The organism is Mycobacterium sp. NGS27, from assembly GCF_059813005.1.
The window spans coordinates 735,144-790,372 of record NZ_JCALDT010000002.1 but is presented as its reverse complement, the minus strand read 5'-3'; the positions used below and the strand labels follow the sequence as shown (position 1 = coordinate 790,372).

Sequence of the window (55,229 nt, the reverse complement as noted above, 5' to 3'; positions counted from 1 at the left end):
GTGTCCGAAGCTGACGGGCCCCGGAAACACGACCGTGCGCGTGCTGTTCACGTGATGATTCTCCGACTGCCCTGATTGACCGTTCGCTGCGGTCCAAGTCAATATTGCGTTGTGATGACGCCGTTCGATGACCCGCAGGGCGAACTGGCTTGGATGTTCTTGCAGACGGTCAGCGATGACGGCGATCTGGACGAGGGTTTCGCGCTGCTCAGCGACGACTTCACGTACTGGACCCTCTACACGCGCACTTCCTGTGACAAGGCCACGTTTCGGCGGGCGATCGAGGAACGCAAGAAAGACCTCGAGCTGATCATCGACCTGGTGCGCTGCGTCAACGAGGGAGAGACGGTGGTGGTGGAGGCGCAGGCCACCGGCACCACCTCCGACGGCCTCGAGTTCGACAGCCCGTTCGTATGCATCTTCGACACCCGCGACGGGCTGATCGTCTCCATGCGTCTGTACAGCGACACGCGCGCGGTCGCAACCGCCCTTCCCGGGTGGATCCCCTACTGAGCCGAGACGGTGATGTCGGCTTTGGTGGGGTAGAACGCCACATGCCCGGCGATCGCCGCGACCGCCGGATACGGCTGCTCGTACGTCCAAATCACGTCGTCGACCGTCTCACCGGCCGAGGTGGTCACGCTGTAGTAGCTCGCGTCGCCCTTGAAGGGGCAATAAGTGGTGGTGTCGGTCCGGGTGAGCCGATCCTGCACCACGTCGGCGATCGGAATGTATTGCACGGCAGGCAAAGTGGCTTCGCGTAATTCCAGTGCCGCGGTGGTGTCGGCGACCAGTTCACCGTTGACGCGCACCTGAACCCGTCCGTTGGTCGGCTCGATGGTGATCGGGTGCCCCGCGTTGGGTTCTTTGATTTCCGGGTGGGCCATGGTGGTTCCTCCTTAGACGGCTATCGGGGTTCAACGCGCGTCCGTGGGCAGGTCTTCCCGTCCGGCCGGACCAAATGCGTAGCGGTGGTATTGCGCCATGTTCGCCAGTGCGGGAAACAGCGACATGGTCTTGCCCAAGGCTCGCGATGAGCGGGGCAACTGCGCGAAGGTGTACGACTCGAACCACCGTTCCCAGGCCAGCAGCCGCACCCCTGGCACGCTATCGACGATGTCGTCGGGCCCGTTGATCGCCCAGCGCAGCGTCGACCCCGACCGTCGCACCACGGTGTTGAGCCACTGCGACTTGATCCCGAGCCAATTGAACGCGTCGAATTGCAGCTCGCCCGAACCGAACCGGTCGACCACCCGGCGCAGCAGCGCGGTGCCGTCCTGCCGGGTGAGGTACATCGTCAGCCCCTCCCCGATCAGCAGGGCGGGACGGTCGGCGGGGATTTCCGCCAGCCATCCCGGGTCGGTGACCGAGGCGGCAATGACGCGATAGTGATCGCGGCCGGGATAGAGCTGGGTGCGCAGGGCCACGACCTCGGGGTAATCCACGTCGTACCATTCGACGTCCGGGCCCGGCCCCAGGCGGAAAAACCGGCTGTCGAGCCCGCAGCCTACGTGCAGCACGATCGAACGCGGGTGCGCGGCAAGGAATTTGCGTGTCCACTCATCGAAGTGCGCCGACCGGGTGGTGACCGACGGTGCCCGCCGCGGTGTGATGGTGGTTTTCTTCCAGTCGTAGTCGATGCGCTCGACGATCTCCTTCGCGTAGCGATCGCCCAGGATCGGTTTTTCGAAGTCGGCATCGAGCGCCTTCGCGTAGAACGTCGCCAACATGGTCTGGGGCGCGCCGGTGAGATCGACAGGCACTCGCGCGGTAGTCACAGCGCCCGAGGCTAGTCCCACTTTCGGAGCCGCGCCGCGTCCTGAACAGCGGCCGGCGTGGTGTTCAGCCGGGAGTCGTGCTCCGGCTCTTGGCATTTCGCATCGCCGCCCAGAACCGGGCCGCCTCGCGGATGGATTCCTCGACCGGGCGCGGCTGCCAGCCCAATTCGCGGACGGCCTTGCTGTGGTCGACGGGCGCCTCGGCACGCATCATGCGCACCGACGCGAGGCTGAGCTCGGCGTCCTTTCCGGTGAAGCGGGCCCGCAGGTCGCCCAGCGCGCCGAGCGCGTACAGCATCGGGACGGAGATGGAGCGACGCGGCGCGCGCATGCCGGCCTCGTCGGCCGCGATGCGGACCACCTCTGTCAGCGCGATCATCCGCTCCGAGATCAGGTACCGCTCGCCGATGCGCCCGTGTTCGGAGGCCAGGATCATGGCCCGGGCGGCGTCGGTGACGCCGACGGCTTCCAGCTGGATGCCCGCCATCGTGAAGGGCAGCTTGCCGAAGACCGCGCCGGCGATGAACGCGCCGTGCGGGGTGCGGCCCCAGTCACCGCTGCCGTATGTCGTCGACACGCACATCGCCACCGCGGGCAGCCCGAAATCGGCCACGTAGCGCAGCACCAGGTTCTCGGCCTGGACCCGGGACCGGACGTAGTCCGATACCCCCCGGGTGTCGATGATGTCCTCTTCGGTCGCGACGTGCCCGCGCCGCCGCCCGACGGTCGCGTAGGTGCTGGTGAAGACGAACCGGCGCAGTTCGGGTTGCGTGACGGCCACCTCGAGGACGCTGCGCAGCCCTTCGACGTTGGTGCGAAACAGCGGCGAGGTGTCGCGCAGCCAGGCGCGGGTGTCCACGACGCAGTAATAGACGTCGTCGACACCCTGCATCGCCTCCCGCAGCACGGCGGTGTCGAAGACGTCGCCATGAAACCGGGTGAGCTCGAGGTCGTCGATGGACCGGGTGTTGGCGCCCTCGCGCACCATGGCCCGCACCTCGTGGCCGTCGGCGACCAGCTGGCGCGTGACGTGTGAACCCAGAAAACCGTTGGCGCCGACGACGAGTTTGGGCTTGGTGCTCATCGGGCGCCTCCGTATTGCTCCATGAATTGCGCGCCGGCCTCGTCGAGGGTGCCGAGCTCGTGTGCCTTGCGGCACCACTTCAACGTGGCCTGCACGAAGCGCAGCGGGTTGTAGATGTCTTCCTGCTGGCGCCACAGGCCATCGCCGGCGTAGGTGATGATCGAGATGTTCGTCGCGCCGATGACCGTCCCGTCCCCGGGATCGCGCATCGGGTTGTCGAGTTCCATGATGATGCGCCCCGTGGGTTCGTCGATCACCGACCACAGCGACGGGAACGCGACCATGTGGCTGCCTGGAAAGCTGCCCATCGTTCGGCTGATCCACTCACGAACCTCGTCGCGGCCGTGCATGGTGCCCGCCGCGTGTTCGATGTACACGACGTCGGGTGTGTAGTGCTGGACCCAGGCATCCCAGTCGTGTGATCGCGCCGCCGCATCGACGGTCGCTTCGAATTTCTCGAAGGCGGCGGCCAGTTCGCTACGGGAGAACTCGGGCATGCTCATGATTTCGCGGCACCGTTGCAGCTCATCGGCGGAGTGTAGCCTGGCTTTTGTTCCTATCCGAGGGCTGGCCGGTTATGGAGGACGAAGGATGACCAACCAGAAAGCGATTCTCGCCGGCGGCTGCTTCTGGGGGATGCAGGAACTGATCCGCAAGCAGCCGGGCGTGGTTTCGACCCGGGTCGGTTACACCGGCGGCGACGTCCCGAATGCGACCTACCGCAACCACGGCACGCACGCCGAAGCCATCGAGATCGTGTACGACCCGGCGGTCACCGACTACCGCACGATGCTGGAGTTCTTCTTCCAGATCCACGATCCGACAACGAAAGACCGGCAGGGCAACGACCGGGGCACCAGTTACCGCTCGGCCATCTTCTATCTCGACGAGGACCAGAAGCGGATCGCGCTGGACACCATCGCCGACGTCGAGGCGTCGGGGCTGTGGCCCGGCAAGGTGGTGACCGAGGTCAGCCCCGCCGGCGACTTCTGGGAAGCCGAGCCCGAGCACCAGGACTACCTGCAGCACTATCCCAACGGATACACCTGCCACTTCATCCGCCCGGGCTGGAAGCTGCCGCGCCGGGCGACCGCGGAGAAGTAGCGACGCTGGGCTCCCGGCCGCACTGCCCGCGCCGAGATCAGCGCCGGCGCACCACAATTCGGCCGCCGGCCTTCGGGGTGAACGCGACCCCGCGGCAGTGCCAGCCTTCGTCGGGCGCATCTGTCGTCTCAACAGTCAAGCGGCGCAACACCGTTCGAAGCACCACGTCCATCTCCATGTTCGCAAACGCCGCCCCCACACAGCGGCGCGTCCCGCCACCGAATGGGATCCACGACAAGGCCGACGGCTTGGTCCCGAGGAAGCGGTGCGGGTCGAAACGGTCCGGATCGGGGAACACGTCGGGGTTGCTGTGAATCTGCCCGATTCCGACGATGATCGAATCGCCACGCGGAATCACCCATTCGCCAAGCTGGAAGGTCTCGGGATAGACGTGGCGACCGGCGAGGTCGATCACCGTCCTGGCTCGCTGCACCTCCAAAATCGTGGCCTGACGCAGCTCGCTGCCGCCGTTGTCGGCCTCTTCGACGAGCGCCTTCAGCAGGTCGGGGTGCCGGCTTATCCGTTCGAACGCCCAGCCCAGCGTGGATGCGGTGGTTTCGTGTCCGGCCGCCAGCAAGGTGAGCAGCTCGTCGCCAATGTCCTTGCGTGACATGGCCGAACCGTCTTCGTAGGTGGTGCGCAGCAGCATCGCCAGGACGTCGGTCCGCTCGGCGAAGTGCGAGTCGGCCCGCTCGTCGTCGATCAGCTTGTCGATGACCTTGTCGTACCGGCGGCGCCATTCGGCCAGCCGTCCCCACGGGCTGTACCTGCCGAATTGGCGTTTGGGCATCGGCACCGACGCGAGTCGCGATCCCAGGGTGACCCACGGCGGAATGAGCCGGCGCAGCTCGTCGAGCTCGGCGCCTTCCGCTCCGAAAACCGCGCGCAGAATGGCGTTCAGCGTGATCCGCATCATCGGCGGCAGCGTGGGAAATGGGCTGCCTTGTGGCCAGTCGGCGATTTCGCGCAGCGTCTCTTCTTCGATGATGCTTTCGTACTTCTTCATGCTCTTGCCGTGGAACGGCGGCGCCAGCAGCCGGCGCCGTCGGCGATGTTCGTCGCCCTCGAGCGCGAAGACCGAACCGGTGCCGAACAGCCTGCCCAGATTGGGCTGGATGTTGCCGAGCTCGTCGGGGCTCGTCGTGAAGATCTGCTTGGCCAACTGCGGGTCGCCGACGGCGATGACCCGCCCGTACATCGGCAGGTTGAGCGTGAATACATCGCCGTGGCGGCGCGCCAGCCGTTGGATCATCCAGCGCCGCGACATCGAAAACCCAAGGCCCTGAAGCACCTTGGGGATCCGGACCGCCGGAGGCAGGTTGACGGCGGCCGGCGGGGCGGCGACTTGGTGGCTCATGACGATGGCGTCTCCCAACATCTGCCCCGGCGACGGGGCTGGTACGGCGATGTACCGCAGCGCGTTCCTTGTACGGTACTCTGATGTACCAGGCCTGACAAGGTGCCGCATCCACCGAAAGGGGGCACCCGCGTGACACCAACGGTGACAGCGACTGCCGCCGACGCGGTCGCAGGCGACGCACCCGCCGGGCCGGATCCGTTTCGGCAACGACTGCTCGATGGTCTGGCCACGTCGATCACCGAGCGCGGCTACCGCGCCAGCACCGTCGCAGATGTGGTCCGCCACGCTCGCACGTCCAAGCGCACGTTCTACGACCACTTCGCCGGGAAGGAAGAGTGCTTCCTCGAGTTACTGGCCGTCGACATCGAGAAACTCGGCGCGAAAATCACGGCGTCGGTCGATCCCGAGGCCGATTGGCATGTGCAGATCCGCCAGGCGGTCGAGGCGTATGTCGGATACATCGAGGCGCGCCCCGCCATCACGTTGAGCTGGATCCGTGAATTGCCCTCGCTGGGGGCGGCCGCGCGACCGGTCCAGCGGCGCGGACTGCAGTTGCTGACCAGCCTGCTGATCGACCTCAGCGCCAGTCCGGGGTTCCGGCGTGCAAAGCTGCCTCCGCTGACCGCGCCGTTGGCCGTGATCCTGCTCGGCGGCCTGCGGGAGCTGACCGCACTTGCGGTCGAGGACGGAAGGCCGGTCCGAGGAATCGTGGAACCCGCCGTCGATGCATCCGTAGCCCTGCTCGGCCCGCGGCATTAGGTCCGTACGTTCCCGTAAAGGAATGCGTGGCAAGCCATTCTGGCGCCGGTCCGGCGGGGCTAAGCTCAGCGCAGACCCCACCCGTTCCGACATGGAGGATCCTGCGATGCGGCTCTCGACCCGAAACCAGCTCAGGGGAACCATCACCGAGGTCGAACTCGGCACCGTGATGGCCGTTGTGAAGGTCACGCTGGACGGCGGCGATCAGGTTGTCACGTCGTCGGTCACCAAGGACGCCGCCACCGACCTCGGACTCAAGGTCGGACAGCCGGCCACCGTGTTCATCAAGTCGACTGAAGTCACCATCGGCGTCGACTAGCATCCCGCGCGTACACTCGGCGCGCCACGACACTTACGTCACGCACACGACACGCCGAAAACCGGCGCTGCAGTTTAAGTTTCGTGGCGCAGAAATGTGCGAACCCGGTCCAGGACGAGGTCGGGCCTTTGGTCGACGATCCAGTGGCCCACGCCGTCGACCAGTTCGACCTCGAAATCGTTGATCCGATCGGCATATCCGTCGGTGAGGTCGGGCGTGATCACCGGATCATTGGTGCCCGTCAGCCAGCGGACCGGGACGTCGACGCGGGCGTGGTTGTATTCGCCGCGCATCCATTTCCGCATCTCCTTGGTCTGGAAGCTGCGATACCAGCGTGAGCCGGCCTCGGCGTGGCCGGGCTGTTGCATGCATTCGAGGTACAGGCGGATGTCATCGTCGGGCAGGGTGAAACCACCGCCGACCCATGACCCGAGCATCCGGACGAACCGGGAGTTGGGATCGCTGATCACCCGCGGCCCGACGACCGGCAGCATGATCGGGATCTGATACCAGAACCGCCAGATATTACGCAGCGTCGCCAGGCCCGGCTTCACCCACGGCGCAACGGTATTCACCCCGAAAAACCCGGTCACCCTTTCCGGATGACGCAGCATCATGATGAACGCGACCGGCCCACCCCAGTCGTGGGCCACCAGCTTGACCGTCGCGACGCCCAACCGATCCAGCACCCCGGCCAGATCGTCGGCCATCTCGTCCTTGGTGTAGCTGGAGCGCGGCGCCGAACTCCAGCCCGAGCCGCGCAGGTCCGGACACAACACCCGGTAGCCGTCGGCGGCCAGCGGCCCGATCAGCTCGTGCCATTCCCACCAGTTCTGCGGGAAGCCGTGTACCAGCATCACCGCCGGCCCGCTCGCCGGACCGGCGTCCGCGACGTGAATCGTCACGCCCTCTCCCAGATCGATGTATCTGTGTTCGACACCGTCCAGCGCCGGCATAGCGACCATGAGTTGAGAACGTAGTGGCTCGGAAAGGCTTAGGCCAGAAATCGCTCGACATACGGCGCGAAGCGCTCGCGCAGGCTCCCCTCGTCCAGCCCGAACATCTCGTACGACGTCTCGACATTGCCCAGTCGTCCGCGCCGGTGGCCCGTCAGGTAGTCGTCGATGGCCGCGCGTGCCTCGTCGGTGAACGGTTCGCCCGCCAGGGCGTATACCCGTTGAGCCACGCCGAGTTCGTCGGCCATGAAGTCGTCGAACCGGACGTCGATCGAGCGGTCCGGCCCGACGGCGTCGCGGCCGCGGATGAGCGCGGTGAGCATCTGATCGAGGCGATCGATCCAGTAGTTGGCGATCTGCTCCACCGGCACCGGCGAGCGATGCATGCGGGCGGAGTAGGTGATCATCGTAATCATCGACAGCGCCACCGGCACGGGATCGCGGTGGGTGAACACCACGATGCTGTCGGGAAACACCCGATCCAGCACGGGCACCTGCTCGAGATGCTGGGGCGACTTGAGCAGCCAGCGCCGCCCGCCGCGCAGATACTGCATCGCCCGGAGTTGGGTCGCCAGGTATCGGTAGTGCGGCGTCTGGTCGTGCGCCTGGTAGTAGTCGCGCCAGCGGGGCACCTCGGCGAGCGTCTCCAGCAGCATCGTCGACACGTCGTTGGCCAACAACTGGATCTCTTCGTGGACGTGGTCGGTGGTCATCTCGTGCATGAGCGCGAAATGCGGCATCACCATGTTGATCACCCCGACCGCGACATCCATCCGGGTCCGCCGCGGATCCGGTTCGATGCCAACCTCATTCGGCATCGGGAACGGCTCGTTGCTCTCCCAGTACGGCATGGTGCGAAAGGTCGGCGGCGCGGCGAGCATGTTGTGCAGGTGCGTGGTGCCGGTACGGGGCAGCCCGGCAATCACCACCGGCGAGCGCAGGTCGATCCCGTTGATCTCGGGATGGCGCCGCAGCAGTTCGGCCAACAGCAGCCGGTTCTTGAGCACCTGCAACAGTTGCCCGTAGAAGTTCACCACCCCGGCGTCGTGCAGGCCGTCGATCTCGCGCAGCGCGGCGAGGTAGACCTCGAGGCGCTCGCGGTAATCGGTCGGGCCGAAATCATGCAGACCGGTGTCGGCGCTGGCCTTGGCGTGCAGCGCGCCGGCCTCCAAGGGGCACTCCGGCGCCATCGAGGCCATCATGTCCAGAATCTGTTGGCCCTCGGGGCTGAACCGGGGCGAGGCGAGATCGTCAAGCCGAACGTTCACGGCGACTTATGTTACTCTGAGTTTCGTAATGGTTGTGGATTTTGGCAGACCCCGTGATCCCCGGATCGACGCCGCGGTGCTCCGCGCGACGGTCGAGCTGCTGGCCGAAACCGGCTATCCCGGCTTATTGGTCTCCGCCATCGCCGAGCGCGCGGGCACCAGCAAGCCGGCCATCTATCGCCGCTGGCCCAGCAAGGCACACCTGGTGCACGAGGCGGTGTTCCCGATCGGCGCCGGCACCGCCATACCCGACAGCGGGCGGGTTCGCGATGGTCTGCGCGAAATGGTCCGCCGCACAATGGCTTTCCTGAGCACCCCGGCCGCCCGGGCGGCGGTGCCCGGCCTGATCGGCGAGATGGCCGCGGATCCGACGCTGCATTCGGCGCTGCTGGAGCGGTTCGCCGACGTCATCGGCGGTGGCCTCGCCGACTGGCTCGCGGCCGCCGCGGCGCGCGGTGAGGTGCGGCCCGACGTGACCGCCGCCGAACTGGCCGAGACCATCGCCGGCATCGCGCTGGTCTCCCTCCTCACCCACGCCGGCGAACTCGACGATGCGTGGGTCGATCGCACCACCAAGTTGCTCCTGAAAGGAATCGGCGCATGACGCAACAGTCGACGCACGCGTGGCAGGAACTGCTGAAAACGCTTGGCGAACTGGACCACTCGTTCCTCGAGGGTGACCGTGCCGTCACCGACGACCGGCACGTGGCCGACGGCTATCGCATGCTCGCCGCCACCCTTGGCGTCGCGCTGGACACCTACTTGTTCCCCGAACCGGGTCGGCCGCAGTTCGTCGCGGTGAACACTCCCTTCCGCCGCGACCGCCGCTGGGGCGGGGACAACACCGACGCCTACTACTTCATCTGCCCGGTCGATCCCGCCCGCCGGTACCGGATCAGCGGGAACAAGGGTGACAGCGTGTACTTCTCGGTGACGGCTTACAACGAGCCATCACCCGGCGCCTGGTCCGATCGGGTGGTCGCGATCGTCCGCGACACCGATCTCGATATCGACGCCGACGGCAACTTCACCTTTGATTTTCCCGCCACCCCCGATGCGGCCGTGTTGATGACGCGCGACTATCAGGCCGATCCCCTGACCGGCCGCCCGGTGACCTGGCACATCGAGGCGCTCGACGAGCCCGACCCGATCAGGCACGGTGACGCCGAGACCGCGGCGAGTCTGCGCGCCGCCACGGCCTGGTTGCGGACGATGTTCGCCATCGTGCCGCTGGCCGTCGGGAACCGCGTCGATCAGGAGCACGCATTGGGGCACGAAACCGCCCATGCCGCCAACGCATTCGCCGATCCCTACCAGGTGCCCGATGCCAACTTCGGCTGGTCGGCGCGCGACGCCTGCTACGCCTACGGCAGTTTCGTGCTCGACGCAGACGAGGCGCTGGTCATCACGCACCGGCCGCCGTCATGCAGGTTCTGGAACCTGGTGGTGTGGAATCAGTTCATGGCAACCTTCGGCGCGAAGGATGCCCGCTGCTCCCTCAACGGCCACAGCGCCGTCGCCAACAGCGACGGCTCCGTGACGGTCGTGTTGTCTCACGACACGACGTCACATCCGAATTCGCTTACCACGCTGGGGTATCCGCGCGGAAACCTGGCATTTCGGTGGTTCCTTGCCGACGGCGTGCCGCAGCGGCCCGAGGTGAAACTCGTCAAGGCGATCGACGCCCCCACCGACGTGAGCTAGGTCTGCCGGACCAGCTCGATCGCCCGGCCCAACGTCTCAAGCTTGGCGTCCAGGGTGGCGCCCGCGGGATAGAGCCGCACGGTGTCGACCCCGGCATCGCGCCACACCTTAAGGCGTGCGGAGACCATCTCCTCGGTCCCGATGAGCGTGGTGGCCAGCACCATCTCGTCGGTCACCAGGGTGGCCGCCCAGTCCCGGTCGCCGCTCTGCCAGCGCTCGCGCACCTCGGCGGCGACGTCTGCCCAACCCTGCCGGCTGTAGGCCCGGTTGTAGAAGTTGGTGCTCGACGACCCCATGCCGCCGAGGCTGAAGGCCAGCTCCCTTTTTCGGCCCGCGACCATACCCCGCAACTCGTCTTCGTCTGCGGCGAAAGCGACTTCGGCGCCCTGGCAGATGTCGATATCGGCGCGGGTGCGGTTCGCGGATGCCAGCCCCTCGTCGAGGTGGGCAAAGTAGGCGTCGGCGGCCCCTTCGGGAACGAAGCTGGTGCCCAGCCAGCCGTCGGCGACGCGTCCGGTCAACCGCAGCATCGCCGGTGACAGCGCGGCCAGGTACACCGGAATGGCGTGCTCGGCGCGGGTCGACAAGCGCATCGGCACCGCCTCACCGCCGGGCCGCGGAATCTCCAGCGCCTCTCCGGCGTAGGAGATCTTCCCGCCGGCGAACGCCTGCCGCACGATGTCGATCGTGTCGGACATGCGTGCCAGCGGTCGGCTGAACGAGACGCCGTGCAAGCCCTCGATGACCTGCGGGCCCGAGGCGCCCAGACCGAGCAGAAACCGCCCGTTCGACAGGTTGGACAGCGTGATCGCGGTCTGGGCGACCATGACCGGCGACCGCGTGCCGACTTGAAGCACGCCGGAACCCAGCACGATCCGCTCGGTGCGCGCCGCCAGGTAGCCCAGCGCCGACGGCGCATCCGCGCCCCACGCCTCGGCCACCCAGCAGACATCCAGCCCCAGCTTCTCCGCCTCGACGACCAGCGCAGTGACCTCGGCGACCTCGCTGCCTGAGCCGGACAGCTCGACCGTGGTGGCCGTCCGCATCAATGCACTCCGCGCTCGGCGAGCCGTTTGATGGCCGCCAGTGTTTTTCCGATCGCGCCCTCGAATTCGCGCAGCCGCACGAACACGATCTTCTGTTCCTTGTCGGGCATCGCCTCGAGGGCCACCGACAGGCCCGAGCGGCCCGGCCCCATCTGCATCCAGTAGTTCAGCAGGGTGCCGCCGTCGCGGGGGGCGAGCCGGAATCGCCACATCGCCGCAGGGTCGTCGGGTTGGCCCACGGCCCAGGCGAACTCGTGCGGCTGGTCGCAGGCGACGATCTGCGAGGTGCTGCTCCACTGCCCAAAGGCGTCATGCTCGTTGTGGCCGACGAAGCGAGCGCCGACCCGCGGGCCATCCGATCCCTCGGCCCATTCCACGGCCTTCAGCTCGTCACTGAAGGTCGGCATCAGCGCGATATCGGAGATCAGGCTCCAGACCCGCGCCGGGTCGGCGTCGATCCACGTCGAGGCTTCCACTGTCGGGGTATCCGCATAGCGCGCGCCGGTCCATTCCACGGACCTCATTGTCCCCCTGTCCCGGCGCGAGGCAATGGGCCGGACCGCGCGGATTTAGGCGGCGACGGGCTCGCGCTCGGGGGACTTCTCGGCGCCGGACTGCTGCGTCCACGAGTCGGGGAAGGTCAGCCGGACGATCTTGCGGACGACGGTGCCGAATTGGCGCAGCAGCGGGCCGCGGTTGTACGGGATGCCGTAGCGTCCGCAGATCTCCTGCACCTCTCGCGCGATCTCGGAGTACCGGCGGGCCGGCATGTCGGGGAACAGGTGGTGCTCGATCTGGTGTGACAGGTTGCCGGACAGCAGGTGAAAGAGCCTGCCGCCGGTAAGGTTTGCCGAGCCGAGGACCTGGCGGAAGTACCACATGCCGCGCGACTCGTCCTTGGTTTCTTCGACGGTGAACTCCTGCGTCCCGTCCGGGAAGTGGCCGCAGAAGATGATCATGTACGACCACACGTTGCGCATCAGGTTGGCGGTGAGGTTACCGGTGAAGACGAACGGAGCGACGGGTCCGGCCAGCAGCGGGAAGGCGACGTAGTCCTTGAGGGTCTGCCGTCGGGTCTTCTTCCAGATGGCCCGCAGGACTTCCCTCTTGTCCTCGAGCCGGATCTCGCCGGAGCGAATGCGCTCGGTTTCCAGCTCGTGCAGCGCGACGCCGTACTGGAACAGCACCATCAGCAGGAACGCATAGACGGGGTTGCCGAGGAAGTAGGGCTGCCACGGCTGGTCTTCGCTCATCCGCAGAATTCCGTAGCCGATGTCGCGGTCCATCCCCACGATGTTGGTGTGGGTGTGGTGCATGTAGTTGTGCGAGTGCCGCCATTGATCGGCCGGGCATGCCGTGTCCCACTCGAAGGTGCGGCCGGAGATCGCCGGGTCGCGCATCCAGTCGTACTGGCCATGCATGATGTTGTGGCCGATCTCCATGTTGTCCAGGATCTTCGACAGGCCCAGCATCGCGGTGCCCGCCAGCCATGCCGGCGGCAGGAACCCGGCGAACAGCAGCGCCCGGCCGCCGACTTCCAGCGCGCGCTGCGCCTTGATGACGCGACGGATGTAGTCGGCGTCCTCTTCGCCGAGTTCGGCCATCACGCGTTCCTTGATGGCGTCGAGTTCACGGCCGAACGCGTCGGCCTGTTCGCGGGTCAGGGTGATCTTTTCGTTCGACATTGCTTGTCCTCCAAGCGTTTATGAGCTGAATTGGCGTTTACAGCGACAGGTCCACGTCACCGACCGGAACGGACACGCAGATCTGCACGTCTTCATCGGGAGCGGTCGAGACCGCACCGGTGACCAGGTTGCGCACGGTGCCGGACGTTTTGCGGCGCGTGCAGGTGTGGCAGATGCCCATCCGGCATCCGTTTTCGGGCGACAGACCCGCCGCCTCGGCCTGTTCCAGCAGCGACCGCCCGTCGTCGACGATGTCAACGCCGCTGTCGGCGAATGTGACTCGTCCGCCCGACGGTTCCGCCGGCGTGTCGAAGGCCGGCGGCACAAAGCTCTCGGTGTACACGTTGTCGCAGTGCGATCGGACGGCCTCGACCAAAGGCGTTGGCCCGCAGACGAATACCGCGTCGGGCGACGGCATCGCGGCGGCCAGGTGCTCCGGGCCGAAGCGCCCGGTGAGGTCGCCGTCGTCGGATCGGGTATAGCCGTGCAGCACCCGCACCGGGGACATCGCGGCCAGCTCGTTTCGGTAGCAGGCCTCGGCGGGCGTGCGGGCGTAGTGGATGAAGGCGATCTCGCCCGGATGGCGCTGGGCGAGCAGGGTGCGCGCCATCGCCAGCACCGGAGTGATGCCGCTGCCGCCGGAGATGAAGAGGATGCGCTGCGGGCTCTGCGGTCCGCGCGCCGGCAACGTGAAGTCGCCCCCGGTGCCCGTCAAGCCGACCACCATGCCGCGGTGGGCGTGTTCGTACAGATAATTCGAGACCAGGCCGCCCTCGTGCCGACCGATGGTCAACTCGAGGCCGGCCGTCCCTTCGGCATTGGCGGGCGAATAGCAACGGGTGTGCCGACGGCCGTCGATCTCGACCGTGAGGTTGACGTACTGGCCGGCCTTCAAGGTGTGAGCGGACAGGAAGGTGTCGTTGGGGGTCAGGGTCAGGGTGACACTGCGCGGGGTGGTCCGGCGCACGTCCGTCACTTTGGCGCGGGCTTCGCCCAGCGTCCAGGTCGGCGCCACCAGTTCGGTGTAGCGGTCGACGCCGTGCGGACCGGTCAGCAGGTCCAACAGCTCTGAACCCAACACGCGCTGCCGAAGGGTCCGCGCGAGGACTCGGCCAGAAGTTTGAGCGGTTTGAGTGAACATATGTACACCGTGAGGCCACGGTGGCCAGGTAGTCAAGGGTTTACTGCCTGGCTGTGGTAGGGTTCACACAGTGAACAGCCGTACTCCTAGCTCACGCGGGCGCGGCTCAGGTCGCGAGCGCACGCGCGAAAGCCAGTCGCGGGAGGAGCGCAAGGAGGCGACTCGCCGGGCCATCATCGCCGCGGCCCTCAAGCTGTTGCAGGACCGCAGCTTCTCCAGCTTGAGCCTGCGCGAGGTTACCCGCGAGGTAGGCATCGTTCCGGCGGCCTTCTACCGGCATTTCGAATCGATGGAGGCCCTGGGCCTGGTCCTGATCGACGAGTCGTTCCGAAGCCTGCGCGACACCCTGCGCGACGCGCGGGCCGGCAAGCTCGACCCGAACCGGGTGATCGAGTCCTCGGTCGAGATCCTGGTCGCCAGCGTCGCCGACCGGCGCGAACACTGGCGGCTCATCGGCCGGGAACGCAACAGTGGCCTGTCTGTGCTGCGATACGCCATTCGCACCGAAATCCGGCTGATCACGTCCGAACTGGCCACCGACCTGGCGCGATTTCCCGGGCTGAACAAGTGGACCACCGAGGATCTCAATGTGCTGGCGACCTTGTTCGTCAACGCGATGATCGTGATCGCGGAGGCCATCGAGGATTCGCAGAGCGCCGAGGCGACCGAGGACATCCGCCGGCTCGCCGTCAAGCAGCTGAGGATGATCGCGACCGGCATCGCCGGCTGGCGAAGCACGCCCTGACCGCGTCGGCTGCAGTAAACAGCCGAACACTGACTTATTCGTCGACGACCTCGTACAGCGAGTCGCCGTCTTCGGGGGTGCCGTCGATCTGGCCCCGGTGCGCGCGCCGGGGTTTGTCGTCGACCGGCTCGATGGCATCGGGGACGTCGGGCTCCTCGGCCGCCAACCGGGCGTCAAGGGACTCGCCCTCGCGTTCTTCCCTGGCGGTCATGCCGAACTTGTCAGCCTCGCTCCAGCCCTCGGGAGGGTCGACGACGATGTCGCCGTCGTCATTGCGCAATTCGTCCGAGTCGGTGCTTTCGCTCGCGTTCAAGGTGTCACCCGGGCCGCCCTCCTCGGGGAAGTCCGCGGGATCCAGGTCGGCCTGGGGGTTATCGCTCATGCCGAGACGGTTGCCCGCGCCTTCGCGGGGCTAAACGCGGACGGGGGCCGGTTGGCGGGCCGTCACCGCGGCTGGCGCCACATGGCCCATAGGCTCGGACCACCATAGGGCAGCACGATCTCGCGGGTGACCGTGAAGCCGAAACGCTCGTAGTACGGCACGTTTTCGGGCTTGCTCGACTCGAGATATGCCGGGCAGTATTCGGCGTCGCACCGGTCCAGCCGCGACCTCATCAGCGCCTGACCGAATCCTGTGCCGCGGACCGTCGGATCGCTGCCGATCACGGCCAGGTACCAGTGCGGTTCCTCGGGGTGCAGGCTCTTCATCAATTCCTGTACCGCGCGCCCGCGCATCGAGCGCAGGCCGAAAACCCGGATGAAAGTCGGCGTCATCGCCAGCTGCCCACCGGTTGTCTCGTGCCACTGGCCGGGCGGATCCCACAGCGCGGCCGCGCCGATACCCGCGTCCGCGCCGGCCACCTCCACGCCCCCGCGTGCCAGGTGGTGATGGCGCGTCATCGTCGCGAACAACCTGGACAGGTGCACGGTCCGCTTGTCCTGGTCGGGAATCAGCCAGATCATCACCGGGTCGTCGTAGAACGCGCGCGCCAGCGTGCTGGAGAGCTCACGGACATCGGCCTTTACTGCCGGTCGGACCTGCGGGGTCATCCGCATCAGGCTAGTGGGTGTGAGCCCGGGTGGTACGGGTATGCCGATCCGGTGACCGGCATCTCGCGGCGGGCATTCGGTCGGGTCGCGGCCGGTGCGGGCATGCTCGGATCCGTCGGCCTGACGGACGGATGCGCGAAACCGGCTGGCGAACATGGCAAGTCCGGCGGCCCACCGCCGCCGGGCAAGGGCGTAGGCTTCGTGCTCTCGCACGAGCAGTTCCGCACCGATCGCCTGGTGGCACAGGCTCAGGCGGCCGAACGGGCCGGCTTTCAGTACGTGTGGGCCAGCGACCACATCCAGCCATGGCAGGACAACGAGGGCCACGCGATGTTTCCCTGGCTGACGCTGGCGCTGGTCGGCAGCGGCACCAGCCACATCTCGTTCGGCACCGGGGTGACCTGTCCGAGCTACCGTTACCACCCCGCCACAGTCGCCCAGGCCTTCGCCTCGCTGGCGATCCTGAACCCGGGCAGGGTGTTTCTGGGAGTGGGCACCGGCGAGCGGCTCAACGAGCAGGCCACCACCGACACCTACGGCAATTACGCCGAGCGCCACGACCGGCTGGCCGAAGCGATCGACCTGATTCGCCAGCTATGGAGTGGCTCGCGAATCTCCTTCTCCGGACGCTATTTTCAGACCAATTCGCTGAAGCTTTACGACGTCCCGGCCACGCCCCCGTCGATCTTCGTGGCAGCCTCCGGCCCGAAGAGCGCCCGGCTCGCGGGGCAGCGCGGGGACGGCTGGATCACCCAGGCCCACGATGTCACCAATCCAAAACTCTTGGCGGCCTTCGCTGCCGGCGCGCGGGACGCCGGCCGCGATGTGGGCGCGCTGGGCAAGCGCGCCGAATTGTTCGCGGTCGTCGGCGACAACGCCGAGGCGACCCGGGCCGCCACGCTGTGGCGTTTCACCGCCGGGGCCGTCGATCAGCCCAACCCCGTCGAGATCCAGCGCGCGGCCGAGTCCAACCCCATTGACAAGGTGCTGGCCGGCTGGACCGTCGGCACCGACGCAGGTCCGCACGTCGACGCCGTGCAGCGGGTTCTGGACGCCGGCGCCATCCCGTTCCTGCACTTTCCCCAGGGCGATCCCGTCGTTGCCATCGACTTCTACCGCGTCAACGTCTTACCGCAACTGCGCTGAACGCACCTCGCCCGCCTACCGTTTCGGCGCGGTCAGCCGGGGTATCCGCACGCGAACTTCTCACAGCCCCGACTGGAAGGCACGGCATGGACGCAATCACTTTTCTTCGTCAGGACCATAAGAGCGTGCTCGGCTTATTGGAGACGCTGGACGGCGCGCCGTCGGGCTCCGGCGCGCAGGCCAGCGGCCTGGAAACCATGGTCAACAACCTCATCATCGCCGAGTCACAGCACGAAGCGATCGAGGAGCAGTTTTTCTGGCCCGCGGTACGCGACGCGATCGGTGACGGACTCGTTGACAAGGCGATCGAGCAGGAGCAAGCCGGAAAGAAGCTGCTGCAGCGCCTCGAGGACGGTAAGCCGGGCGAGCCGGATTACCACGAAGCGTTGCAGGAATTCGTCAAGGCGGGGCGCGAACATATCGCCTACGAACAGAATGAGGTTTGGCCTCAGGTCGAAACCGTAATGAGCCGTGCGGATTTGGAGAAGATCGGCGCGAAGCTGGAAGCCGGGAAGAAGATTGCCCCGACCCGACCGCATCCGGACACGCCGCCGAACCCCGCGGTGCTGAAAACGATGGGAATGGCTGCGGCGGCGGTCGACCACGTGCGCGACGCGCTCACCGGCCGCGCCGAGGACAACCCGCCGGATCCCCAGATGCACTGAGGCCGGCCGGCGGCCGGGCGCCGAATAATCGACGCCCGGCCCTTGTTCCGCTCCAACTATCCTGTGGGAACGTGCTGTTCGTGGGTGAATGGCTTCTCGGCGTTGACGGCCGGTGAGCCCTGCGGGTTCTCGGCAGCGCCCGTGTTCTTGCGCGTGGTGCCGCCCAGCCACTGTTCTTCGGGCTTTTCGACGTACTCCCATTCCATGCCCTCGGGCCACGGCCCCTGGCCTTGGTTCCACGGGCCGCGGATGGACTCGCCGCCGCCGTTGGACATGTTGAACGCCACGTTCTGGAAGCGTGGGTCACCCGGCAACTGTCCGGGTGGGAAGTTCACCGGCAGCTCGTTCAGCGCGGCGCTGAATTGCTGATAGTGCGCCACCTCGCGGGTCATCAGGAACGTCAGGGTGTCCTGAACGCCGGGGTCATCGGTGTACTGCTTGAGGTATTCGTAGACGATCTTGGCACGCGACTCCGCCGCGACGTTGTTGCGCAGGTCGACGGTCGGGTCACCGTTGGCGTCGATGTAGGCGCCCGTCCAGTTGTTTCCACCGGAGTCCTTGACGTCGGGCCCACCGCCGCTGAGCACCAGGAACAGCGGGTTGACCGCGACCGAATGGATGAGGCCATCCCGGCCGCCGCCGTTGGAAGCCACCGCCGGCATCCAGTCACATTTTTCGTTGGCGATCTTGAGGTTGTCGTTGAGCCCGTCGAGCAGCATCGTGATCATCGACCCGACCATTTCGAGGTGGCTCAACTCCTCGGTCGCGATGTCCATGAACAGGTCGTACATCTTGGGGTTCTTCTGCCGCAGCACGAACGCCTGGGTGAAGTACTGCAGCGCCGCGGTGAGTTCCCCGTTGGCTCCGCCGAACTGTTCCATCAGCAGCGACGCGAAGCGAGGGTCGGGTCGATCGACGCGAACCTCGAATTGAAGATCTTTGTTGTGCACAAACACTGGGGCCTCCTGGGGGATTGGCATCGGGCTGTCGACGGCGGGTACCCGGGGCTCATGGGGCCAAACGATGCACTCCGCAAACTTCTCGGCGGGTCGGCGCCGCGGAAAAATGCGCGGACGGGGTGACCCACGGGGGTACATCGTGGAGAATCCGGTCCCATGGAGTCTTTGGACGCGACCTCGCGGCACGAGCTGGCTACGCGCATGGCCGAGCTCGCCCGGGAAATCGCGGCGCCGCGCTCGCTCGACCGGGTTCTCGCCGACGTGACCACCACGGCTGTGGAGCTGATACCGGCGGCGGACATCGCGGGCGTACTGCTGGTGAAGGGCGGCGGCGACTTCGAATCCCTCGCCGACACCGACAGCCTGGTCGCCAAGCTGGACAAGCTACAACACGACTTCGGTGAGGGCCCTTGCCACGACGCCGCGCTGAAAGAAACGATCGTGCGCACCGACGACCTTCGCGAGGAACCGCGCTGGCCTCACTACGCCCCGGCGGCCGTGGAGCACGGCGTGCTGAGCAGCCTCTCGTTCAAGCTGTATACGGCGGAGCGCACTGCCGGCGCGCTCAACCTGTTCAGCTTTCGGCCCGGCGTGTGGGACACCGAGGCCGAAACCATCGGAACGGTGTTCGCCGCGCATGCCGCCTCGGCGATCATGGCCTCGCGGCACGGACAGCAAATGCTGTCGGCCCTGTCCACGCGAGACCGTATCGGCCAGGCCAAGGGCATCATCATGGAGCGCTACGGCGTCGACGATGTGCGTGCCTTCGAGTTGCTGCGCCGGCTTTCCCAGGAGAGCCAGACCAAGCTCATCGACGTCGCCCAGCGCGTGATAGACACCCGCGCCGACGACTGAATCCTGGCCGCCTCGCTCTAGGATGGGGTGGCTTCATCGACGAGTCCGGCGCGGCGCTGCGCCGGGGATTGGTTGGCCCTCGTGTGGGACTTCGAAACAGACCCCGAATACCAGGCAAAGCTGGACTGGGTGGAAAAGTTCATGGTCGAAGAGCTGGAACCGCTCGACCTGGTCGCCCTCGACCCCTATGACAAGCACAACGCGGAGATGATGGCCATTCTGCGGCCGTTGCAGCAGCAGGTGAAGGACCAGGGCCTGTGGGCGGCCCACCTGCGCCCCGAGCTCGGCGGTCAGGGGTTCGGTCAGGTCAAGCTCGCGCTTCTCAACGAGATCCTCGGGCGTTCCCGTTGGGCGCCTTCGGTATTCGGCTGTCAGGCGCCGGATTCCGGCAACGCCGAGATCCTCGCGCTGTTCGGCACCGACGAGCAGAAGGCCAGGTACCTGCAGCCGTTGCTGGACGGCGAGATCACCTCCTGTTACTCGATGACCGAACCACAGGGTGGTTCCGATCCGGGGATGTTCGTGACGAGCGCAACCCGGGACGGAGACGACTGGGTCATCAACGGGGAGAAGTGGTTTTCCAGCAACGCCAAGCACGCGTCGTTCTTCATCGTCATGGCGGTGACGAAGCCCGACGCGCGCACGTACGACAAGATGTCGCTCTTCATCGTCCCCGCCGAGACCCCAGGCATCGAGATCATTCGGAACGTCGCGGTGGGGGGCGAGTCCGGTAAGCACGGCTCACACGGATACGTTCGCTACAACGACGTGCGGGTGCCGGCCGACCATGTGCTCGGCGGCGAAGGTTCGGCGTTCATGATCGCGCAGACCCGCCTGGGCGGTGGCCGCATCCATCACGCCATGCGGACGATAGCGTTGGCGCGCAAGGCTTTTGACATGATGTGTGAGCGCGCGGTCTCGCGCCGGACCAGGCATGGGAAGCTGGCCGACTTCCAGATGACGCAGGAGAAGATCGCCGACAGCTGGATCCAGATCGAGCAATTCCGGCTGCTGGTGCTGCGCACCGCCTGGTTGATCGACAAGCACCACGACTATCAGAAGGTGCGCCGCGACATCGCGGCGGTGAAAGTGGCCATGCCGCAGGTCCTGCACGACGTCGCGCAGCGCGCGCTGCACCTACACGGCGCACTCGGCGTCTCCGACGAGATGCCGTTCGTCAAAATGCTGGTGGCCGCCGAATCCCTGGGCATCGCCGACGGCGCGACCGAACTGCACAAGATGACGGTCGCCCGCCGGACCCTGCGTGAATATGAGCCGGTGACAACGCCTTTCCCCTCAGCCCACATCCCGACCCGGCGCGCCGAAGCACAAGCGCGGCTGGCCGAGCGGCTGGAACACGCGGTCGCCGAGTTCTGACGTCGAGCGTCGACTTGTTGGGGAAAAGCCCGCGTTTCACCGCAACAACTCGACGCTCGACGTGGGTTTTAGGCGCGGGTTTTATGCGACGAAGCGAACCACGCTTTCGGCCACGCACGCCGGCTTGGCCGATCCCTCGATCTCGACGGTGGTCGAGATGGTCGCCTGCACGGCGCCGTTACCCACGTCGTCGACGCTGACCAACGAACTCTGGGCGCGTACCCGGGAGCCGACCGGAACCGGGGCGGGGAATCGAACCTTGTTGAGGCCGTAGTTGATTGCCAGCTTGATGCCGTTGACGGTGTAGATCTGGTGCTGCAGCTGGGGCAGCAGCGCCAAGGTCATGAAACCGTGGGCGATGGTCTTGCCGAACGGGCCCGACGCGGCCCGTTCCGGGTCGACGTGAATCCACTGGTGATCGCCGGTCGCGTCGGCGAACAGGTTGACGTCTTCCTGGGTGATGGTGACCCAGTCGCTGTGCCCGAGGTCTTCGCCCGCGGCCGCGGCAAGTTCGGTGACTGATTCGAAGGTGCGCATTCGATGTTCTCCTTGGCTTCGGCTGCTAACAATAGCGCCGTGGCTCCACGTCGTGGCCGGAGGTCGCCGTTTCATCTCGGCTGTCGAGGGAACCCCACGGGGGAACTCCCCCTCCCCAGAAAAGGAAGCCACCATGCCAGATCACAAGGGCCACAAGGCCGAGGAAGACGTGGACGCTGAGAACCACCAGACTCAGTCCCGCGCCGCCGCGGGCGAGGAAGACGGCTCGTATGTGGGGGCTGCGGGTTCGGATGACTCGTTCGACGCCGGTGAGTCGGGCGCCGAAGCGCGCAGCCAAGACGGCTAGTCGGGCCGGCGAGCGCTTGCGCCCGCGCGGCTATCCGGGTTATCCCAGCGCGCCGATCGCCGCTTGCAGCTTGGCGGTGGCCTGGTCGGCGACTTCCTGCAGAGCTCCCTGCTCGCCCGTCACCTTGACCATGAGTTGGGGATCCATCGCTTCGACCAGAACCGCATCGGCATCACCGGCGGGATCGGACCGCACCACCACGTTGCACGGCAACAGCTGGCCGATCTGGCGATGAATGCCCAGCGCGCGATGCGCGAGCGTGGGGTTGCAGGCGCCCAAGATGAGGTAATCCTCCATGTCCTCGCCCAGCTTCTGCTTCAGCGTGGCCTTGACGTCGATTGTCGTCAGGACGCCAAAACCCTGATCCGCCAACGCCTTTGTCGTCCGGTCCACCGCATCCTCGAACGAGGTGTGCAGCGTGGTGCTCAACGTCGATGTCATTCTTTCCTCCTTGTTTCAGCGTCGACGCTCGTGCGGCTAGGCCGCGCGTGGCCGTTGCAGTTGGGCAAACTGCGGAATCGCGGCCAAGGTCGCGATCGCATCGAACAGCGCGGTGGCGGCATCGGAATCCGGAAGCCCGGTCAGCACAGGCCCGAAGAATGTGTGGTCGCCGATCCGCAGAATGGGGCTGCCCCCGGTCTCACCGAGTGCCTTTTGGCCCTCCTCATGCTGGGTCCGGATGAAGTCGTCCAGGGACGCGTCGGAGACCGCCGCCGCTTCTGCGCCGCGGGCCCCCGCCGCCATCAAGACCTGCGCGACGAGGTCGCCGCTGACAGGCTCTGAGCGGTCGAAGTGTCGCTCGCCGAAGGCGAAATACGCCGCGTTCCATCCCGCGTCGCCATGGTCGCGCGCTATAGCGGCCATCAGCCAGCCGATCTGCCGCGAGTCACGCATGTGGGCCTGCTGCGCGGGTGACAACTCCCGACCCTCGTTGAGAACCGCCAGGCTCATCAGGTGCCAGTCGATCGCCAGTCCAGTCTTCTCTGCGACGGCGCGGAGCCAACGTGCGGTGTTCCACGAGTACGGACACACCGGGTCGAGCCAGAGCGTCACCGTCGGTCGGGTCCGGTCATTTTTCGCGGAGGACATTGCTTTTCACCCCTCTCTCGGCAGCGTGGCCCTTCAGGCCAGGCTCAGGAACAGTTTCTCGAGGTCATCGATGGAGACGGCCGGCTTAGCGGCCGGCCGCGCGATGCAGTCACGCAGCCCGGACGCGATGATCTTGAAGCCCGCGCGATCGAGGGCCTTCGAGACGGCCGCCAACTGGGTCACGACGTCCTTGCAACTGCGACCCTGCTCGATCATCGAGATGACGCCCCCGAGCTGACCGTGCGCCCGCCGTAACCGGGCGAGGACGGCGTCGATGTCCCCGGCGTCGTGCTTGGCGACATCCGTGTTGTGCGATCCGCTGCCGTTACCTTCGCTTCCCATGCGTCCTGTATACCATACCCCGTAGGGTATATAGCCCTGATCGTCCCGCCGGGTCCGGGCAACGATGCGCGCGATTTGGCGCAAGATGGGGCTGTGAGGCTGCTGTTGATCGCCGATACCCACATCCCGAAAAGGGCCCGCGACCTGCCCGCGCCGGTATGGAACGCGGTGTCCGAGGCCGACGTCGTCGTCCACGCCGGCGACTGGATAGCGCGGGAGTTCCTCGACGAGCTCGAGGCGCGGGCGGCCCGGCTGGTGGGCTGCTGGGGAAACAACGACGGCCCGGCGTTGCGGGCGAGGTTGCCCGAACGTGCGGACGTACGGCTGGCGGGGGTCCTGTTCACCGTCGTGCACGAGACCGGCGCCGCGAGCGGACGCGACGCCCGGATGTCGCGGCTCTACCCCGACAGTCAGGTGCTGGTCTTCGGGCACAGCCACATCCCGTGGGACACCACCACCGAGACCGGGTTGCGCCTGCTCAATCCCGGGTCGCCGACGGACCGCCGCAGGCAACCGTTCTGCACCTACATGACCGCGAACGTCGACGACGGCGAGCTGACCGACGTCGTGCTGCATCGCCTTCCCCGGTAGCGGGTACATAACCCACGCATAGCTTCTCCACATAAATAGCTCGGCTACAGAGGTATTATGGGGTGCATATGAAATCACGCACTGATGTGGCGGGCGAGCTCTTTGGAGTCGTCGGCAGGTTCCGTCGGCAGCTGCGCAGGTCGGCCGGCCGCGGATTCGACTCGTCGCGACTCTCCGAGTCTCAATCGGAGCTGTTGTGGCTGGTCGGGCGTCGGCCGGGTATTTCGGTCAGCGCCGCGGCGGCCGAGCTCGGCCTGGTGCCCAACACCGCTTCCACCCTGGTCACCAAGCTGGTGTCCGGCGGGCTATTGCTGCGGACGGCGGGAGACACCGACCGCCGGGTCTGCCAACTTCGGCTTGCCGAGCCCGCCCAGCAGGTCGTCGACGCATCCCGCGCCACCCGGCGGGCATTGCTGTCCGAGGTGATCGGCGAACTGGATGACGACGAAATCGATTCTTTGACAAAGGGATTGGAGGTCCTCGACACGATGACCCGAAAACTGCGAGAGCGGCGACCATGAGCGGATCGCTGCCGATGGCGGTCGACGGCCGAAACCTGACCTATCGCTATGGCCAGTTCACCGCCGTCGATGACGTGACCCTGCAGGTGCGCCCTGGCGAGACCATGGGACTGCTGGGGCCCAATGGCGCCGGCAAGACCACCATGGTCCGGATGCTGACCACGCTGACACCCGTGCAGCACGGCGAACTGCGTATCTTAGGGATGGACGCGCGCCGCCAAACCACCGACATCAGAAGCAATATCGGCTATGTGCCGCAACAGCTTTCGATCGAGCCCGCGCTCACCGGCCGGCAGAATGCGGCGTGGTTCGCGCGGTTGTACGGCGTGCCCCGCAGCGAGCGCGCCGACCGCGTCGATCAGGCGCTGTCCGCCATGGATCTCATGGAGGTGTCCGACCGGCTGGCGTCGTCGTACTCCGGCGGCATGGTGCGCCGCCTCGAGGTGGCCCAGGCGCTGGTCAACCGCCCGTCGCTGCTGGTGCTCGACGAACCAACCGTCGGTCTGGATCCGATTGCGCGGGACGGGGTGTGGGGGCAGGTGCAAAAGATGCAGGCCCAGTTCGGCATGACCGTCCTGCTGACCACCCACTACATGGAGGAGGCCGACGCGCTGTGCGATCGGGTCGCGCTGATGCATCGCGGTCAGCTGCGGGCCGTCGGCACCCCCGACAGACTGAAGGCGACGGTGTCGCCGTCGGCCACCCTCGAAGACGTATTCCGCCACTACGCGGCGTCGGGTTTGGACGAAGAAGAAGACCCAGGGGAAGCCAACGGGTCCATTCGCGAAATCCGTTCCAGCAGAAAGGTGGCGCGTCGTGTCGGTTGATAGCGCCGCGGCGGGCTCGCTGGTCCTCGCCCCGCGTGGCTGGCAACGAGTCGGTGCGCTGTCCAGCCGCATCGGAGCATTCGCGATCGTCGAACTGCAGAAGCTGCAACACGACCGGACCGAGCTCGTCACCCGGATGGTGCAGCCCGCGCTGTGGCTGTTGATCTTCGGGACCACGTTCAGCCACCTGCATGTCATCCCCACCGGATCGGTGTCGTATCTGGCGTTTCTGGCGCCGGGGATCATCGCCCAGTCGGCGCTGTTCATCTCCATTTTCTATGGGATACAAATCATTTGGGATCGAGACGCCGGAGTGCTGGCCAAACTCATGGTGACGCCGGCCCCGGCGTCGGCACTGATCACCGGCAAGGCGTTCGCCGCCGGCGTCCGTTCGGTGGCCCAGGTGGTCGGGGTGCTCGCGTTGGCGTACGTGATGGGCGTCGGCCTGACGGTCAATCCGCTGCGGATTCTGGCGGCGATGGCCATCGTCATGCTCGGCGCCGCATTCTTCGCCTGCCTGTCCATGACCCTGGCCGGTCTGGTGCGCAACCGCGACCGCCTGATGGGGATCGGCCAGGCGATCACGATGCCGCTGTTCTTCGCGTCCAACGCGCTGTACCCGGTCGACGTGATGCCGACGTGGCTGCACGTGCTGAGCAAGGTCAATCCACTCAGTTACGAGGTGAACGCACTGCGCGGGCTGCTGATCGGCACCCCGTTCAACCCCGTGGACATCGTCGTGCTGGTGGTGGCAGCCGTCCTCGGAATCGTCACGGCATCAACACTTTTACGTCGCCTGGTCGCCTGAGGCACTGCGGTCGCGATAGCGCATGCGCCATCGCAGCGCAAGGGTTGCGCAGGGTTCCGAGAGACGATCGTGACCCGACTGTGACGATGTCTGCGCGACGCTCAATCGTTAGCTAACCGCGATCTGTCATCCCGGCCGCGACAACGGGATTCGGCGCTCTCGCTGTGTTTCACTCCCCGAGAACAGATTCGACCGCACCTTGCGGCAGATGAAAGTTGGGATGGGTAGAGAGCTATGTCGTTCTTCGAAAAGTTGCGTGGCGCAGCGGCTACCATGCCGCGCCGACTGGCGATCGCGGCTGTGGGTGCCTCCCTGCTGTCCGGTCTCGCGGTAGCCTCCGGCGGCTCCCCCGTCGCGGGGGCCTTCTCCAAGCCCGGCCTTCCGGTGGAATACCTCGAGGTGCCCTCGCCGTCGATGGGCCGCAACATCAAGGTTCAGTTCCAGGGCGGCGGATCGCACGCCGTCTACCTGCTCGACGGCCTGCGCGCGCAGGACGACTACAACGGCTGGGACATCAACACCCCAGCGTTCGAGGAGTTCTACCAGTCCGGCCTGTCGGTGATCATGCCGGTCGGCGGCCAGTCCAGCTTCTACAGCAACTGGTACCAGCCGTCGTCGGGTAACGGACAGAACTACACCTACAAGTGGGAGACCTTCCTGACCCAGGAGATGCCCCTGTGGATGCAGGCCAACAAGCAGGTCTCCCCGGCCGGCAACGCCGCGGTGGGCCTGTCGATGTCGGGCGGCTCCGCGCTGATCCTGGCGGCCTACTACCCGCAGCAGTTCCCGTACGCCGCCGCGCTGTCAGGCTTCCTCAACCCCTCCGAGGGGTGGTGGCCCACCCTGATCGGGCTGGCGATGAACGACGCGGGCGGCTACAACGCCAACAGCATGTGGGGCCCGTCCAGCGACCCGGCGTGGAAGCGCAACGACCCGATGATCCAGATTCCGCGACTCGTCGCCAACAACACCCGCCTCTGGGTCTACTGCGGGAACGGCACCCCCAGCGACCTCGGCGGCGACAACATGCCGGCGAAGTTCCTGGAGGGCATGACGCTGCGCACCAACGAGCAGTTCCAGAACAACTACGTGGCCGCCGGCGGACGCAACGGGGTGTTCAACTTCCCTGCCAACGGGACGCACTCCTGGCCCTACTGGAACCAGCAGTTGGTCGCGATGAAGCCCGATATCCTGCAAACCCTCAACACGGTCAACGCCGCACCGGCTAGCGCGCCCACCGCTAACCCTCCCGCGGCTTAAGGCCAAAGCCAGCATCGGCAGTAGCGCACCGGTCAGCGCTACTGCCGATGCTCTTTTCCCGCCTGCTGGAGCAGGGCTCGGCGATCGGAGTGGAAATACGTGTAGCCGGTCGTCAGCCCGCACACGACGGTGGCTATCACCAGCATCCACGTCCCGTTCACGAACAGGCTGATCAAGCCACCCACGGCCGCGCCCACCACGAGGCTCGCGAACATCAGGAAATAGCCCAGCCAGTCCGCCGCCGTCCCACCCGCGATGTGACGCTCGATGCCCTGGCCCATCTTGACCAGCGTGCCGGTCACATAGCTCAGCGGGACCGACACCTCACCGTCCTTGACGAACGATGTGTTCAAAGCCCCAATCCCGAATGCCACCAACATGATCGGTGCAAAGTCGAGCAGATTCTCCTCCCAGCCTTCGTCGACGACGTCGACCAAGGTGGCCGCCGCCAAACTGAATGTCGTCAACACCGTCGGTCCGTGCGGGTGCGCCACCCAGAGATGTCGCCGGCACACCGACGCGATTATCACGCCGGCGACGAAGCACAGAATCAACACCGCCGCGGAGATCGAGAGCACCACGTCGCCGCGAAAGAACCCCAGCGCCGCGCGTTGCGCGTTGCCGGTCATGAACGTCACGAAGTATCCGGCGGAATGCGTATAGGCGGTCGCCCCCAAGATCCCGGCAAGCACTGCCAGCACCCACGACAGGCGCGATTCGCTGTTGTTGATTTCACTCGGCACCCGCACATGTTTTCAGACATCGGCCATCCGCGCAGCGGACGGCCGAGGCGGCAGCCCGCTAGGCAGCGGTAAGACGTGCGATGGAACGCAACGGGATTGGCAGCCAGCCCGGCCGGTGCCGCGCCTCGTAGCCGGCCTCGTAGACGGCCTTGTCCAGCTCGTAGGCGGCCAGCAGCTGCGCCGAGTCGCGCGGATCGATCCCCGAGGCGGCCGCGTAGCCGTCGCAGAATGCCGTCCGGTTGCGCTCGACCCACTCCCGGGCGCGCGCCGCCAATTGCTTGTCATCCGCGTGGTCCACCAGCGGTCCGTAGGCGGCGTAGTCGAACGACCGCAGCACGCCGGCCACGTCCCGCAACGCTGAGTCGGGCGCACGGCGCTCCTCGAGCGGCTGTCCGGGCTCGCCCTCGAAGTCGATCAGCAACCAGCGCTCCGGCGTGCGCAGCACCTGGCCCAGGTGCAGATCGCCGTGGATGCGCTGCACGGTGATCGTCTCCGAGACCAACTTCTGAAATCGCTCTTCGATCGTCGCCGCGTGCTCCTCGAGCGCGGGAACCTGCGCCACCGTCGAGGACAGCCGCGACAGCACGTTGTCCACCGGGAAAACGGCCTGCGAGGTGCCCAGGGCCTCGGCCAGGGTGGCGTGCACCGACGCCACGGCCTCGCCGAGCCGGTAGGACTCCCCGGCGAAGTCGCCGCCGACCTCGTAAGCGTAGAGATCGCCTTCGGCGAACAGGTCGCGGACGCTGGCGGTGGCCATCGCCCAGCCTTCGGCGGAATTCGCGGCGAATTCCGTGACCATGCCCAGCGGCCATGCCGCGTCGGCGCCGCCGTCCGAACCCGCCATCTCGTAGCTTCCCAGCAGCCGCGCGACGTGCGGGTTACCGGCCCGGCCCAGCACGCGGTTCAGCTCGACGTCGGGGTTGATGCCGCTGCTGACTCGGCGGAAGACCTTGAAGATGGCGTCGCGGTCGAAGATGACGCTGGTGTTGGACTGCTCGGCATCGGATACGTGCGCCATCGCCTCCAGGGGCAGCTTCGCATCCGGTTCCTTGGCGAAGTTGATCTCGGTGCCCGACGCGCCGCGCGAGGCCGACGAGTCGATGAGCGAGAGCAGGAACCGCGGCGCAACGGCGTCGTACATCGCGTCGAAGGCCGTCCGGTCGTCGACGGCGCCGATGGTGGCGACGTTGCTGTATTCGGAGACCGGGGGAGCGTCCCAGCGCACGATCACCTGGTAGCGGTGCCGGGAACCGTCGGCGTAGACGGCGTCGACGAGCACCAGGTCGAGGCCGTCGTCGAGCGGGACGACCACGCTCGCCTCGGCGCTGGACAGTTCGCGGTTGCGTCCTGCGTACCAACGTTGCTGTGGAAGCCACTCAGACCAAGGCAGCTTGGCCGGCTGAGTCATTTGCGCCACTCCTTCTCATCGGCTCCGTTCCCCGCCAGCGGATGCGCTCCCCGCGAGGCTGGGGAGTACCCCCACGGCATCGCCGCGGCGCGAGCCCTCATCATGAATCCTCCTCGCATCCGGTCAACTGGAACCAGTAGAACCCGTGTCCGGGGAGTGTGAGCAGGTAGGGCAGGTGACCGATGCGCGGAAACTCCACCTGTCCGGTCAGCTCGATCGGCGTGCAACCGCTCCAATGCTGCAGATTCAGTTCGATCGGCTGGGGGAAACGCGACAGGTTGTTGACGCACAGGACGGTGTCACCGTCGTCGGACACCTGCCGCACGAAGGCCAGCACCGAGGGGTTCGAGCCGCCCAGCTCCTCGAAGGTCCCGATCGCGAAGGCCTCGTGACGGCGCCGCACGGCCAGCATCGTCCGGGTGAAGTTGAGCAGCGACGTGGAGGTGTCGCGTTGCGCCTCCACGTTGACCGCCTGGTATCCGTAGACGGAATCCTGGCTGGGCGGCAGATAAAGCCGGCCCGGGTTGGCCTTGGAGAAGCCCGCGTTGCGGTCCGGTGTCCACTGCATCGGTGTGCGCACCCCGTCGCGGTCACCCAACCAGATCACGTCGCCCATGCCGATCTCGTCGCCGTAGTACAGCACCGGCGAGCCGGGCAGCGACATCAGCAGCGCGGTGAACAGCTCGATCTGGTTGCGGTCGTTGTCCAGCAGCGGCGCCAGCCGGCGGCGGATCCCGACGTTCGCCTTCATCCGCGGATCCTTGGCGTACTCGGAATACATATAGTCACGCTCTTCGTCGGTGACCATCTCCAGCGTCAACTCGTCGTGGTTGCGCAGGAAGATCCCCCACTGCGCCATATCGGGGATCTCGGGCGTCTGGGCCAGGATCTCCGAAATCGGAAAGCGCGATTCCCGGCGCACCGCCATGAAGATGCGCGGCATCAGCGGGAAGTGAAACGCCATGTGGCATTCGTCGCCGCCGGTGGTGGCGTCGCCGAAGTACTCGACGACGTCGGCCGGCCACTGGTTGGCCTCGGCCAGCAGCACCCGGCCGGGGAATTCGTCGTCGATGACTTTGCGAACCCGCTTGAGGAAGGCGTGCGTCTCGGGCAGGTTCTCGCAGTTGGTGCCCTCGCGCTCGAAGAGGTAGGGCACCGCGTCCAGGCGGAATCCGTCGATACCGAGCTCGAGCCAGAACCGGAGCACGTCGATCATGGCTTCCTGCACGGCGGGGTGGTCGTAGTTCAGGTCGGGCTGATGGGAGAAGAACCGGTGCCAGTAGAACTGCTTGCGCACCGGGTCGAAGGTCCAGTTCGACTCCTCGGTGTCGATGAAGATGATCCTCGCATCGGTGTACTTCTCCGCGGTGTCGCTCCAGACGTAGAAGTCGCCGTACGGGCCGTCGGGGTCGTGCCGCGACTCCTGAAACCAAGGGTGCGAATCGGAGGTGTGGTTCATCACCAGGTCGGTGATGACCCGGATGCCCCGCTCGTGCGCGGCGTTGAGCAGCGCGACGAAATCCTCGACCGTGCCGAACTCGGGCAGCACCTTGTAGAAGTCCCGGATGTCGTATCCGCCGTCTCGCAGAGGCGAGTCGTAGAAGGGTGGCAGCCAGATGCAGTCGATGCCCAGCCACTGCAGGTAGTCCAGTCGTTGCAGCAGCCCGCGCAGGTCGCCGGATCCGTCGGCATTGCCGTCCAGGAAGGCCCGCACCAGCACCTCGTAGAACACCGCGTGCTTGAACCACGTGGGGTCGGTGGGCAGCGCGGCGGCGTTGTTGAAGTCCTCGGCGTCGGGGTGCTCCACGACGCCGTCCTGGACGTGACTGCCCCCCTCGGGATGGTGCTCGACAGCTTCTCTTGCGTCGTTCATCAAATCCACGATGCCACGGGTACCCTAGGCGCCACTTTCGGAATCACGCACCTACGTTTACGTCGAAACACGCCCGCTCGCAAACGATTTGGCCACCGGCCCGGTCCCGTCGGCGCGGCTGTCAGGCCGGTGGCCCCTCCGCCAGGGTGATGTCCACGGTGTGATCGCCGCCATTGTTGGACCGGTAGTGCACGGCGATGGTGTCCCCCGGGTGATGCGGGACGAGCACCCCGGTCATGGACGTCGCGCCGTTGATCGCGACGTTGTCGACGCCGGTGATGACGTCGCCGGGCGCGATGCCGGCGGCCGCCGCGGGGCCGGTGCTGACGACGCGCTGCACCAGCGCGCCGTTGCCGTTGTTGTCCATCACACCCAGGCCCAGGAAGGCGGTGGGACCGATGTGAACCGTGTTCGAGCCGGCGCCCGACCGGATCTGGCCGGCAACCCCCATCGCGCGTCCGATGGGAATGGCGAAGCCCTGCCCGCCGGACATCTTGTAGCTGTCGGTGGCGGCGGTGTCCACGCCGATCACCTGCCCGGCGCTGTTCACCATGGGACCACCGGAGTCACCGGGCTTGATCGGGGCGTCCGCCTGGATCAGGCCACCCAGGTTCTCCTGCGCGCCGGTCAGCGTGTCGGTCGCCGAGACGCTCTGGTTGAGCGCGACGACCTTGCCGGCCACGGCGTTGGGCGTGCCGCCCTGGCCGCCGACGTTGCCGAGCGCGACGATCGGCTCTCCCACGGTCGCCGCGCCCCCGATCGCGGCGGTGGGAAGGCCGGCCGCGCCGCGAAGCTGCAGCACCGCGATGTCCTGGGTGCGGTCGTAGCCGACCACGTCAACGGCGTAGCTCTGGCCGTTGCCGACGGCGAATGCGCTGATGTCGGTGGCGCCCGAGATCACGTGGTTGTTCGTCAACACGACCCCGTTGGGATCGATCACGATGCCGGTTCCGGCGCCCACCGCGTTGTTGTAGCCGAATTTGGTGTCGATGTTGACCACCTGCGGCCCCACCTGACCGACCGCCGCCGACGGGTCGAGTGGCGCCAGGGGGCGGTCGGTGAACCGATCCAGCGTCAGGTTGGACGGTGACGCCGAAGCCGGCGCAAGGCCCACGCCGGACCCCAGACCAAGCCACAGTCCGGCCACCGTCAGCACGCTGACCAACCATGACCACAGGACCGGGCGGTGGTGCGGTTTGCTCATCGGTGTCACCCTCCTGCTTCGCGGTAGAGAACAAATTGTCCCGGCCTCAGGCTCTTGGCGGCACATGTGTGTGTATATAACCGTAATGCAGGTAGCTATGCACGGCATGGGTGAGGTTCTGACCAGCCCGTCTGCAGCTACCGCGCGTCTTAAGCTGACACGGTGGGCGAATTCGAACCCAAGGCCAGCTTCGGCCGGGCCCCGGTGGCCCGACTGGCGACGGTCACGCCCGGCGGCCTGCCGCACCTGGTGCCGGTGGTGTTCGCCGTCGCCGCCGACGACGGCGACGTGGTCTACACGGCCGTCGACGCGAAGCCGAAAACGACACAGCGGCTGCGCCGCCTGACCAACATCGACAGCAACCCCCGGGTGAGCCTGCTCGTGGATCACTACGCCGACGACTGGGCCCAGCTGTGGTGGGTGCGCGCCGACGGCGTCGCCACCGTCCACACCCACGGTGACGCCGTTGAGCTCGGGCGCCTGCTGCTACGAGCGAAATACCCACAGTATCAATCGGTTTCGCTGGACGGCCCGGTGATCGAGGTCGCGGTGCGGCGTTGGTCCAGCTGGCATCACTGAGCGCCGGCTCGGCGGGGCCGCCCACCGCCGTGGCGGCTGATTCGGTCCGACGGTCTTGTGGTCGACCGAAGTTGGGTGGATGGTAGCTAGATAGGTGCTGGCTAGGACAGCAATGGCGCGCCCCGGGCAACCTGGAGGAAAGTCATGGCCGACAGGACAAACGCTTCCCAAGGAGCGGGGAACGCTCCTACCGCCAACGGTCCCGACGAAATCCGCAACGTGGTGCTGGTCGGTCCGTCGGGTGGGGGCAAAACCACACTCGTAGAAGCCCTGTTGGTCGCCGCCGGTGTGCTGACCCGGAGCGGTTCGGTGGCCGACGGCAGCACGGTTTGCGATTACGACGACGCCGAGATCCGACAACAACGGTCGGTGGGCGTCGCGGTGGCATCCCTGTCGCACAACGGCATCAAGGTGAACCTGGTCGACACTCCCGGATACGCCGACTTCGTCGGCGAGTTGCGGGCGGGGCTACGCGCCGCGGATTGCGCGCTGTTCGTCATCGCGGCCAACGAAGGCGTCGACCAGCCCACCAAATCGCTTTGGCAGGAATGCGACCAGGTCGGCATGCCCCGCGCCGTGGTGATCACCAAGCTCGACCACGCCAGGGCAAATTATTCCGACGCGTTGGCCGCCGCGCAGAATGCGTTCGGCGACAAGGTTTTACCGCTGTACCTGCCTACCGGCCTGCCCTCCTGCCACGGCCTGATCGGGCTGTTGTCGCAAACGCGGTACGAATACACCGACGGCAAACGCACCGTGCAACCGCCGGACCCCTCCGACGCCGAGCAGATCGAGGAGGCGCGCGGCGCCCTGATCGAGGGAATCATCGAGGAGTCCGAGGACGAGTCGCTGATGGAGCGCTACCTCGGGGGCGAGGTCATCGACGAGTCCGTGCTGATCCAGGATCTCGAGCGCGCGGTCGCCCGGGGATCGTTCTTTCCGGTGATCCCGGTCTGCAGCGGCAGCGGCGTGGGCACCCTGGAGTTGCTGGAGGTCGCCACTCGCGGCTTCCCGTCGCCGATGGAACACCCGCTGCCGGAGGTCTTCACCCAGGTCGGTGCGCCGCACGCCAGCCTGACGTGTTCGCCGGACGCCCCCTTGCTCGCGGAGGTGGTGAAGACGACGTCGGACCCGTACGTCGGCAGGGTCAGCCTGGTCCGGGTGTTCGCCGGGACCATCAGGCCCGACACGACGGTTCATGTGTCGGGCCACTTTGCGTCGTTCTTCGGCACCGGCAACGGCAGTGGTCATGCGCATCCCGACCACGACGAGGACGAGCGCATCGGGGTGCTGTCCTTCCCGCTGGGCAAGCAGCAGCGCCCGGCGCAGGCGGTGGTGGCCGGTGACATCTGCGCGATCGGCAAACTGAGCCGCGCGGAAACCGGTGACACGCTTTCGGATAAGTCCGAGCCGTTGGTATTGAAGCCCTGGACCATGCCCGAGCCGCTGCTGCCGATCGCTATCGCGGCCCACGCCAAGACCGACGAGGACAAGTTGTCGGTGGGGCTGGGCCGGTTGGCCGCCGAAGACCCGACGCTGCGGATCGAGCAGAACCAGGAGACCCACCAGATCGTGCTGTGGTGCATGGGCGAGTCCCACGCGGGCGTGGTGCTGGAGGCGCTGGCCAACCGGTACGGCGTCACCGTCGACACCGTGGAACTGCGCGTTCCCCTGCGAGAGACGTTCGCCGGCAAGGCCAAAGGCCACGGGCGCCACGTCAAGCAGTCCGGCGGGCACGGCCAGTACGCGGTGTGCGACATCGAGGTGGAGCCGTTGCCGGAAGGTTCCGGGTTCGAGTTCGTCGACAAGGTGGTCGGCGGGGCGGTGCCGCGGCAGTTCATCCCGAGCGTGGAGAAGGGCGTGCGGGCCCAGATGGAGAAGGGCGTGCACGCGGGCTACCCGGTGGTCGATATCCGGGTCACGCTGCTCGACGGCAAGGCGCACAGCGTCGACTCGTCGGACTTCGCGTTTCAGATGGCGGGCTCGCTGGCGTTGCGGGAGGCCGCCGCGGTGACCAAGGTGGCGCTGCTCGAGCCCATCGACGAGATTTCGGTGCTGGTGCCCGACGACTTCGTCGGTGCGGTGATGGGTGATCTGTCCAGCCGGCGGGGGCGGGTGCTCGGCTCCGACACCGCGGGCAACGAGCGCACCGTGGTCAACGCCGAGGTGCCGCAGGTGGAGCTGACCCGCTATGCCATCGACCTGCGGTCCCTGGCCCATGGGGCCGCGTCGTTCACCCGGTCCTTCGCCCGCTACGAACCCATGCCGGAATCCGCGGCCGCCCGACTGAACGCCGCCGTCTAGAACTCCTCAGCTTTTGCGGCCGAACCGCTCCGTCACCGCGCGCCGGTCCAGCGAACCCTTCGCGGTGTGCGGCAACTCGGCGGTCAGTTGAAACTCGGCGGGCACCTCGAAGGGTGCCAGGCGGTCACGGCAGAACGCCGTCAGTTCGTCGGCCGTCGGGGCGGCGGATCCACGCGCGACGATGACCGCGGCCACGGACTCGCCGTACAGCTTGTCCGGCACGCCGAACACGCCGACCTCCAGCACGTCGGGGTGGGTGGCCAGGATGCCCTCGACGCGCTCCGGCGAAATCTTCTCGCCGCCCCGGTTGATGAGCTCCTTGATGCGGCCGCGGATGACGAGGTCACCGGCCGGCGACAGCGTTCCGAGGTCGCCGGTGTGCAACCACCCTTCGGTGAAGTTGGCGGCGGTGATGGACGGGTCGCCGAGGTAGCCGCGCACCACGGTCGGGCCGTGCAGCCAGACTTCGCCGACCGCGTCCGGCGGCAGCGCCTGGCCGTCGGGTCCGACGATCCGGATTTCCGGTCCGGTCGACCGGCCGACGAGTCCGGGTGTGGCACCGGGGTTTTCAGTGTGGCCGGCACCGCCGATGGCCGTCGTCGCCACCTGGTGGGTCGACTCGGTCATCCCGAAGGCGCACACCACCGGCGCCGAGAAGGTGTCGTGCAGCGCCTGCGCGGTCTCGGCGGTCAGCGGTGCGCTGCAACTGCGGATGAACCGCAGGGCGTGCGAGCCGCTCGGCTGCTCGGTTCGGGCGCGCTCCAGCAAGATCTGATGAATCGTCGGGACGGCGGTGTACCAGGTGGCCCCGACGGCCTCGATGTCGTCCCAGAAGGTGTGCGCCGAAAACTTTCCCCGCGCCGGCAGCAACACCGCTCCCCCGGACACCAGGGTGCCCAGCAGCGCGGCGAGCAGACCGTGCCCGTGGTAGAGCGGCATCACCGCCACCGTCGCGTCCTGTGCATCAAGCCCATAGCCCGCGATGATGGCCGCCACCGAGCGAGCGATGTTGTGGCGCGTCCACGGAACCATCTTGGGCACACCGGTGGTTCCGCCGGTGAACATGATCATGGCGTCGTGCTCGCGCAGCCCCTCCGGTGTCGACACGTCACGCCGGGGTGCCGCGGTGACGTCCAGGCTGACCGTCGCGGCGGTGCCGTCAGACCCGACGGCCACCGCGACCGGCCAGGACGGCAAGCCGTCCGGTGCGGTCGCATCGCTGTCGCCGGGCTGGTCGACCAGCACCGCCCGGGCGCCCACCGCCGCGCTACGGGCACGCTGTTCGGCGAGGGGCAGGGCCGGATCCAGCGGAACCACAACGAGATCCGCACGCGACGCCCCCAGTAGCCCGACGACGAATTCGGCGTTACTGCCGGCGCGCAGCGCCACCCGGTCGCCGCGCAGCAAGCCGGCGGCCTTCAGCTTCGCGGCCAGGTCATCGACCAGCCGGAGCAGATCGCGATAGTCGACCCGTAGGTGATCGGCGGTGACCACCAGCGCGCGCGCCTCCGACGATCGGCGTGCCGCCGCCTCGACCAGATCGGCGATGCTCGCGGATTCTGTCGACCCCCCGCCGCCGTCATTCGACCCCATCGCCGAACTCCTTCCACTCTTGCCATCGATGCCACCCTGCCGGTCGGCTTTCTGGTGCGTCCAATACCGATTCGCTCACTATCGATAACCGGGGGCTATTAACTCCCGTAGTGTGGCCGTGACCTGTGACGATAGCCAACATAAATCGAGGGATAGTGCCCTCGTCTTGGACACGTGGGATGCGCCGGGGTCACAGTGATGGCCAAGGCCGTACCGCACAGCACCCGAGGAGTCGCCCATGTCCACCGCTTCGGTACCTCCGAACCCGAGGGGCCTGATCGACGGCTTTCACCTCGTGGTGGACGCGCTGATGGCCAACGACGTCGAGACGATCTACGGCATCGTCGGCATCCCGATCACCGACCTCGCCCGAGTCGCGCAGGCGTCGGGAATCCGCTACATCGGTTTCCGGCAGGAATCCTCGGCCGGCAACGCCGCCGCCGCCGCCGGATTCCTCACCCGGCGTCCCGGCGTCTGCCTCACGACCTCCGGACCCGGGTTCCTCAACGCCCTGCCCGCGCTGGCGAACGCCACGACGAATTGCTTTCCGATGATCCAGATCTCCGGCTCCAGCAATCGGGCGCTGGTGGACCTGCAGCGAGGCGATTACCAGGACCTCGACCAACTCAACGCGGCGAAGCCGTTCGCCAAGGCCGCCTATCGGATCAATCGGATCGAAGACATCGGGCGCGGGGTCGCGCGCGCCATCCGCACCGCGGTCTCCGGACGGCCCGGCGGCGTCTATCTGGACATCCCCGGTGAGGTTCTGGGTCAGGCCATGAACGCAGACGCCGCGGCGAGGACGGTCTGGCGCATCATCGACCCCGCCCCCCGACAGCTGCCGGCTGCGGACGCCGTCGAACGCGCGCTGGACGTGCTGGCTCAAGCGCAGCGACCGTTGATCGTGCTGGGCAAGGGCGCCGCGTATGCCCAGGCCGACAATGTGATTAGGAAATTCGTCGAGGCCACCGGTATTCCTTTCCTGCCGATGTCGATGGCCAAGGGGCTGCTCCCCGATTCGCACCCGCAGTCCGCCGCGGCCGCCCGCTCCCTGGCGATCTCGCGCGCCGATGCGGTCCTGCTGGTCGGCGCCCGACTGAATTGGCTTCTGGGGCATGGGGAGTCACCGCAGTGGAGCCGTGACGCCAAATTCGTCCAGGTGGACATCGCCGCGTCCGAGTTCGACAGCAACCAGCAGGTCGCGCCGCTGGCCGGAGACATCGGCTCGGTGATGTCCGGCCTGTGTGACGGCGTGGCCGCCCGCCCGATCACCGCGCCGCCGCAATGGACGGGCGAGCTGGCCGAGCGCACGGCACGCAACGACGCCAAGATGCGCGAGCGCCTGGCCCAAAACCCGCACCCCATGCGGTTTTACAACGCGCTTGGTGCGATTCAGTCTGTGCTGCAGGACAACCGGGACGTGTACGTCGTCAACGAAGGCGCCAACGCGCTCGATCTGGCCCGCAATGTCATCGACATGGAGCTGCCGCGGCACCGGCTGGACACCGGAACCTGGGGCGTGATGGGCATCGGGATGGGATATGCCATCGCCGCTGCGGTCGAGACCGGCAAGCCGGTGGTCGCAATCGAGGGGGACAGCGCGTTCGGCTTCAGCGGCATGGAGATCGAAACCATCTGCCGCTACCGGCTGCCGGTGACCGTGGTCATCCTCAACAACGGCGGTGTCTACCGCGGTGACGAGGCCACACCCGGTGCGGCCGCCGCGAGATCCGACCCGGCCCCGACCGTGCTGAACGCCCGGGCGCGCCACGAACTGATCGCGGACGCGTTCGGCGGCAAGGGCTATCACGTCACCACCCCGTCGGAGCTGCGCACGGCGCTGACAGAGGCGATCGGCTCCCGGGCGCCCTCACTCATCGACTGCGAACTCGACCCGGCGGCGGGGGTCGAAAGCGGGCATCTGTCCAACCTGAACCCGGCCAGCGCCGCCACCGCCCCACCGGCGGCGGCGCTCAGCGACGGTGGGTAAGCCCCAGCAACTGCGCGTCGAAAAACTCGTTGAGCGAAAGCTGTTCGGCGGATGTGGCCAGCGCGCGGGCGATCGGCGATCCGGGTCCGCTCGAGCTGGTGGCCAGGGCGACATCGGCCTTGAGCACCGGGTCGACCATTTCCACCGCCCGGATGGCCGGCCCCAGCGGCGACGTCCACAGCCACGTGTGCGGCACGATCGACGCCCAGTTGCCCGCCGAGACCTGAGCGAATAACGATGCGACGGAATCGGTTTCGACCTGCGGGCTGACGGTGAGGGAATGATCGGCGAACGACTTGTCGATGATCTGGCGATCACGCATCGCGGTAGTGAGCAACGCCAGCGGCAGTTGCGCGGCCTCCACCCAGGTCATCGTCGTCGCGCCGGATCCCACCATGACCGCCGGCGCTAGCAGCACATATCGCTCCTGGTACAGCGAAACCAGATTCACGTCGTGTGCTTCTTCCGGCGCCGCATGCACGATGGCGGCATCGATCTCGAACTCGCGGAGCCGCCGGTACAGTTCGGTGGCCGCCAGCCGAGAGAGGATGTGCACCTTCACCAATGGGTGCGCCGAACAGAACGCGGAGAGCACCAGGGAAGCCGTGGTGGAGGCGGTGGGAACGGTGCCCAGCCGAAGTGTCCCGGTGACGCCCGAGCGTACGGCGTCCACTTCGGACTTGAACGCATCGTGTTCGGCGAGGATCCGCCTGGCCCACACCACCAGCCGCTCGCCTTCGGGAGTGAGGCCCTCGAAGCTGTGTCCGCGATTGATCAGCGTGACATTCAGTTCTCGTTCGAGCTTGGCGATCGCGGCCGAGAGCGCCGGCTGGGAGACAAAGCATTTCTCGGCCGCCCGGGCGAAGTGCCGCTCGGAAGCGACCGCCACAAAGTACTCCAGTTGACGGAACAGCACCCGCACTCCTCGGGTTCGGGCTGGGCCTCTCGGGCACCGATCCGCTGAGGCTAGCGCGTTGCCGACTGGCGGGCCAAGCCGAAGTTTGCGCCACCGCCATCGCGGCTATCCGTATGAATTCGGCCTTTCGGGCTGCTCGTAACACCGCGACCGCGAAAACCGAAGCGCTGGTACCGGTTTCACGCAACTGCGGCTCAGGCTTGCGCAACTTCCGCGGCACGCGGGACCCACCCGGATGCGCTCCGACGCGCGTGAACTCAATCGGTGATCAAATCGTTACCGTGACGACCGCGCCAAGCTGTCATTGTTTGCTGAAAACGGTGATCAGCGGGTAACCAGTAGAATATCGGTGTGCTAATCACGCCATCTCGAAGGGTGGACGCTATGCGTCGGGGTGTTCGTTATCTATTTGTTATGGTCGCGATCACAGCTGTGGGCCTGGTGGCACCGGTCGGTCGCAGCACCGCGGCCGTGCCACAACCACAGCCCGCCCCCGAGGTCGCCTCGATTTTGCCCGCTAATGGCGCCTCGGTGGGCGTCGCCCATCCGGTCGTGGTGACCTTCGCCGCTCCGGTGGCCGATCGGGCCGCCGTCGAACGGTCGATCCACGTCACGTCGCCCAGCGGCACCCCCGGACACTTCGAATGGATCCAGAGCACTGTCGTTCAGTGGGTACCCGACCAGTATTGGCCGGCCCACACCCACGTGCAGGTCGGCGTGCAGGCCCTGTCGACGGGCTTCGACACCGGCGATTCGCTACTCGGTGTCGCCAGCATCTCCAAGCACACCTTCACCGTGAGCAGGAACGGGGAGGTGCTGCGCACCATGCCGGCGTCGATGGGCAAGCCCAGCCGGCCCACCCCGATCGGCAGCTTCACGGCACTGGAAAAGCAGCGCACCGTGGTGATGGACTCGCGGACCATCGGTATCCCGCTCAGCTCGCCCGAGGGCTACAAGATCACCGCCTCCTACGCGGTGCGAGTCACCTGGAGCGGCGTCTACGTGCACTCGGCACCGTGGTCGGTCGATTCCCAGGGCTACGCCAACGTCAGCCATGGCTGCATCAACCTCAGTCCCGACAACGCCGCCTGGTACTTCAACGAGGTGAACGTCGGCGATCCTATCCAGGTCGTGGCCTGAGCGCCACCGCCTCATCGGCGGCGCGACCCGGGCTCCCCTACCGCCGGCACGGGCGCTGAAAGAAAGCGCGGGCTTTGCTGGGCGCCTACCCAATGCCGCAGCCGCGCCGTGGGTGCGCCGGCCCGATCGACGTGTTCCGTACCGCCGTGCCGGAGGCGAAAATCGTTGTGGACGACGACATTCCGCGTCTGTCGGCGGCGTGGACAGACGAGAACGTCGCGGATCTGGGCTTGGTGTAGTCGCTGCCAAGCTAGCCGGGTAGCCCTTTCTTCACCGCGGCATCCTGCTTGCGACCGATGTCGAGAGCGACGGCCGGATCGACCGGCTCGTTGGGCGGGCTGTCGAATTCCAGGGTGACCAGTGCCTTGCCTTCGGTGAAGACCAAAACGGTCATCGCTTGGGAGTTGTCCGGTGAGGTCCCCGAGATCATCACCCCGTTCGCGCCGACAGCAAGCGGTTGCCAACTACCGCTCACCTTGCCGTTGTAACTGCTTTGGGTGGAGGCTAATTCGGCGACCGCCGCGGGCGGATCGGCGGCGATGACGATGGTGTCCCACAGCCGCCGGCTGCTGTCCGCGTTGGCGAACAGCTGGGCGACGCCGGGCGCATTGTTGGGGTTGAGCAGGGGCGACTGCGGTGCTGTGAGCCCGCCGCCGACGTCGTTCGGCTTGATCAGCAGGGAGCCGTAGTCCGACGGCTGGACCGACGGCGGGCCGGTGACCGAGCTCGAACCGGTCGAAGCGGGAGAACTCGGCGCCGGCGCCGATGAGGGTTTGCCGTCGCCGCCGCATCCGGTGCTCGCGGCGCCGACCACGACGATGGCAGCGGCCCAGCCGGCGATGCCGATCCGATCAACTTGCACGCATGTCCTTCCACGTGTCATCGGTGTCCGGGCCTCCGCCGCGGCCCCCGACGCCGCCGGCGAAACACTGGTGTAAACCAGGGTCGCTACGAACATAGGCCCAGTCGACGCCCCCTGGGTAGCGGTTTGGCGCGCCTATGCTGGCGTGGACACGAGCATCCCCGCGCTGGAAGGAGATCGGTATGACGGCTGCAGCGGCGCGCGCAGTGCGGTTCGACCATTACGGGGGGCGTGAGGTGTTGTACGTCGCGGACATCGAGATGCCCTCCCCCGGGCCGGGCGAGGTCGTCGTCGAGGTGCGCGCGGCGGGGATAAATCCCGGCGAAGCCGGCATCCGGACCGGGGCGATGCACGAGATGTTCCCGGCGACCTTTCCCTCCGGCCAGGGCAGCGATCTGGCCGGCGTCGTCACCGCCGTGGCGCCCGGGGTCACCGAGTTTTCGGTCGACGACGAAGTCTTGGGCTTCAGCATGCGGCGGTCCAGCCACGCCACCCACACCGCGGTTCCCGTCAACCAGTTGATCCGCAAACCCGCCGAACTCAGTTGGGAGACGGCAGGTTCGCTGTACGTGGTCGGTGCGACCGCCTATGCTGCCGTGCGTGCCGTGGCGCCTCAAGCCGGTGAAACGATCGCCGTGTCGGCGGCCGCGGGCGGGGTGGGCAGCCTTGTCGTGCAGCTTCTGGCGTTGCGCGAGGCGCGAGTGCTCGGCATTGCGGGCCCGGGCAATGCCGGCTGGCTACGCGCGCATGGCGTCACCCCTATCGCCTACGGTGACGGGCTCGCCGAGCGGCTGCGTGACGCGGCACCGGACGGCATCGACGCATTCATCGACCTGTTCGGCCCTGACTACGTCCAGCTTGCCGTCGATCTCGGCGTGGCACCCGAGCGAATCGACACCATCATCTCGTTCCAGAAGGCGGGCGAGGTGGGCGCGAAGACCGAGGGCAGCATGGCAGCCTCGACACCCGAGGTGCTCGCCGAGATGGCCGACCTGATCGTTTCCGGCGCCATCGAATTCGACATCGCCGCGGCCTACCCGCTCGACCGGGTCGCCGACGCCTATGCCGAGCTCGAGCAGCGGCACACACACGGGAAAATCGTTCTGCTGCCGACCAACTCAGAATGAGGTGGCCGGCCCGACAACGCCGGCCTGCACGATCTTGATGATGACGAAAACGACGGCCACAACCAGGTAGCCCCGCAGGGTGAAGAGCCCCGCCCGGCGCATCGGTGACATCACTGGCCGATCGAGCAGCGCGAGGCTGGGGGTCTGCCAGCTCAACCGGTCCTGGCGCCGTACCGCCCGCCGCTCGGCACGCGTCAGCGACGAGGCGTCGTCGAGATCGTCGACCTCCCCCGGGTCGAGGCCGCCGCCGAGAGTGCGCACGATTGCTTCCGCCTCGGTCAGGTTCCGGTGTCGTCCGCCCACGATGATCATCACTGCACCGCCGACGACGCCGAGCACCGCACCGGTCGCGAGCCCGGCCTCGATGGTGGCGGTGGAGAGGCTGGGGAAGAAGGTGGCCGCCGTCAACGCCAGCGACAGCAGCACCAGGCACCACACGATGGTCCACGCAATGATGTTCTGCCGCACCGTATTCACCCACGGTCCCAGCACAGCCCGATCGTTGCACAACAACACCAAGAAGACCGTGGCCGAGGGCAGCAGCACGCCGGCCAGTGCCTGGACTCCCTGGGTCACCAGGCCCAGGATGTGGTCGGGGCTGAAGGAGACCGCTGCCGACACCGCCAGCAGTATCGCGTAGCCGCCGTAGAACAGCGGGGCCTCGCGGATCTTCCAATGCAGCGAGTGGCGCTTACCCATGGCATCACCGACCGCATACGTGGTCGCCAGGCCGACGGCATTGGCGCCGATCAGCGACGCGTCCAGCAGGACGATCGCGAACAGCACGCCCACCGTGGGGCCAAGATGCGTCGACAACCCCGACGCGACCGCGCCCGCATCGGTGAAGTGGCCCGCATCGGCCGTGCCCGTCAACCCGAACGCCGCGACGGCCATCAGCGCCGTCGCGCCGACCATCACCACGACGATTCCAATGGCCAAATCCGCTCGGCCGTAGGGAATCCAGCGGGCCGTGATGCGCTTGTCCACCACATTGGACTGCTGGAAGAACAGCTGCCACGGTGCGACCGTAGTGCCCACGATCGCGACCACCAGCAGCAACACCGTCGAGTTGAGCCCACCGGGAAACTGCGGGATGAGCCCGGCCGCGGTGGCTTTCGGGGTCGGATGCACCAGCAAGACCATCGGGAAGATCAGCACATTCACCGCAATCAGGAGGAACATCAACCTCTCCCAACGGCGGAACGATCCGCCCGCCACCGCGGCGAACAGCAGGACGGCCGCGGCGGGAACGGCGACGACCTTCGGGCAACCCAAAAACCCGAGAGCCAGTGAGACGCCGATGAATTCGGTGACGATGGTCAAGGCGTTCAGGATCAACAAGTCAGCGACGCTGAAGGCGCCCCAGAACTTGCCGAACCGCTCGAATATCAAGCGCGCGTGCCCAACCCGGGCCACTGCGCCTAGTCGCAGCACCATCTCCTGGTTCACGTACAGCACCGGAATCAGCAGTGCCAGCGTCCACAACAGGCCCATGCCGTAGTTCTGGCCGGCCTGCGCATAGGTCGCGACGCCACCGGCGTCGTTGTCGCCCACCATGACGATGAGTCCCGGTCCGGTGATGACCGCCAGTGTGCGCAGGCGCCGCCAACGCCCGCTGAAAGCCCCGTCCCCGTCGCGCCGGATGCGCCCGAACGCCCCGACGATGTCGCCGGCGTGCGCGGAATCCAGCTCGGCCGCGCGTTGCGGCGCGGAGCGTGCGCCTTCCGGCGCGGCAGCGGCCCGACCGGCCACCGGGGTGCGGCGGTCGTAGATCGAAGTCATCGAATCCTCGCTATCTCGAGCGGTTTTCAGCCACCAGTGAGGCGGTTGCGGCGCTCAACGTGCCTGCGGCGGCGAGCGGAGCTGTGCCGCCCGCCGCCGGGGCAGCATTTCAACGGTGGCTGCCGTCGGGACCCGAGACGTGGCCGCCCAGCGACGCGGTGACCATCGCGACCGGCATCCTCGAGACGTACAGGTTGGCGCGCTCCTGCGGGGTCAGGCTGGCGCGCAGGTGAAACCTGTTGGCCAGCAACCGGCCTGCACGCAGCATCGACCGGCCGCGCATCCCGGAGGCAGCGGAAAAACGGTGCATAACAACAAAAGCCATGATCTTCTCCTGACGGAGGCCCGGTCGGCGTCGGCACGGCGCGTCAGCCGCGAAACCAAGCGAGGTCAGGCGGTGCGAGAAATGCCGGAACCGGATCGGGACAAGACGGATTTCGGATAGGGACTATCGCCGGGACTCATCTCGCCCTCACCTCCTCACGGCCGGGACACACGCGGGTGTCACTACATTCACCTGAACGGGAGAGGCGGAAATGACCGACAATGCAGCGCCGGCCGCACCCCTCTCGTCGGAGCTTCGGCACTGCACGGCGTATCCAGACCCAGCCGATGGTCCAGAAGCCACTTGGGCTCAACCCTTAGTCCGGGAAGAGCTGTCCTGACCCGGGGCGTCTCTCGACGTTCGGGGTCAGTGGCCTGTGTCCATGCAGACGCCTCACCTACCGAGGTGCTTGCGGGGTCCATAGTGACACCGGGTCCGCAAGCTCGTCAAACCGCTTAACGGTTTCCTGACGGTTGCGCGCCCGGGCACCGCTCATGGGAAAAAGCCTAGGCTCAAACACATGACCACAACCTTGCAGGATTCCCGGGTCGCATCGACGCTCGACCGCATGTACGCCGAGTCGAAGAATCAGATGTCGCTGTTGCGTGAGCGGCGCGGCACCTTCGATCGGCCGATGACCACGCGAGAACGCACCGAGGCGATGAGCGAGTTCTACATTCCAGTGACACCGGAAGCCGGCCGGCTGCTGTATTCGCTGGTGCGAGCCACCCGCCCGGCCACCGTCGTGGAATTCGGGATGTCCTTCGGCATCTCCGCCCTGCATCTGGCCGCGGGGGTGCGCGACAACGGCGCCGGCCGGGTGGTGACCACCGAGCTCAGTGAGACCAAGATCGCGGCGGCGAAGAAGACATTCGCCGAGACGGGCCTGGACGATGTGATCACGATCCTGGAGGGCGACGCGCTGACCACGCTGGAAAGCCTGGACGGCGCAATCGATTTCCTGCTGCTCGACGGTTGGAAGGATCTGTATCTGCCCGTGATCGAGCTGCTGGAGCCTCGCCTGTCCACGGGTGCGCTGGTCATCGCCGACAACGCCAGCTCGGCCGACATGGCGCCCTATCTCGATCGCGTCCGCAACCAGGACAACGGCTACGTCAGCTTCAACTTCCAGGTCCGCGACAGCGACAGCATGGAGATCAGCTGCCGCACAAGCGGTTAGGGCTACCTCAGCGATTCCTCGAGCCACGGCGTCAGCCACTTCACCCCTTCGGGGGTGAGGTGGACGCCGTCGCTGCGCACCTTGATGCCGTCGACCTTGGCGGTATAGACCCCGTCGGGGCACAGCTTCTTGTTCAGGTCGAGGATCGCGACGTTGGGATGGTGGCTGACGGTCTTGCGCAACATGGTGTTCCACAGGTTGGCCCGGTCCGGCTGGTCCTCCGGATACAGCCGACCGTCCGGCTTTTCGCCACCCCGGCTGTAGGGGACGGTCGCGACCACCACGTGCACACCGGTAGCGCCCACGATGGTCAGCGCCCGTTCGAGCTCGCCGTTGAGGTAGGCGTCGAAGGTCGGGTCGCCGATGTGAGTCCACTGGCCTTCGTTGACCCGGTCCACCGTCTCCCAGCGGCCGATGACCAGCAGCGCGACGTCCGGCTGATCCCGGCTGACCTGTGTCGACCAGCGAATCGGCCAGCCATCGCATTCGGACCGTTGCTCCAGGGTCTGGCCGATGTAGCGGTACGGCGTGCCACGCACCAGGCTGCATCCGATGACGGTGTGGTCGAGGAAGGCGAACCCGGGTGTCGGGGGCAGGTAGTGCATCCACGTCCACCCGATCGAATCACCGAACACCGAGACGGTGAACGGCCGGTTGGCATCTCGGGGCCGGCTCGGGCCGGGCGGCGACGGCGAGACCGCCGCGACGGCCGAGACGCCGGGCGGCAGACCGGCCTCACGCAGGCCGGGCCCGGTGCCCACCGGGATCACCAACAGCGTCACCGCGGCCGCGCTGGCCACGGTCGCGGCCGCCAGCGGCAGCAGCGGTACCCGCGCCGGTCGCCAGCGCCGAATGGGTTGTTCGAGCAGCCAATACGACGTTGCGGCCGCCAGTAGCGTGGCACCGCACCGCGCGGCGAACAAGGGCAGGCCGGACCATCCGGTGCGTTCGCCGTTGAGCGCCAAAAAGATTGGCCAATGCCACAAGTAGACGCCGTAGGAGATGGTTCCCAGCCACACCAGGGGTGGCAACGCGAGCGCGCGGGCCACGATTCCGCGCTGCTCCAGCGCGACGGGTGCGATCACGATCACCGCCGCGATCGCGACTCCGATCAGCAAGCCGAGGCGGAATTCGCCGCTGGCCCCGGTCGCGTAGTGGGTCGCCGCCGCCAGTCCCCCCATACCGAACAGCGGCAGGATCCGGGCGACCCGGCGGCCCCACCGGGTGCGGATCATGCACCAGCCGCGGTTCATCGACGGCCAGTCCCGCACCAGGAGCGCGGCCGACGCGGCGCCGACCAGCAACGCCTGCGCACGGGTGTCGGTGCCGAAGTAGATTCGGTCGCGAGTGCCATTGGACGCCAACACGATGGCGAGCGCCGCCGAAGCCAGCGCGCCGAAGGTGGCTATCAGGAACGTCGCGAACCGCACACCGCCGACGGTGGCTCGGGACGAGCGGCGCCTCGCGCGCGCGGCGAGCAGCAGGGTCACGGCGATGAGCAGCACCGGCCAGACGAAGTAGTACTGCTCCTCCACCCCGAGTGACCAGGTGTGCTGTAGCGGCGAGGGCGGCGCGCCCTGGGTGAAGTAGTCGGTCTTCTGGGCGACGAACCGCCAGTTCGCCATCCACACGAAGGCCGCGATGGCGTCGTCGCGCAGGCCGGTCAGCGAACGGTCGGGCAAGAGCTGACGGGCGGCGGCCACGGTGAGCACCATGAGCACCAGTGCGGGCAAGAGCCGGCGCGCACGCCGGATCCAGAAGCCGGTCAACTCGATACGGCCGGTGCGCCCAAGCTCGTCCAGCAGCAGCGAGGTGATCAGGAACCCGCTGAGGACGAAAAACACGTCGACGCCGATGAATCCGCCACTGACGCCCGGGATCCCGCCGTGCCCGATGAGCACCAGCGCGACCGCGATCGCACGCAGCCCGTCGAGCGCCGGGATTCCGCTGGCCCGCTCGGGCCGATCCCAGATCGCCAGCCGGCCGACGCGACGCACGGGGGCCACCCACCGGGGGCGAGTGCGACGAGCCGGTGCGGGGTGAAACCCGCCCGGCTCTGTGCTTGCTGTCAGCGCGCCGTAACTACCATTTCGCCCGGCGCCATGGTTGATGCCGATACGTCGCTGCCCCTCCTGTTGATTTCAGCAAGCCAGCCTAGAGGCGGGCGCACGGGATCAGGTGGAGGACACGCGACGTGTTTTCCGCCGCGCTGCGTTCGGATTTCGGGTGGGCGCGTCAGCCCTTGCCGGGGGCGTAACCCAGGGTGCTCTTGACCTCCAGATACTCGTGGAAGCCGAACTCGCTCCATTCCCGACCGTTGCCGCTGTGCTTGTAGCCGCCGAACGGTGCGTTCATGTCGAATGCGTGATTGATGGTCACCCATCCCGCGCGGATCTTGCGGGCGATCTCGCGCGCCGTGTCGAGGTCGGCGCCCGAAACGTAGCCGGCGAGGCCGTATTGGGTGTCGTTGGCGATCTCGACGGCGTGGTCGAGGTCGTCGTAGCCGAGAATGCACAGCACCGGCCCGAAGATCTCCTCGCGCGCGATCGTCATGTCGTTGGTGACATGGGCGAAGACGGTGGGTTTGACGTAGTACCCCGTGTCGAGTCCCTCCGGCCGGCCCGGGCCCCCCGCGACCACGGTCGCGCCCTCGTCGATGCCCTGCTGAATAAGGCGCTGAACCTTCTCGAACTGTGCCCTCGACGCGACCGGACCGATGGCGGTCGCGTCGCCGCTGCCCACCTGGACTTGTTCGGCGACCTCACGCGCGATGTCAATGGCCTCGGCCATCCGGGAATTCGGGACCAGCATGCGCGAGGGGGCGTTACAGCTCTGTCCGGAATTGGGCATCATGTTGGCCACGCCGGCCTTGACGCCCTGGGCGAAGCCACTGTCGTCGAGGACGATGTTGGGGCTTTTGCCGCCGAGTTCCTGGGTCACTCGCTTCACGGTCGCGGCGGCATTCGTGGCCACATCGACACCGGCGCGGGTGGATCCGGTGAAGGACACCATGTCGATGTCGGGATGGCTCGCCAGGGCCACGCCGACCCCCGGGCCGTCGCCGTTGATCAGGTTGAACACCCCGGCCGGTACGCCGGCGGCATCCAGGATCTCGGCGAAGATGTACGGCGAATAGGGGGCCACCTCAGAGGGTTTCAGGATGACGGTGCAGCCGGTCGCCAGCGCCGGGTAGACCTTGACCGCGACCTGGTTTATCGGCCAGTTCCAGGGGGTGATCAACCCGCAGACACCGATCGGCTCCTTGGCGATCAGTGTCGCCCCTTTCTGTTCGGAGAATTCGAAGTTCTTCAGCGCGTCGATGGCCGTGGTCAGGTGACCGATCCCGAGGAAGACTTGCGGCCCGGCGGCCAGCGAGGGCGGCGCGCCGATTTCTTCGGTGACAGCCTCGGCGAGATCGTCGGCGCGCTTCTGGTATTCGGTGAGGATGGCCTGCAACAGGTCCAGGCGCTGTTCGCGGGTGCTCTGCGACCAGCTGGAGAAGGCCCGGCGGGCGGCATTGACCGCCACGTCGACGTCAGCCGCCGACCCCAGCGAGATTTTCCCGGAAACCTGCTCGGTTGCCGGGTTCTCCACGTCGAATGCATTGGGCCGCAACGGGTCGACCCATTGTCCGTCGATGTAGAACTTCAGGTATTCGCGCATGACATCGGTCCTTTTCTTACTGTGGGCTTACTGAGTGCCTTCGGCGTACCAGGTGCGGAATCGGTCGTACTTCGGCATCTCTTCGGAATTGGCCTTCGGATCGATGCACACGTGCACTACACCGACTTTGCCACTGGCATAAGCGCGGGCGATCGCCGGGCCGATCTCGGATTCCTTCTCGACATACTCGCCGTGGCAACCGAAGCCCTCGGCAACCTTGTCCATCCGGACGTCCTTGCTCCAGTGCACACCGGGCTGCGGCGAGGGCTGGGAGAAGGTGCGCTTGTACACACCCACCTCCAAGCCCCATTGGTGGTCGACGCCCACCACGCACACCAGCGGAAGGTTCTGCCGCGCAGCGGTTTCCAATTCGGCGATGTGGAAGAGGAACGCCGAATCGCTGGTCAACAGCATCACCGGCCGCTTTCCACCCTCGGCGACAGAGGCTCCGACCGCATACGGCAGGCCGGTGCCGAGGTGGCCGAAGTTCTGGTTCCAGATCACGTCGCGCGGCTTGGACTGCGAGTAGGTCCATTGAAAGATCACGGTCGCACCGCCGTCGCGCACGAGGATGCCGTCGTCGAGTTCGTTGAACGCCTTGGTCGCCTCGACGACATAGCGCGCGGGATGAATCGGCGAACGCCCGGACGGTGCCGATTCAGCCATATCCGCAAGCTCTTTCGTGTCCTTGTCGATCAGGGCCTGCAGCGCGGGTGCGGGGTTGCGCGGGGAATCTTTGAGGGCGGAGACCAGTTGCGGCACGACACCGCGCAGATCGCCGACCAGCGCCACGTCGACCGGCCGGTTCACGCCGATGGCCGTCGGATCCTGCTCCACGAGCACCCATCTGCGGTTCGCGTCGTTGCCAGCCCAATGCTGCGTCCGGCCGTAGTGCATGGGCTCACCGAGTTCGGTACCCAGCGCGACGCACAGGTCGGATTCCTCGACCGCCTCGTTGGCGGCCGGCGAGAACAAGTATGGGAACGTCCGCTCCTGTAGTCCCGGGATGAACGAGGTGCCGCCGGAGGTCTGGATCACCGGGCAGGCCATCAACTGTGCCAGCTCCTTGACCTGCTGCTGGGTCCGGGAGGTGTGCACGCCGTGGCCGACCAGCAGCACCGGGCTTTTGGCCCCGCGGATCAGCTTCACGGCCTCGGCCACCTCGCGGGTGCCGGCGCCCTGGTTGACCAGCCGGTAGGCCGACGGGCTCGGCGCGGCGCCCACCTCGAGTTCCTCGAGGATGACGTGCGACGGGAACTCGACATAGGACGGTCCCGGGGTGCCGGACATCGACCTGCGGATGGCCTCGTGGATGATCTCGTCGGTCTGGTCGGCGTATTCGATCGAGCTGCTGTACTTGACCGACGCGGCGAAAAGCGGTTCCTGCTGGACGAATTGGATGCGCCCACGCCGGACCCGACGCTCGGTGACCCGGGCCCGCTGCCCGCCGAGGAAGATCACCGGCGAGTTCTCCACCAGCGCGCACTGGATCGCACCGGCGATGTTGGCCATGCCCGGGCCGAGGGTGCCGATGCACAGGCCGGGCTTACCCGTCATCCGCGACGCCGCCTCGGCCATGAATCCCGCGCTCAGCTCGTGATGCGGCGCGACCACCGACCACCCGCGGGCGTCGGCCTCGGCGAACATGTGCACGAAGTTCGGGTCGGGTATGCCGAACAGCGTGTTCACGCCCTCCGCCTCGAACAGGTCGAGGATCCTCCGATAAACCGGCACGCCCATTTACAGTTCCTTTCCCTCGCGAGCGCCAATTTCGGCGAGTACTTCTTCGGTATCGGCGCCGAGTTCTGGCGCCGGCCCGGCGACGTGGCCCGGTGTCTGCGAGAACCAGGTGGGCACCCCCGGGAAGCGCACCGGCCCGTGCGGGCTGTCCACCGTCTCGAACATGCCGACGGCGTTGAGATGCGGATCGTCGAACAGAGCCTCCGGTGTGTTCAGCGGCGCCGCCGGAATCTCGAGGTCGCGCAGCAGCTGCAGCCACTCCGCGGTGGTCCGCTCCTTCATGGTCTCGGCCAGCAGTCCGTAGACGGTGTCGATCTCGCGGGCGCGCTGTTCCAGCGTCGCGTACAACTCGCTGGCCCACGGCGGCTGAACGGCTTTCATGAAGGCGTTCCAGTGCTTGTCGTTGTAGATCAGCGCGGCGATGTAGCCGTCGCTGGTCCGGTACGGGCGGCGGTTGGGCGCCACCGTTCGCGGATACACCGCCGGCCCGAGGGGCGGGTCGAACAGGGCGCCGTTGGCGTGTTCGACGAGCATGAACGAGGCCATGGTCTCGAACATGGCGACTTCGACCTCTTGGCCCTGGCCGGTGCGCTCACGATGGAACAACGCCATGGTCGTCGCGTACAGCGCGGTCAGCCCGGCGATCTTGTCGGCCATGATGGTGCCGACGTAATCGGCCTCGCCGGTCAATTGCCGTTGCACCGCGGGCAGGCCGCACTCGGCCTGGATCGTGTCGTCGTAGGCGGGGCGGTCGTGGTCGGGGCCGCGTCGACCGTACCCGTAGCAATTGGTGTAGATGATTGCGGGATTGATCGCGGCGACGTCGTCATAACCGAAGCCGAGTTTGGTGATCGCCTTGGCGCGCATCGAGTGGATGAACACGTCGCCGGTCTCGACGAGAGCGCGTAGCGCGCGCGCCCCGGCGTCGGTCTGCAGGTCCAGCACGACGCTGCGCTTGCCGCGGTTGACGTTGACGAACACCCCGCTCATGCCCGGTGCCGGACCCACCGAGATGTAGCGGGTGTTATCCCCTTGCGGCGGTTCGACTTTGATGACGTCTGCACCCATGTCGGCCATGATCTGCGTGCAGTACGGCCCCATCACCATCGCGGTGAGGTCGATGACGCGCAGCCCCGCCATCGGGCCGGTCGGGCTAGCCATTGAGCGCCCCCTGGTCGGTCGAGCGGTGCGCGAGCTCGAAGCTGTAGCGGATGTGCCGGTCGTGCCCGTCGGGCACGACCGGGAAGATCAGCGGCGCCTCGACGTAGCGGATCGCGTCCAGATGGCTGCCGACGTCCTCGATCGTCCACGACGACCGGCACACGCCCGGGCTTTCCGCGATGACCGCCCGCGCCACGCGACCCGCCAGCGCGACGAAGAGTTCACCGGTCACCGAGCAGGATTCATGGGAAAGCCAACCGACCACGGGCGCAACGAGTTCCGCGCCCATCGGCGGGTAGGAGGAGGTGTCGATGCCGTCGGCCATTCGCGTCACCGCGGCCGGCACGATCACGTTGCACCGCACGCCCTCGGCGGCGCCCTCGAGCGCGGCGACGTTCGACAACCCGATCACGCCGGCCTTGGCCGCCGCGTAGTTGGCTACGTTGTGGTTGCCGTACAGGCCGCCGATCGACGACGTCAGCACGATGCGGCCGTAACCCGCCTCGCACATGACCGGAAACGCCGGCCGCACCACGTTGAACGCGCCGCGTAGGTGCACATCGAGCACGGCGTCGAAGTCCTCGTAGCTCATCTCCTTGAGCGACGCGCGACGCACGTTGCCGGCGTTGTGGATCAGAACGTCGATGCCGCCGTAGTTTTCGAGTGCGGTCCCGATGATCGCCTCGCCGCCTGCGCGGGTCGCAACCGACGCGCTGCACGCCACGGCCTGGCCCCCGGCCGCCGTGATCTCAGCGACCACCTGCTCGGCCGGCCCGGCGTCGCTCCCGCCGCCGTCCAGGCGGCCGCCGGCATCGTTGACGACCACCTTCGCCCCCCGCGAGGCCAGGAGCAAGGCGTAGGAGCGGCCGAGCCCTCGGCCGCCCCCGGTGACGACCGCGACCCTGCCGTCGAACCTCAAGTCGCTCACGAAAGCTCAAGGCCTTCCAAGTCACCCTTGGCGCGCCACTCGGCGATCAGGTCACCGAAGGCGTAGAAACCCGGCGAGTAGAAATCGCCGAGGAACGCACCGTTGTCTTTGGCGCCACCCTGGCCTTCATTGTTGTAATAGCCAGGGGTGCAGGACATCTCGAATGCCGAGTTGTCGATAGCGAGCTCGGCAACCGTCCTGACCCAGCCGTCTTGGCCCTCCTGACTGGGTTCAACGACGGTGGCACCGCGCTTTTGCGCTTCGGCGATGATGTAGGCGATGTGCTCGGCCTGCTGCTCGAACATCGCGGTGGTGTTGGCCGAGACGCCGCCCTGGATGAAGCCCGTGAAGAACTGGTTCGGGAATCCGCGGGTGGTCATGCCGTGCAACGTCTGGTAGCGGTCGTGCCAGTAGTCGAACAGCGACAGCCCGTCTCGACCCTCGATGACGTCGACGGCGAAGCGTCGACTGATCTCCGTGGAGATCTCGAAACCGCTGGCGAATACGACGCAATCGACCTCGTACTCGACGCCGTTGGCGACGATGCCCTTCTCCGTCAGGCGTTCCACGCCCTTGGACTCCGACACGTCCACCAGCGTCACGTTAGGCAGGTTGAACGCCGGCAGGTAGGTCTCGCTCGAACACGGCCGCTTACACATGAAGCGGTAGTACGGCTTGAGTGCCTCGGCGGTGTCGGGGTCGTCGACCAGCGCGGCCACGCGGCGGCGCAGCCGCTCCATGATCTTGTAATCCTCTTCCTCGCGGATCGCCATGATCTCCTCGATCCCCAGCGAGGCGGGATCCGGGCTGGCGGCAATCCGGGCGGTCATGTTGCGCCCCAATTCGGTCCAGAAGTCGCACACCAGATCCGGCTCGCCGAAGACCACCCCAACAAACGGTGACCAATTGTGGAAGTTACGTTTGCGCTCCTCCTGCCAACCGGGCTGCAGCGCCGCCGCCCAGGCCGGGTCGGTGGGTGTGTTGGCCCGCATGTCCACCGACGACGGGGTGCGCTGGAACACGAAGAGCTGCTTGGAATCCCGGCCGAGATGCGGCACCAGCTGGACGCCGGTAGCCCCCGTGCCGACGAGTGCGACCCGCTTGTCAGCCAGCTTATGCAGCCCGCCGTTGGCATCGCCACCTGTGTAGTCGTAGTCCCAACGGGCGGAATGGAATGCGTGGCCGCCGCCGTTTAGGTACTCCTTGATACCGGGGATGCCGGGCAGCTTTGGCTTGTTGTACGAGCCCTGCGCCATCACCACAAACCGTGCGCGAATGTCGTCGCCGCGGTTGGTGGTCAGCCGCCACCGCGTTATCTTCTCGTCCCAGCGCATGGTCTCGACCTGGGTAGAGAAGATCGCGCCATCGTAGAGGTCGAAGTGTTTACCCATGGCCTGGCAGTGCGCGAAGATTTCGGCCCCGTCGGCG

Annotated in this window: 57 protein-coding genes and 1 riboswitch (2 of these 58 cut by a window edge); of the genes, 23 read left to right on the top strand and 34 right to left on the bottom strand. The window is 66.8% G+C overall.

Annotated elements, in window-relative coordinates:
* Positions 1 to 51, bottom strand: the 5' portion of a protein-coding gene (locus AC5Y30_RS08335; RefSeq protein ID WP_499917585.1) for a DNA-3-methyladenine glycosylase family protein. 861 nt of this gene lie to the left of the window's left edge; 51 of the gene's 912 nt are visible here — the first part of the coding sequence; the start codon lies at positions 49 to 51; its stop codon lies beyond the left edge, outside the window.
* Positions 52 to 111: 60 nt separating this feature from the next.
* On the opposite strand from AC5Y30_RS08335, the gene AC5Y30_RS08330 reads away from it, so the two are divergent.
* A complete protein-coding gene (locus AC5Y30_RS08330; RefSeq protein WP_499917584.1) occupies positions 112 to 513 on the top strand; it encodes a nuclear transport factor 2 family protein in 402 nt (133 codons plus the stop codon).
* Here AC5Y30_RS08330 and AC5Y30_RS08325 read toward each other — a convergent pair.
* From AC5Y30_RS08325 to AC5Y30_RS08310, 4 genes are all read right to left on the bottom strand, one after another.
* Entirely contained in the window at positions 507 to 887 is a 381-nt protein-coding gene (locus AC5Y30_RS08325) for a DUF427 domain-containing protein (protein ID WP_499917583.1), read from the bottom strand. The genes AC5Y30_RS08330 and AC5Y30_RS08325 overlap by 7 nt on opposite strands.
* Positions 888 to 917: 30 nt before the next feature.
* Positions 918 to 1,730, bottom strand: coding sequence for a class I SAM-dependent methyltransferase (locus AC5Y30_RS08320; protein WP_499917691.1), 813 nt, complete (start codon positions 1,728 to 1,730; stop codon positions 918 to 920).
* Positions 1,731 to 1,842: 112 nt separating this feature from the next.
* Positions 1,843 to 2,862, bottom strand: a complete 1,020-nt coding sequence (locus AC5Y30_RS08315) for an NAD-dependent epimerase/dehydratase family protein (RefSeq protein ID WP_499917582.1) — start codon at positions 2,860 to 2,862, stop codon at positions 1,843 to 1,845.
* A complete protein-coding gene (locus AC5Y30_RS08310) occupies positions 2,859 to 3,365 on the bottom strand; it encodes a nuclear transport factor 2 family protein (RefSeq protein ID WP_499917581.1) in 507 nt (168 codons plus the stop codon). Before AC5Y30_RS08310 ends, AC5Y30_RS08315 begins: the two co-directional genes overlap by 4 nt.
* Before the next feature lie 88 nt (positions 3,366 to 3,453).
* On the opposite strand from AC5Y30_RS08310, the gene msrA reads away from it, so the two are divergent.
* A complete protein-coding gene (msrA, locus tag AC5Y30_RS08305; RefSeq protein WP_499917580.1) occupies positions 3,454 to 3,966 on the top strand; it encodes a peptide-methionine (S)-S-oxide reductase MsrA in 513 nt (170 codons plus the stop codon).
* 37 nt (positions 3,967 to 4,003) lie between these two features.
* Here msrA and AC5Y30_RS08300 read toward each other — a convergent pair whose 3' ends face one another.
* Positions 4,004 to 5,323: a cytochrome P450 gene (locus AC5Y30_RS08300; protein ID WP_499917579.1), complete on the bottom strand. Its 1,320-nt coding sequence runs from the start codon at positions 5,321 to 5,323 to the stop codon at positions 4,004 to 4,006.
* Positions 5,324 to 5,467: 144 nt separating this feature from the next.
* Between AC5Y30_RS08300 and AC5Y30_RS08295 the strand changes: the two genes are divergently transcribed.
* Complete coding sequence (locus AC5Y30_RS08295; protein ID WP_499917690.1) at positions 5,468 to 6,085, top strand: TetR/AcrR family transcriptional regulator; 618 nt, start codon at positions 5,468 to 5,470, stop codon at positions 6,083 to 6,085.
* Between the two features lie 106 nt (positions 6,086 to 6,191).
* A complete protein-coding gene (locus AC5Y30_RS08290; protein WP_067834587.1) occupies positions 6,192 to 6,404 on the top strand; it encodes a TOBE domain-containing protein in 213 nt (70 codons plus the stop codon).
* Between the two features lie 74 nt (positions 6,405 to 6,478).
* Here the strand turns inward: AC5Y30_RS08290 and AC5Y30_RS08285 are convergent, their stop codons facing one another.
* The gene (locus AC5Y30_RS08285; RefSeq protein WP_499917578.1) at positions 6,479 to 7,369 is read right to left on the bottom strand and encodes an alpha/beta fold hydrolase; all 891 of its coding nucleotides are present in this window, start codon (positions 7,367 to 7,369) and stop codon (positions 6,479 to 6,481) included.
* Between the two features lie 29 nt (positions 7,370 to 7,398).
* Positions 7,399 to 8,628, bottom strand: coding sequence for a sulfotransferase family protein (locus AC5Y30_RS08280; RefSeq protein ID WP_499917577.1), 1,230 nt, complete (start codon positions 8,626 to 8,628; stop codon positions 7,399 to 7,401).
* Positions 8,629 to 8,656: 28 nt separating this feature from the next.
* Here AC5Y30_RS08280 and AC5Y30_RS08275 point away from each other — a divergent pair, with 28 nt between their 5' ends.
* Positions 8,657 to 9,232, top strand: a complete 576-nt coding sequence (locus tag AC5Y30_RS08275) for a TetR/AcrR family transcriptional regulator (protein WP_499917576.1) — start codon at positions 8,657 to 8,659, stop codon at positions 9,230 to 9,232.
* A complete protein-coding gene (locus tag AC5Y30_RS08270) occupies positions 9,229 to 10,332 on the top strand; it encodes a DUF1214 domain-containing protein (protein ID WP_499917575.1) in 1,104 nt (367 codons plus the stop codon). The genes AC5Y30_RS08275 and AC5Y30_RS08270 overlap by 4 nt, the downstream gene beginning before the upstream one ends.
* Here AC5Y30_RS08270 and AC5Y30_RS08265 read toward each other — a convergent pair.
* From AC5Y30_RS08265 to AC5Y30_RS08250, 4 genes are read right to left on the bottom strand one after another with little or no spacing between them, the layout of a single operon-like run.
* Positions 10,329 to 11,378, bottom strand: coding sequence for an LLM class flavin-dependent oxidoreductase (locus AC5Y30_RS08265; RefSeq protein WP_499917574.1), 1,050 nt, complete (start codon positions 11,376 to 11,378; stop codon positions 10,329 to 10,331). The two genes, AC5Y30_RS08270 and AC5Y30_RS08265, sit on opposite strands and share 4 nt — an antisense overlap.
* Positions 11,378 to 11,902, bottom strand: coding sequence for an SRPBCC family protein (locus AC5Y30_RS08260; protein WP_499917573.1), 525 nt, complete (start codon positions 11,900 to 11,902; stop codon positions 11,378 to 11,380). The genes AC5Y30_RS08265 and AC5Y30_RS08260 overlap by 1 nt, the downstream gene beginning before the upstream one ends.
* A 45-nt stretch (positions 11,903 to 11,947) precedes the next feature.
* Complete coding sequence (locus AC5Y30_RS08255; protein WP_499917572.1) at positions 11,948 to 13,063, bottom strand: fatty acid desaturase family protein; 1,116 nt, start codon at positions 13,061 to 13,063, stop codon at positions 11,948 to 11,950.
* Positions 13,064 to 13,100: 37 nt separating this feature from the next.
* Positions 13,101 to 14,204: a ferredoxin reductase gene (locus AC5Y30_RS08250; RefSeq protein ID WP_499917571.1), complete on the bottom strand. Its 1,104-nt coding sequence runs from the start codon at positions 14,202 to 14,204 to the stop codon at positions 13,101 to 13,103.
* A 70-nt stretch (positions 14,205 to 14,274) separates the two neighbouring features.
* On the opposite strand from AC5Y30_RS08250, the gene AC5Y30_RS08245 reads away from it, so the two are divergent.
* A complete protein-coding gene (locus tag AC5Y30_RS08245; protein ID WP_112707223.1) occupies positions 14,275 to 14,949 on the top strand; it encodes a TetR family transcriptional regulator in 675 nt (224 codons plus the stop codon).
* Positions 14,950 to 14,983: 34 nt separating this feature from the next.
* Here AC5Y30_RS08245 and AC5Y30_RS08240 read toward each other — a convergent pair whose 3' ends face one another.
* The gene (locus AC5Y30_RS08240) at positions 14,984 to 15,331 is read right to left on the bottom strand and encodes a hypothetical protein (protein WP_499917570.1); all 348 of its coding nucleotides are present in this window, start codon (positions 15,329 to 15,331) and stop codon (positions 14,984 to 14,986) included.
* A 62-nt stretch (positions 15,332 to 15,393) separates the two neighbouring features.
* A complete protein-coding gene (locus AC5Y30_RS08235) occupies positions 15,394 to 15,999 on the bottom strand; it encodes a GNAT family N-acetyltransferase (protein ID WP_499917569.1) in 606 nt (201 codons plus the stop codon).
* A gap of 51 nt (positions 16,000 to 16,050) precedes the next feature.
* On the opposite strand from AC5Y30_RS08235, the gene AC5Y30_RS08230 reads away from it, so the two are divergent.
* Both AC5Y30_RS08230 and AC5Y30_RS08225 read left to right on the top strand, forming a co-directional pair.
* Complete coding sequence (locus tag AC5Y30_RS08230) at positions 16,051 to 17,145, top strand: F420-dependent hydroxymycolic acid dehydrogenase (protein ID WP_499917568.1); 1,095 nt, start codon at positions 16,051 to 16,053, stop codon at positions 17,143 to 17,145.
* 86 nt (positions 17,146 to 17,231) lie between these two features.
* The gene (locus AC5Y30_RS08225; RefSeq protein WP_499917567.1) at positions 17,232 to 17,810 is read left to right on the top strand and encodes a hemerythrin domain-containing protein; all 579 of its coding nucleotides are present in this window, start codon (positions 17,232 to 17,234) and stop codon (positions 17,808 to 17,810) included.
* A 56-nt stretch (positions 17,811 to 17,866) separates the two neighbouring features.
* Here AC5Y30_RS08225 and AC5Y30_RS08220 read toward each other — a convergent pair whose 3' ends face one another.
* Complete coding sequence (locus tag AC5Y30_RS08220; protein ID WP_499917566.1) at positions 17,867 to 18,766, bottom strand: manganese catalase family protein; 900 nt, start codon at positions 18,764 to 18,766, stop codon at positions 17,867 to 17,869.
* Between the two features lie 159 nt (positions 18,767 to 18,925).
* Here AC5Y30_RS08220 and AC5Y30_RS08215 point away from each other — a divergent pair, with 159 nt between their 5' ends.
* Both AC5Y30_RS08215 and AC5Y30_RS08210 read left to right on the top strand, forming a co-directional pair.
* Positions 18,926 to 19,624, top strand: coding sequence for a GAF and ANTAR domain-containing protein (locus AC5Y30_RS08215; protein ID WP_499917565.1), 699 nt, complete (start codon positions 18,926 to 18,928; stop codon positions 19,622 to 19,624).
* Positions 19,625 to 19,705: 81 nt separating this feature from the next.
* A complete protein-coding gene (locus tag AC5Y30_RS08210) occupies positions 19,706 to 21,001 on the top strand; it encodes an acyl-CoA dehydrogenase family protein (RefSeq protein WP_499917689.1) in 1,296 nt (431 codons plus the stop codon).
* Positions 21,002 to 21,082: 81 nt separating this feature from the next.
* Here AC5Y30_RS08210 and AC5Y30_RS08205 read toward each other — a convergent pair whose 3' ends face one another.
* Positions 21,083 to 21,538 carry a MaoC family dehydratase gene (locus tag AC5Y30_RS08205; RefSeq protein WP_499917564.1) on the bottom strand — a complete coding sequence of 152 codons (456 nt, stop codon included), beginning with the start codon at positions 21,536 to 21,538 and terminating at the stop codon, positions 21,083 to 21,085.
* Between the two features lie 133 nt (positions 21,539 to 21,671).
* Here AC5Y30_RS08205 and AC5Y30_RS08200 point away from each other — a divergent pair, with 133 nt between their 5' ends.
* Positions 21,672 to 21,845, top strand: a complete 174-nt coding sequence (locus AC5Y30_RS08200) for a hypothetical protein (RefSeq protein ID WP_499917563.1) — start codon at positions 21,672 to 21,674, stop codon at positions 21,843 to 21,845.
* 39 nt (positions 21,846 to 21,884) lie between these two features.
* Here AC5Y30_RS08200 and AC5Y30_RS08195 read toward each other — a convergent pair whose 3' ends face one another.
* The 3 genes from AC5Y30_RS08195 to AC5Y30_RS08185 are packed head-to-tail and all read right to left on the bottom strand — an operon-like array spanning position 21,885 to position 23,276.
* A complete protein-coding gene (locus AC5Y30_RS08195) occupies positions 21,885 to 22,286 on the bottom strand; it encodes a DUF302 domain-containing protein (RefSeq protein ID WP_499917562.1) in 402 nt (133 codons plus the stop codon).
* Between the two features lie 36 nt (positions 22,287 to 22,322).
* Positions 22,323 to 22,934: a DsbA family protein gene (locus tag AC5Y30_RS08190; RefSeq protein ID WP_499917561.1), complete on the bottom strand. Its 612-nt coding sequence runs from the start codon at positions 22,932 to 22,934 to the stop codon at positions 22,323 to 22,325.
* Positions 22,935 to 22,967: 33 nt separating this feature from the next.
* Positions 22,968 to 23,276 (bottom strand): metal-sensitive transcriptional regulator, encoded by a 309-nt coding sequence (locus AC5Y30_RS08185; RefSeq protein ID WP_499917560.1) that lies wholly within the window; start codon positions 23,274 to 23,276, stop codon positions 22,968 to 22,970.
* Between the two features lie 93 nt (positions 23,277 to 23,369).
* Here AC5Y30_RS08185 and AC5Y30_RS08180 point away from each other — a divergent pair, with 93 nt between their 5' ends.
* The 5 genes from AC5Y30_RS08180 (at position 23,370) to ag85C (ending at position 27,283) form a co-directional block, all read left to right on the top strand.
* Complete coding sequence (locus tag AC5Y30_RS08180) at positions 23,370 to 23,867, top strand: metallophosphoesterase family protein (protein WP_499917559.1); 498 nt, start codon at positions 23,370 to 23,372, stop codon at positions 23,865 to 23,867.
* Between the two features lie 68 nt (positions 23,868 to 23,935).
* The gene (locus AC5Y30_RS08175; RefSeq protein WP_499917558.1) at positions 23,936 to 24,388 is read left to right on the top strand and encodes a MarR family winged helix-turn-helix transcriptional regulator; all 453 of its coding nucleotides are present in this window, start codon (positions 23,936 to 23,938) and stop codon (positions 24,386 to 24,388) included.
* Positions 24,385 to 25,215, top strand: a complete 831-nt coding sequence (locus tag AC5Y30_RS08170) for an ATP-binding cassette domain-containing protein (protein WP_499917557.1) — start codon at positions 24,385 to 24,387, stop codon at positions 25,213 to 25,215. The genes AC5Y30_RS08175 and AC5Y30_RS08170 overlap by 4 nt, the downstream gene beginning before the upstream one ends.
* Positions 25,205 to 26,023: an ABC transporter permease gene (locus tag AC5Y30_RS08165; protein WP_499917556.1), complete on the top strand. Its 819-nt coding sequence runs from the start codon at positions 25,205 to 25,207 to the stop codon at positions 26,021 to 26,023. The genes AC5Y30_RS08170 and AC5Y30_RS08165 overlap by 11 nt, the downstream gene beginning before the upstream one ends.
* A gap of 234 nt (positions 26,024 to 26,257) precedes the next feature.
* Positions 26,258 to 27,283 carry a diacylglycerol acyltransferase/mycolyltransferase Ag85C gene (ag85C, locus tag AC5Y30_RS08160; RefSeq protein WP_499917555.1) on the top strand — a complete coding sequence of 342 codons (1,026 nt, stop codon included), beginning with the start codon at positions 26,258 to 26,260 and terminating at the stop codon, positions 27,281 to 27,283.
* 38 nt (positions 27,284 to 27,321) lie between these two features.
* Here the strand turns inward: ag85C and AC5Y30_RS08155 are convergent, their stop codons facing one another.
* The 4 genes from AC5Y30_RS08155 to AC5Y30_RS08140 all read right to left on the bottom strand — a co-directional run bounded on the left by AC5Y30_RS08155 (position 27,322) and on the right by AC5Y30_RS08140 (position 32,511).
* Positions 27,322 to 28,026, bottom strand: coding sequence for a YoaK family protein (locus tag AC5Y30_RS08155; protein WP_499917554.1), 705 nt, complete (start codon positions 28,024 to 28,026; stop codon positions 27,322 to 27,324).
* A 58-nt stretch (positions 28,027 to 28,084) separates the two neighbouring features.
* Positions 28,085 to 29,434, bottom strand: a complete 1,350-nt coding sequence (locus AC5Y30_RS08150; RefSeq protein WP_499917553.1) for a maltokinase N-terminal cap-like domain-containing protein — start codon at positions 29,432 to 29,434, stop codon at positions 28,085 to 28,087.
* A 100-nt stretch (positions 29,435 to 29,534) separates the two neighbouring features.
* Positions 29,535 to 31,307, bottom strand: a complete 1,773-nt coding sequence (gene treS / locus AC5Y30_RS08145; protein ID WP_499917552.1) for a maltose alpha-D-glucosyltransferase — start codon at positions 31,305 to 31,307, stop codon at positions 29,535 to 29,537.
* 121 nt (positions 31,308 to 31,428) lie between these two features.
* Positions 31,429 to 32,511, bottom strand: coding sequence for a S1C family serine protease (locus tag AC5Y30_RS08140; protein WP_499917551.1), 1,083 nt, complete (start codon positions 32,509 to 32,511; stop codon positions 31,429 to 31,431).
* 162 nt (positions 32,512 to 32,673) lie between these two features.
* On the opposite strand from AC5Y30_RS08140, the gene AC5Y30_RS08135 reads away from it, so the two are divergent.
* Both AC5Y30_RS08135 and AC5Y30_RS08130 read left to right on the top strand, forming a co-directional pair.
* The gene (locus AC5Y30_RS08135; RefSeq protein ID WP_499917550.1) at positions 32,674 to 33,090 is read left to right on the top strand and encodes a TIGR03668 family PPOX class F420-dependent oxidoreductase; all 417 of its coding nucleotides are present in this window, start codon (positions 32,674 to 32,676) and stop codon (positions 33,088 to 33,090) included.
* Between the two features lie 144 nt (positions 33,091 to 33,234).
* Positions 33,235 to 35,394 (top strand): elongation factor G-like protein EF-G2, encoded by a 2,160-nt coding sequence (locus tag AC5Y30_RS08130; RefSeq protein WP_499917549.1) that lies wholly within the window; start codon positions 33,235 to 33,237, stop codon positions 35,392 to 35,394.
* A gap of 6 nt (positions 35,395 to 35,400) precedes the next feature.
* On the opposite strand, the gene AC5Y30_RS08125 is transcribed toward AC5Y30_RS08130, so the two are convergent.
* Positions 35,401 to 36,987 carry a FadD7 family fatty acid--CoA ligase gene (locus AC5Y30_RS08125; protein ID WP_499917548.1) on the bottom strand — a complete coding sequence of 529 codons (1,587 nt, stop codon included), beginning with the start codon at positions 36,985 to 36,987 and terminating at the stop codon, positions 35,401 to 35,403.
* A 238-nt stretch (positions 36,988 to 37,225) separates the two neighbouring features.
* Here AC5Y30_RS08125 and oxc point away from each other — a divergent pair, with 238 nt between their 5' ends.
* A complete protein-coding gene (gene oxc / locus AC5Y30_RS08120) occupies positions 37,226 to 38,977 on the top strand; it encodes an oxalyl-CoA decarboxylase (RefSeq protein ID WP_499917547.1) in 1,752 nt (583 codons plus the stop codon).
* Here the strand turns inward: oxc and AC5Y30_RS08115 are convergent.
* Complete coding sequence (locus AC5Y30_RS08115) at positions 38,961 to 39,893, bottom strand: LysR family transcriptional regulator (protein WP_499917546.1); 933 nt, start codon at positions 39,891 to 39,893, stop codon at positions 38,961 to 38,963. The genes oxc and AC5Y30_RS08115 overlap by 17 nt on opposite strands.
* 384 nt (positions 39,894 to 40,277) lie before the next feature.
* Here AC5Y30_RS08115 and AC5Y30_RS08110 point away from each other — a divergent pair, with 384 nt between their 5' ends.
* Complete coding sequence (locus tag AC5Y30_RS08110; RefSeq protein ID WP_499917545.1) at positions 40,278 to 41,033, top strand: L,D-transpeptidase; 756 nt, start codon at positions 40,278 to 40,280, stop codon at positions 41,031 to 41,033.
* A gap of 250 nt (positions 41,034 to 41,283) precedes the next feature.
* On the opposite strand, the gene AC5Y30_RS08105 is transcribed toward AC5Y30_RS08110, so the two are convergent.
* A complete protein-coding gene (locus AC5Y30_RS08105) occupies positions 41,284 to 41,895 on the bottom strand; it encodes a hypothetical protein (RefSeq protein WP_499917544.1) in 612 nt (203 codons plus the stop codon).
* Positions 41,896 to 42,077: 182 nt separating this feature from the next.
* On the opposite strand from AC5Y30_RS08105, the gene AC5Y30_RS08100 reads away from it, so the two are divergent.
* Positions 42,078 to 43,022, top strand: a complete 945-nt coding sequence (locus AC5Y30_RS08100) for an NADP-dependent oxidoreductase (RefSeq protein WP_499917543.1) — start codon at positions 42,078 to 42,080, stop codon at positions 43,020 to 43,022.
* Here AC5Y30_RS08100 and AC5Y30_RS08095 read toward each other — a convergent pair.
* Together AC5Y30_RS08095 and AC5Y30_RS08090 are read right to left on the bottom strand one after the other, a co-directional pair.
* On the bottom strand, positions 43,014 to 44,804 hold the full coding sequence (locus AC5Y30_RS08095) for an NRAMP family divalent metal transporter (protein ID WP_499917542.1): 1,791 nt from the start codon (positions 44,802 to 44,804) through the stop codon (positions 43,014 to 43,016). The two genes, AC5Y30_RS08100 and AC5Y30_RS08095, sit on opposite strands and share 9 nt — an antisense overlap.
* A 109-nt stretch (positions 44,805 to 44,913) precedes the next feature.
* Entirely contained in the window at positions 44,914 to 45,129 is a 216-nt protein-coding gene (locus AC5Y30_RS08090) for a hypothetical protein (RefSeq protein ID WP_499917696.1), read from the bottom strand.
* A gap of 232 nt (positions 45,130 to 45,361) precedes the next feature.
* Positions 45,362 to 45,541, bottom strand: a riboswitch (M-box (ykoK) riboswitch).
* Between the two features lie 108 nt (positions 45,542 to 45,649).
* On the opposite strand from AC5Y30_RS08090, the gene AC5Y30_RS08085 reads away from it, so the two are divergent.
* Positions 45,650 to 46,309, top strand: coding sequence for an O-methyltransferase (locus AC5Y30_RS08085; protein ID WP_499917541.1), 660 nt, complete (start codon positions 45,650 to 45,652; stop codon positions 46,307 to 46,309).
* Between the two features lie 2 nt (positions 46,310 to 46,311).
* Here the strand turns inward: AC5Y30_RS08085 and AC5Y30_RS08080 are convergent, their stop codons facing one another.
* The 6 genes from AC5Y30_RS08080 to AC5Y30_RS08055 form a co-directional block, all read right to left on the bottom strand.
* Positions 46,312 to 48,306: an acyltransferase family protein gene (locus AC5Y30_RS08080; protein ID WP_499917540.1), complete on the bottom strand. Its 1,995-nt coding sequence runs from the start codon at positions 48,304 to 48,306 to the stop codon at positions 46,312 to 46,314.
* Positions 48,307 to 48,544: 238 nt separating this feature from the next.
* Complete coding sequence (locus tag AC5Y30_RS08075; RefSeq protein WP_499917539.1) at positions 48,545 to 49,972, bottom strand: aldehyde dehydrogenase family protein; 1,428 nt, start codon at positions 49,970 to 49,972, stop codon at positions 48,545 to 48,547.
* Positions 49,973 to 49,999: 27 nt separating this feature from the next.
* A complete protein-coding gene (locus AC5Y30_RS08070) occupies positions 50,000 to 51,712 on the bottom strand; it encodes a thiamine pyrophosphate-binding protein (protein WP_499917538.1) in 1,713 nt (570 codons plus the stop codon).
* Positions 51,713 to 52,852, bottom strand: a complete 1,140-nt coding sequence (locus AC5Y30_RS08065; RefSeq protein ID WP_499917688.1) for a CaiB/BaiF CoA transferase family protein — start codon at positions 52,850 to 52,852, stop codon at positions 51,713 to 51,715.
* 13 nt (positions 52,853 to 52,865) lie between these two features.
* Positions 52,866 to 53,801, bottom strand: a complete 936-nt coding sequence (locus AC5Y30_RS08060; protein WP_499917537.1) for an SDR family NAD(P)-dependent oxidoreductase — start codon at positions 53,799 to 53,801, stop codon at positions 52,866 to 52,868.
* Positions 53,798 to 55,229 carry the 3' portion of a flavin-containing monooxygenase gene (locus AC5Y30_RS08055; RefSeq protein ID WP_499917536.1) on the bottom strand. 425 nt of this gene lie beyond the right edge of the window, so 1,432 of the gene's 1,857 nt are visible here — the last part of the coding sequence; its start codon lies beyond the right edge, outside the window; the stop codon is at positions 53,798 to 53,800. The genes AC5Y30_RS08060 and AC5Y30_RS08055 overlap by 4 nt, the downstream gene beginning before the upstream one ends.

Excerpts from the sequence above, each read along its gene's own strand:
- AC5Y30_RS08075 (WP_499917539.1), bottom strand. The coding sequence starts at position 49,972 with ATGCGCGAATACCTGAAGTTCTACATCGACGGACAATGGGTCGACCCG.
- AC5Y30_RS08265 (WP_499917574.1), bottom strand. The coding sequence starts at position 11,378 with ATGCGGACGGCCACCACGGTCGAGCTGTCCGGCTCAGGCAGCGAGGTC.
- AC5Y30_RS08315 (WP_499917582.1), bottom strand. The coding sequence starts at position 2,862 with ATGAGCACCAAGCCCAAACTCGTCGTCGGCGCCAACGGTTTTCTGGGT.
- AC5Y30_RS08175 (WP_499917558.1), top strand. The coding sequence starts at position 23,936 with ATGAAATCACGCACTGATGTGGCGGGCGAGCTCTTTGGAGTCGTCGGC.
- AC5Y30_RS08085 (WP_499917541.1), top strand. The coding sequence starts at position 45,650 with ATGACCACAACCTTGCAGGATTCCCGGGTCGCATCGACGCTCGACCGC.
- AC5Y30_RS08285 (WP_499917578.1), bottom strand. The coding sequence starts at position 7,369 with ATGGTCGCTATGCCGGCGCTGGACGGTGTCGAACACAGATACATCGAT.
- AC5Y30_RS08275 (WP_499917576.1), top strand. The coding sequence starts at position 8,657 with ATGGTTGTGGATTTTGGCAGACCCCGTGATCCCCGGATCGACGCCGCG.
- AC5Y30_RS08100 (WP_499917543.1), top strand. The coding sequence starts at position 42,078 with ATGACGGCTGCAGCGGCGCGCGCAGTGCGGTTCGACCATTACGGGGGG.
- AC5Y30_RS08320 (WP_499917691.1), bottom strand. The coding sequence starts at position 1,730 with ATGTTGGCGACGTTCTACGCGAAGGCGCTCGATGCCGACTTCGAAAAA.
- AC5Y30_RS08140 (WP_499917551.1), bottom strand. The coding sequence starts at position 32,511 with ATGAGCAAACCGCACCACCGCCCGGTCCTGTGGTCATGGTTGGTCAGC.
- oxc (WP_499917547.1), top strand. The coding sequence starts at position 37,226 with ATGTCCACCGCTTCGGTACCTCCGAACCCGAGGGGCCTGATCGACGGC.
- AC5Y30_RS08240 (WP_499917570.1), bottom strand. The coding sequence starts at position 15,331 with ATGAGCGATAACCCCCAGGCCGACCTGGATCCCGCGGACTTCCCCGAG.
- AC5Y30_RS08205 (WP_499917564.1), bottom strand. The coding sequence starts at position 21,538 with ATGCGCACCTTCGAATCAGTCACCGAACTTGCCGCGGCCGCGGGCGAA.
- AC5Y30_RS08095 (WP_499917542.1), bottom strand. The coding sequence starts at position 44,804 with ATGACTTCGATCTACGACCGCCGCACCCCGGTGGCCGGTCGGGCCGCT.
- AC5Y30_RS08185 (WP_499917560.1), bottom strand. The coding sequence starts at position 23,276 with ATGGGAAGCGAAGGTAACGGCAGCGGATCGCACAACACGGATGTCGCC.
- AC5Y30_RS08310 (WP_499917581.1), bottom strand. The coding sequence starts at position 3,365 with ATGAGCATGCCCGAGTTCTCCCGTAGCGAACTGGCCGCCGCCTTCGAG.
- AC5Y30_RS08325 (WP_499917583.1), bottom strand. The coding sequence starts at position 887 with ATGGCCCACCCGGAAATCAAAGAACCCAACGCGGGGCACCCGATCACC.
- ag85C (WP_499917555.1), top strand. The coding sequence starts at position 26,258 with ATGTCGTTCTTCGAAAAGTTGCGTGGCGCAGCGGCTACCATGCCGCGC.
- AC5Y30_RS08070 (WP_499917538.1), bottom strand. The coding sequence starts at position 51,712 with ATGGGCGTGCCGGTTTATCGGAGGATCCTCGACCTGTTCGAGGCGGAG.
- AC5Y30_RS08255 (WP_499917572.1), bottom strand. The coding sequence starts at position 13,063 with ATGTCGAACGAAAAGATCACCCTGACCCGCGAACAGGCCGACGCGTTC.
- AC5Y30_RS08065 (WP_499917688.1), bottom strand. The coding sequence starts at position 52,852 with ATGGCGGGGCTGCGCGTCATCGACCTCACCGCGATGGTGATGGGGCCG.
- AC5Y30_RS08225 (WP_499917567.1), top strand. The coding sequence starts at position 17,232 with ATGGACGCAATCACTTTTCTTCGTCAGGACCATAAGAGCGTGCTCGGC.
- AC5Y30_RS08270 (WP_499917575.1), top strand. The coding sequence starts at position 9,229 with ATGACGCAACAGTCGACGCACGCGTGGCAGGAACTGCTGAAAACGCTT.
- AC5Y30_RS08200 (WP_499917563.1), top strand. The coding sequence starts at position 21,672 with ATGCCAGATCACAAGGGCCACAAGGCCGAGGAAGACGTGGACGCTGAG.
- AC5Y30_RS08260 (WP_499917573.1), bottom strand. The coding sequence starts at position 11,902 with ATGAGGTCCGTGGAATGGACCGGCGCGCGCTATGCGGATACCCCGACA.
- AC5Y30_RS08195 (WP_499917562.1), bottom strand. The coding sequence starts at position 22,286 with ATGACATCGACGTTGAGCACCACGCTGCACACCTCGTTCGAGGATGCG.
- AC5Y30_RS08235 (WP_499917569.1), bottom strand. The coding sequence starts at position 15,999 with ATGACCCCGCAGGTCCGACCGGCAGTAAAGGCCGATGTCCGTGAGCTC.
- treS (WP_499917552.1), bottom strand. The coding sequence starts at position 31,307 with ATGAACGACGCAAGAGAAGCTGTCGAGCACCATCCCGAGGGGGGCAGT.
- AC5Y30_RS08300 (WP_499917579.1), bottom strand. The coding sequence starts at position 5,323 with ATGAGCCACCAAGTCGCCGCCCCGCCGGCCGCCGTCAACCTGCCTCCG.
- AC5Y30_RS08110 (WP_499917545.1), top strand. The coding sequence starts at position 40,278 with ATGCGTCGGGGTGTTCGTTATCTATTTGTTATGGTCGCGATCACAGCT.
- AC5Y30_RS08125 (WP_499917548.1), bottom strand. The coding sequence starts at position 36,987 with ATGGGGTCGAATGACGGCGGCGGGGGGTCGACAGAATCCGCGAGCATC.
- AC5Y30_RS08190 (WP_499917561.1), bottom strand. The coding sequence starts at position 22,934 with ATGTCCTCCGCGAAAAATGACCGGACCCGACCGACGGTGACGCTCTGG.
- AC5Y30_RS08215 (WP_499917565.1), top strand. The coding sequence starts at position 18,926 with ATGGAGTCTTTGGACGCGACCTCGCGGCACGAGCTGGCTACGCGCATG.
- AC5Y30_RS08250 (WP_499917571.1), bottom strand. The coding sequence starts at position 14,204 with ATGTTCACTCAAACCGCTCAAACTTCTGGCCGAGTCCTCGCGCGGACC.
- AC5Y30_RS08170 (WP_499917557.1), top strand. The coding sequence starts at position 24,385 with ATGAGCGGATCGCTGCCGATGGCGGTCGACGGCCGAAACCTGACCTAT.
- AC5Y30_RS08150 (WP_499917553.1), bottom strand. The coding sequence starts at position 29,434 with ATGACTCAGCCGGCCAAGCTGCCTTGGTCTGAGTGGCTTCCACAGCAA.
- AC5Y30_RS08130 (WP_499917549.1), top strand. The coding sequence starts at position 33,235 with ATGGCCGACAGGACAAACGCTTCCCAAGGAGCGGGGAACGCTCCTACC.
- AC5Y30_RS08090 (WP_499917696.1), bottom strand. The coding sequence starts at position 45,129 with ATGGCTTTTGTTGTTATGCACCGTTTTTCCGCTGCCTCCGGGATGCGC.
- msrA (WP_499917580.1), top strand. The coding sequence starts at position 3,454 with ATGACCAACCAGAAAGCGATTCTCGCCGGCGGCTGCTTCTGGGGGATG.
- AC5Y30_RS08290 (WP_067834587.1), top strand. The coding sequence starts at position 6,192 with ATGCGGCTCTCGACCCGAAACCAGCTCAGGGGAACCATCACCGAGGTC.